Raw genomic sequence first — 55,124 nt, 5'->3', positions numbered from 1 at the left:
CGGCGGCGCCGACGCGCTCGCAGGCCAGCCGGTAGGCGAAGTCCGGGCCGCCGCTGATCGTGCCGCCATGCGCGCCGATCGCCTCGAGCCACGAGGCGGGCCGGGCGAGGAAGGCCTGCGGGCTCATCAGCACGAGCGGCGCGCCGGCGAAGATCGGCTCGATCAGCCCCGCGATCAGGCCCATGTCGTGGTAGAGGGGCAGCCAGGAGACGAAGACGTCGTCCGGGCCGGGCGCGATCGCCTCGGCGAGCCAGCGGGCGTTGGCGACGATGTTGCCGTGCGTGACCTCGACGCCCTTGGGATTCGCGGTCGAGCCCGACGTGTACTGCAGGAAGGCGAGGGTGTCGGGCGGGCACGGGACCGGCCGCCACGTCTCCGCCCCGGCGCTGCCGACCGCGTCGACGCAGACGATCGCCCCCACGGAGCTGCCCGCGCAGGTCGCCGCCACGGTCTCGCGGTTCGCCCGATCGGTCAGGACGTGGCGCGGTGCCATGTCGGCGATCATCAGGGCGAGGCGGGCCGCGTGGTGCGGATCCCGCGTCTCCGGCGGGAAGGAGGGCACGGCGACGAGGCCCGCGTAGAGGCAGGCGAAGAACGCCACGACGTAGTCCGGTCCGCTCGGCAGGGCGATGAGCGCCCGCGCGCCGGGCTCGGCGTCGCGCTGGAGGCGCGCCGCGAGGGCGCGGACCCGCCGGTCGAGTTCCGCGTAGTCGAGGGACGCCCCGACCGCGCGCCCGTCCGTGAGGAAGCGCAGGGTCAGCCGGTCGGGCGTGGCGGCCGCCCGCGCCCGCAGGATCGCCACGAGGCTGTCGTCCGGCGCGGGCCGGTGGGGCGACGGCGCGCGGTGCGCGCGGCCCACGTGCAGGCTCTCGTGCAGGCTCACGCGCCGGCTCCCGCCTGGCGGCCGCGCGGCGGGGCGGCGCGGTGCTCCACCACGAGGCCGCGCTCGAGCTTCACGACCTGGTCGGCCCGGTCGAACCAGCGGTCGTCGTGGGTGACGACGAGGATCGTCCGGCCCTCGGCGGCCAGCTCCGGGAGGAGCGTCTCGTAGAAGGCCGCCCGGGAGTCGGGATCCTGGTCGGCGGCCCACTCGTCGAAGATCATGACGGGCCGGTCTTCCAGGCAGGCGACGAGGAGGGCGAGCCGCTTGCGCTGGCCCGTCGAGAGATCGCGGGTCGAGAAGACCCCGTCCCGGAGGCTGACGCGGCCGTCGAGGCCGAGGCGCGCCAGCCACGCGCGCGCCTGCGCCTCGCGCGCGGCGTCCGGCCGGCCGAGCAGCGTCTCGAACAGGTGGAAATCGGAGAAGACGGCCGCGACGTGCGCGCGGTAGCCGGCGAGGGCCGCGCCCGCCACCGGGCGGCCGTCCAGGCACAGCGTCCCGCCGGTCGGCGGGTGCAGGCCGGCGATCACCCGGGCGAGGCTGGTCTTGCCGGAGCCGTTGCCGCCGACCAGGAAGGTGATCTCCCCGGGGCGCAGCGTCAGGTCGACCGGGCCAAGGTCGAAGCGGTCGCCGGTCTGCGGATCGGCCCGGTGATGGGTCACGCCCCGCAGGGTCACGGTGGCGTCGCGCCGGGGCGCGGCCGGGCCTGTCCCCGGATCGCCGACCGGCTCGGGCGGCAGCTCGGCGAAGGCCGCCTCGATCCGCCGCGCGCCGACGCGGGCGAGGTTGACGAGCGGCATCGTGTTCAGCACCGCCTCGAGCGGCCCCATCAGGTAGAGCAGGGCGATGACGTACCCGGTCGTCACCGCCTGGCTCTGCGCGCCGGTCCCGGGGACGAACAGCGCGAGCCCGATCAGGGCCAGGAACAGGATGCGGCCCCAGCCCGCCGCCAGCGCGAGGAGGGCGAGGCCGCGCCGGCGGTGGTCGGCGACGCGGGCGATCGCGGTCGCCAGGACCGCGTCGAGGAAGTGGCGCCCCTTCTCCCGGTTGAGGCGCAGCTCCTTGGCGCCGCCGTGCAGCGCCTGGAAATGTCCGACGAGGCGGTCCTGCTCCGCCCCGGCCCGGGCGAGGTGGCGCGTGACGCGGCCGTAGCAGGCGGAGTAGCCCGCGGCCCCCAGGGCGATCGTGAGGGCCGAGGCCAGGAACAGGGGGAACGACAGATAGCCGAGATAGGCGAGGGTCGCCGCGACCACCGCGCAGTTGGTGACGAGCACGGGCAGCGCCGTGAGGAAGTTGGCGACCTGGTTGGCGTCCTCGGTCACCAGCGCCTGCACCCGGGCGCTCCCCACAGCCTCGAGATCCGCGAACGCGGCGGCCTGGACGCGCGCGGCGATCGCGGACCGGAGATCGGCGAGCCCGCGCTGCCCGAGATCGGCGAAGAGGGCGCGCGAGACGACGAGCGCCGCGCAGGCGAGGAGGGCGGTCGCCGCGAAGGCGGCGACCCGGTCGGCCCGGGCGGGCTCGGACGCGTGGAGCGCCCCGTTGATGAGCACGATCAGGCCCGTCGTGGCGATCCCGCCGACGAGGCTCGCCGCGCCGGCCAGCACGAGCCGGGCGCGGGCGCCCCGCGCGAGGGCGCGCCACAGCGCGGTCCCTGGCGCGGACCCGGGCTCCGCGAAGGCGAACGCCGCCGCCATCACTGCGCGCGGCCGGCTTGCGCCATCGCCACCACGACCTTGCGCGGGCCCTTGAAGGGTGTCCGCGCGTGGGCGGTCAGCATGTTGTCCAGCATCACCACGTCGCCGGACTGCCAGGGGAAGACGACGGTGTGCGCGGCGAGCACGGCGCGGATCGCGTCGAGATCCGCGTCGGGGATCGGGCTGCCGTCGCCGTAGTAGACGTTGCGCGGCAGGTCCGGCTCGTCGACGAGGTCGAGGAGGGTCGCGCGCACCTCCGGCTCGAGGTTCGAGACGTGGAACAGGTGGGCCTGGTTGAACCACACCGGCTCGCCGGTCTCGGGGTGGCGGGCGGTGCCCTGGCAGACCTGCCGGGTGCGGAGGTCGCCGTCCGGCTTCCACTCGCAGGTGATCCCGTGGCCGGCGCAGTACGCCTCGACCGCCCCTCGGTCCTGCGTGCCGAACACCTGCTCCCAGGCCACGTCGAGCCCGTTGCCGTAGTTGCGCACGTACATCAGGCCCCGCTCGGCGAAGCGCGCGCGGATCGGCTCGGGCACGGCGCGGTAGATGGCGCGGCTGTCAGCCAGCGGCGTCTCGCCCCCCTCGGGCGCCGCCTGCTGGCAGTAGAACCAGATCTTCATCGGCCAGTCGCGGGCGTAGGCCTGCTCGTTGTGCAGCGGGATGTGCTGGTGGGGCGGGTACTCGGTCGAGGTGTAGACCCCCTGGGTCACGGCGCTGCGCGGCGTCGAGCCGAACTCGTAGCTCAGGAGGTCGTGGCCGAAGCCCGCCGCGAAGCTGCGGAACGCGTCGGGCCCGTCGAGGCTGAAGCCGCGGAGCAGCAGGCCGCCCGCGGCGTGGAGGTGCGCCTCGGCCGCGGCCCGGATCGCCGGCAGCGCGTCCGCGAGCGCCGCGCCCGCGGCGCCCTCCGGCGGCGTGACCAGGAGCGGCAGAGGACCCTCGTCCCGCAGGGGCTTGGTCACGAGTTCCATCACGGCGTCCTCCATGGTGACATCCCGTTCGTTCGCGCCGCCGGCCCGCGCGCCGCCGATGGGCGGGCGCGGCCGCCTCAGGCCGCGACCTCGGCCCGCGCGCCGATCCGCCGGCCGACGAGGTCGAGCACCGGCCCCCGCCGCGCGTGGATGAAGAAGTGGTCGCCCTCGAACAGCGCGAGGTCGAAGGGGCCGCGCGTCTCGCGGCCCCAGGCCTCGAGGTCGGCGCGGGCGACGTCGTCCCGCGTCCCGCCGAGCGCCTGGATCGGGCAGTCCAGCGCCGGGCGCGCCGCGTAGGTGTAGGCGCCGCGCAGCCGGAAATCGGCCCGGAGCACCGGCAGCACCAGGGCCATCAGGGCGGGATCGGCCAGCGCCTCCGGCGGCGTCGCGCCGTAGGCGGACAGCGCGTCGCGCAGGTCCGCGTCGCTGCGCGGGCGGCGGAAATACGCCCCGTCGCACACCGCCGGTCCGGCGCATCCGGAGGCGAACAGCGCGCGCGGCGCCGCGATCCCGCGGTCGCGGAGTTCGTGCGCCAGCTCGAAGGCGAGCAGCGCGCCCAGGCTATGGCCGAACAGCGCGTAGGAGCCCGTGACGGAACCGGCGACCTCGTCCGCGAGGCGCCGCGTCAGCGCCCGCGGGTCGGTGCAGGGCGCCTCGCCGATCCGGGAGCCGCGCCCCGGCAGCTCGACGGGCCTGACGTCGACCGCGTCGGGCAGGCCGCGGCGCCACTGCGCGAACACCGCGGCGCTCGCCCCCGCGTAGGGCAGGCAGAACAGCCGGACTCGTCCCGGCACGGTCACGCCCGCGCGCCGCCCGCGTCCCGCTCCTGAGCCTCCATGTGTCGGCGCAGGCTCAGGGGCCGCATGTCGGTCCAGACCTCGTCGATGTAGGCCAGGCAATCGGCCTTCGCGCGCGGATCGCCCACGGCGCGCCACCCGTCAGGGATGTCGCGGTAGCTCGGCCAGATCGAGTATTGCTCCTCGTGATTCACCACCACGTAGAACAGCGTATCTTCGCGATCGAACGCCATCGATGCATCCCGTTCAGGTGAAAGCTGCGAGCTGCCTCGCCAATGAATCAATGAACTTCGCTTGTCGGCGCATAACATGGCCGAAAGATCGCCGGACTCAAGGGCCCTTTTACATATTTGAAATGTTCTAATTTAATTCATTACTGCTCGATCGTCAGAAGTGTTTTCCGGAGACCTTGAATCACTGTGGCGGTTCGCGCTACGCAGTGCGGCCGGCGGGTTCGGCCGGCGGGTGTTCTGTGGTCCGGGGCTTGGCGGGGGACGCGGTCAGTGGCGTGTGCGCGAACCAGCTTCCGGTCGCCTGCGAGCGGTCCCGCCGGGGGAACGCGCGGCTCCCCCGAGGGAGGCGCCGCCCCCGTGCGCCGCGGCGGCGAGGATCGCCGCGCACCTCGCCGCGCGCCCCGGCTCCCACCCCGTCGTGCGGACGAGGAGACGATCGGATGACCGCGCGCGCCGCACCGCTCTGCGACGTCATCGGGGTCGGCTTCGGGCCGTCGAACCTCGCCCTGGCGATCGCCCTGGCCGAGACCCCGGCGGCGCGCGGCCTCCGGTACCGCTTCCTGGAGCGGCAGCCGCACTTCCGATGGCACGGCGGCATGCTGCTGCCGGGCAGCGACATGCAGATCTCGTTCCTCAAGGACCTCGTCACGCTCCGCAACCCGACGAGCCCGCTGACCTTCGTGAACTACCTGCACAGCCAGGGTCGACTGCACGATTTCATCGATCTCGGGACGTTTCATCCCAGCCGGATCGAGTTCAACGACTATCTCCGCTGGGTGGCGGACCATTTCGCCGACCGGTGCGACTACGGCGAGACCGCGGTCGCGGTGGAGCCCGGGCTGGGACCGGACGGGACGGTCGAGACCCTGTGGGTCGTCACCCGCGACGCCGCGGGCCGCGAGATCCGCCGCCAGACGCGCGACCTCGCCCTCGCGGTGGGCGGCGCCCCGCACGTGCCCGCCGCCTTCGCCGCCCTGGCGCGCGATCCCCGGCTCTGCCATTCGAGCCGCTACCTCGACCACGTCGACCGGCGCGGCCCGGGCAGCCCGCTCGACCTGTCGCGCCCGGGCGCCCGCGTGGCGGTGATCGGCGGCGGCCAGAGCGCCGCCGAGATCGGCCACGATCTCCACGCCCGCTTCCCGCAGCTGCAGGTCGATCTCGTCTTCCGCGGCCACGCCCTCCGACCGTCGGACGCGACGCCGTTCGTCAACGAGATCTTCCACCCCGACCGCACCGACTTCGTGTACGCGCAGCCGAGCGAGCGGCGGGCGGCGATTGTGCGCAGCTACCGCAACACGAACTACGCGGTGATCGACGCCGACCTGCTCAAGGCGCTCCACGTCATCGTCTACCGGGAGAAGGTCTCCGGGCCGCAGCGCCTGCACCTCCGGCCGCGCAGCGAGATCCTCTCGGCCGTCGGCGACGCGGGCGGGATCAGGCTGCGGACCGTCGACCGCTACGCCGAGGTCGAGGCGGAGCGCAGCTACGACGGCGTCGTCCTGGCGACCGGGTACGCGCGCGACCCGAACCCGGCGATCCTCGAACCGCTCGCGCCCTACCGCGACGGGCCGGACCTGGCGCGCGACTACCGCGTCCCGACCCGCCCCGGCTTCGTCCCGCGCATCTACGTCCAGGGCTACTCGGAGACCTCGCACGGTCTGAGCGACACCCTGCTCTCGGTCCTGCCGGTCCGCGCACAGGAGATCGTCGACAGCCTGCTCGATCAGGACGGGCGCGGGGGCGCGGTCGCCCCGGCGCGCGCGCCCGCCGCCGGCGGGATCCGCGCCTGGGAGCGGCAGGGAGCGCATCCATGAGGCTCGCCGTCCCGCGGACCGGCCGGGCGCGGCGCGCGGAGGCGTGCCGCGGGCGGATCCGCCGCCCGCTCGCCCGAGTCGGCGCACGGGCCGGCGCATGGGGATGAGCCGCCCGCGCGGCGATCGTCGCGCCCTCCTCGCCGGCCTCGCCGCGGGCGTCCTGGGTCTCGTCCCGGGCGGCTTCGCCGCGTCCCCCGCGGGTGCGTCCGAAGACCCGCGGCGCGCGGAGACGGGCGGCGCGCCCGCCGCCCGCGTGGTCGCCCTCGACGGGTTGTTCGCCGAGACGCTCCTCGCCATCGGCCTCGTGCCGGTGGCGATCGCCAACCGGCCGCTCTACGAGAAGCTCATCGCGCAGCCGCCCCTGCCGGACTCGGTCCTCGACCTCGGCCCGCTGCAGGAGCCGAACCTCGAGTTCCTCAGCCTGATCGCCCCTGATCTCATCCTCGCCGCGCCGTGGCAGGCGCAGATCCAGGTCGCGCTGACCCGGATCGCCCCGGTCGTGGCGCTGCCCATCGTCGCGGGCGCGCGGGAGCCGATCGACCACCTCGACGCGCTGACCCGCGACCTGGGGGACCGCGTCGACCGCGCCGCGGCGGCGCGGGCGCTGGTCGCCGGGACCGACGGGGCGCTCGCCGAGGCCCGGGCCGCGCTCGCGGGCCGGACCGGGCGCCCGGTCTACATCTGCCGCTTCCGCGACGACGGGCGGCAGCTGGCCGTCTTCGGCACGCGCAGCACCGTCGGCGCGGTCGCCCAGCGCCTCGGCCTGACCAATGCCTGGACTGGCCGGCAGAGCGGCGCGGGCACGGTGCTCGCCGCGGTCGAGGACCTCGCGGAGGTGCCCGACGCGACGCTGATCCACTTCGACCGCGGCGCCGAGACCGCGCGCGCCCTCGGGCGCCTCGACGACAGCCCGCTCTGGCGGGCGCTGCCCGCCGTGCGCGCCGGCCGCGTGATCCGCATGCCGGTCGTCCATCCGAACGGCGGCCTGCCGTCGGCCGCGCGCTTCGCCCGTCAGGTCGCCGCGGCGCTCGGGAAGGCCCCGGCGTGAGCGCGGCCGGGGCCGGAGCGCGGCGGGCGCGAGCCGACGGGTCCGGGGCCTCGCCGCTCTGGCGCGGGGCGGGGCTCCTCGCCCTCGCGCTGGCGGTGAGCGCCGCGCTGCTGCACGCCAACCTGGCGGCCGTCCTGCCGCCCGGGCAGTGGTGGGCCGCCCTGCTCCACCCGACCGACGGTGACATGCCGCAGCTCGTCCTGCGCGACAGCCTGCTGCCGCGCCTCGCCATGGCGGTCCTGGCGGGCGGGGGGCTCGGCCTGGCCGGCGTGCTGTTCCAGCAGGTGCTCGACAACCCGCTGGCCGAGCCCGGAACCCTCGGGGTGTTCGCGGGCGCGAAGCTCGCCCTGGCCCTCGCGACGCTGTGGTGGCCGGCCCTCCTGATCTACGGCTACGAGCCCGTCGCGGGCGCCGGGGCGGCCCTGTGCACGGGCCTCGTGCTGCTGCTGAGCGGGCGCAGCGGCTACGCGCCGTCCACCGTCATCCTCGCCGGACTGGTGGTCGGGCTGTCCGCCGAGGCCGCCAACCGGATGCTGGTGCTCGCGCATTTCGACGCGCTCTCCGACCTCTACGCGTGGCAGGCCGGCGCGCTGAACCAGAACAACTGGGACGGCGTCCGCGGCCTCTTCCCGCGCCTCGCCCTCGCGGCCCTCGCGGCCGGCCTGCTGGCGCGCCCGCTGACCCTGATCGAGCTCGGCGATGCCGGGGCGCGGGGCCTCGGCGTCTCCACCGCCGGCACGCGGCTCGCCGCCCTCGCCCTCGGCGTCGCGGTCGGCGCCAGCGTGACCGGGTATCTCGGGGTGATCGGCTTCGTCGGCCTGGCGGGGCCGGCCCTCGCCCGCTACGGCGGCGCCCGCCGGCTCCGCGACCGCCTGCTCTGGGGGCCGGTGGCCGGGGCGGTGCTGCTCGTCCTGACCGATCAGCTCGTGCAGCGGCTCATCGGCCGCAGCGGTGTCCCGACCGGCGCCGTCACCGCCCTCGTCGGCGCACCCCTGCTGGTCGGCCTCATCCTGGGCCTGCGCACGGCGCGCGAGGCGCCGCCGGCGCCGGGGCCTATCCCGGTCCGTCTCGCCCGGCCGTGGCCCGCCATCGGGACGCTCGCGATCCTGGCCCTCGCGGCCGTCGGCCTGTCGCTCACCCTGGGGCGGGATGCCCAGGGCTGGCTGTGGAGCCCCGATCCGGGCGCCCTCCTGGCCTGGCGGGCGCCGCGCGCGCTGGCCGCCCTGGGGGCCGGGGCCATGCTCGCCTACGCGGGCGGGCTGCTGCAGCGGCTGACCGGGAACCCCCTCGCGAGCCCCGAGCTGTTCGGCGTCTCCGCGGGCGCGGCCCTGGTGGTGGTGCTCGTCCTGTTCCTCGCCCCCGGCCTCGGCCCGGCCGCGATGCTGGCCGCCTCCGCGGCGGGCGCGCTCGCGACGCTGCTGGCGATCCTGGCCCTGGGCCGCCGGGCGCGCTACGCCTCCGCCCGGATCCTGCTCGTCGGCGCGGCCCTCACCAGCCTGATCGGCTCGGTGATCGCGCTCCTGCTCGCCACGGCCGACCCGCGGACCGCCGCCCTGCTGACGTGGCTCTCGGGCTCGACCTACAACGCCACCGGGACCGAGGCCGGGCTCGCCTGCCTCGGCGCGGCCCTGGTGCTCGCGGGCACGCCGCTGCTCGCGCGCTGGCTCACGATCCTGCCGCTCGGGGCGGAGACGAGCCGGGCCGTCGGGCTCCAGGTCGCGCGGGCGCGCCTGACGGTCCTGTCGGTCGCCGCGATCCTGACCGGCGCCGCGACCCTGCTCGTCGGCCCGCTGAGCTTCGTCGGGCTGATGGGGCCGCACCTCGCCCGCAGCCTGGGCTTCAGCCGGGCCGCCGAGCAGCTGGTGGCGGCGACGCTCGCCGGCGGCCTGATCATGGTGCTGGCCGACTGGCTCGGGCGCGTCGCGGCCTTCCCGTGGCAGTTGCCCGCCGGCCTCGTCGCGACGGTTCTCGGGGGCGCCTATTTCGTCTGGCTGATGCTGCGCCGATGATTCTCTCCCCGCTGAACGCCCTGTTCGTCGGCCCCCTCGAGGGCTACCGGGATCGGATCGTGTCCGCGGAGGATCCGCGCCCCTCCGTGAGGGGCGCCGACCTGCTCGATCCGCGCGTCCTGACCGACCAGCTCGACCGGTTCGCCCGCACCTTCGCGGCGCCGGAGCCCCGCGCCGTCGCGTCGATCTGGGCGAAGCAGCACTTCTCGATGCTGGTGGTGCCCGCGCTCGCCGCCAACATCGTGCTCGACCTCGTCCTGCCCGTGGCCCTCGACGCCGTCGAGATCGTCCCGGACGACGGCGGGCTGACGCGGGCGCTCAAGCTGCGCGACCCCGCCGCGGGGAGCGACGGGCCCGGCGGGCATACCGGGGCGCGGGCGCCGGCGGATCGCTTCGGCGCGCTGATCGACGCGCACCTGGCGCCCCTGGTCGGTGCCCTGGCGGCGGTCTCGGGCGTGGCGCCGCGCGTGCTGTGGAGCAATGCCGGCAACATCTTCGAGTTCGTGGTGCGCCGCACCGAGGGGCTCCCGCAGGCGGGCCGGACCGGGCACGCGGCCGCCGCGAGCGTCCTGACGAGCCGCCGCCGGTCCGGCGCGCCCAACCCGCTGTTCGCGCCGATCCGCTACGTCCCGGAGGCGGGGGACGCGCCGGCGGGCGCGCCGCCGCGTCGGGTGCGGAAGGTCTGCTGCCTGCGCTACCTCATCCCCGACCAGAGCCTCTGCGGCGCCTGCCCCCTGCCGGCACGCCCCGAAGCGGGTCCGGCGGGAACGGACGGCCCGAGGAGGCCCGCATGAACGGTCCCGATGCGCCGGTCGTCGCGCGGCCGCGGGGCGCGCCGACGGCGGAAGCCGCGGGCGCCCCCCCGCTCTTCACCCTGCAGGGCGCGAGCTTCGGTCTCCCCGAACGCACCCTGCTGCATCCCCTCGACCTCGTGATCCAGCCGCGGCAGGTGGTGGGCCTGATCGGCCATAACGGGTCCGGCAAGTCGACCCTGATCAAGCTGCTGGGCCGCCAGCAGGCGCCGACCGCCGGCCGGATCGCGTTCGCGGATCGCGCCCTCAGTGCCTGGGAGGACCGCGCCTTCGCGCGCGAGGTCGCCTACCTGCCGCAGGCGCTCCCGCCGGTCCCGGGCATGACCGTGCGCGAGCTCGTGGCGCTGGGGCGCTATCCCTGGCACGGCGCCCTCGGCCGCGTCGCCGACCGGGATCGCGAGGCGGTCCGGCGGGCGCTCACCGCCACCGGCGTCGCCGCCTTCGCGGACCGCTTCGTCGACACGCTCTCGGGCGGTGAGCGGCAGCGCGTCTGGCTCGCGATGATGATCGCGCAGGAGCCCGCCTGCCTGCTGCTCGACGAGCCGATCTCGGCCCTCGACGTCGCCCACGCCGTCGAGATCCTCGCCCTCGTGCGCGATCTGGCCCATCGTGACGGGCTCGGCGTCGTGGTGGTCCTGCACGACGTGAACATGGCGGCGCGCGTCTGCGACCGCATCCTGGCGCTGCACTCGGGACGCCTCATCGCGGACGGGCCGCCCGGCACGCTGATGAACCCCGACACGCTGCGCGCCGTGTACGACATCCCGATGGGCGTCATGCCGCATCCGGATACCGGTCGGCCACTGAGCTACCTGCGCGGATCGTAGGCCGGCGCGCGACGACCAGCTGCTCGCGATCCGGCACGCTCGGACCCAGGGTTCGAGCGCGAATCGGCCGGACGCTCGGGTGGCGGCGCGCCGCGGACCTCGTCGCCCGGCGGTGACCTCGTGTCGTCTGGACGATCGAGGCGTCGGGAAGAGCGCGGCCGTTGCGGCGGCTCCGACAACGCTGGCGGGGACGGAGGGATTCCGAGACGGTGACCGGCCCCCGCGGGGTGGTCCCGTGTCAGGCTTGGGTGCGATCGGAGTGGCGGCTCGGGGCGGTTTCCTGCCGGTGCGCTTACCGACGGCATGGGTTGAGACGCGGACAGAACCGCCGCGAAGCACCCGGCACCGCGGTCTTGAGATGATAGATTATATACAATAACCCTGCGGATCCGCAGTCTGCGCTTCGGGACGGCGCGCAGCGTGCCGAGGCTACGCATGCAACCGTTCTTCTCGACAGAGGGAATTCACCCCAAGGACGCGTTCCGGCGCTGGCGCGAGACGATCTGCGAGCGATTGATCCCGATCGACCAGCAACCCCTTCACGGGGTTCCGTTTCAGGGCAGGCTGGATGTCACCAGCATCGGGCCTGTGCCGATCTCCAAGATGGCACACACCGCCATGCGGACTGAAGCGACCCCCGACGCGATCCGGCGCTATGGGCAGCCCGACCGCCTCTACGCGTCCATGAAGCTCTCCGGCCAGGACGCCATCCAGCAAGGCGATCGGGAGGCTGTATTCCGGACGGGCGACTTCGTCGTTATCGACGCACGCCCGGCCGTCTGCGAGGCCGACACGGGCATCTCCCTCGTCATCGATCTGCCGCGCGAGCGCTTCGAGGCCATGCTGGGTCCGTCCCGGCTGTACTGTGCACTCACGGTCGGCGCGGACCTCGCCTCCACGACCCTGGCAAACACCTTCCTCCAGGAGCTGGTGCGCATGGGCGATCAGCTCACGCCCGACGCGGCCGTGCGCATGGCGGCGATCGGAACGGACCTGATCATAGCGAGCCTCGCCGAACGGATGGCGCAGGAGGTACCCCGTTCCGTTCACGGCAACGTCACGGTCCAGCGCGCCAAGGCCTATGTCGAGGCGAACCTGAGCGACCCGAACCTGGATCCGCCGCAACTCGCCGCCGCGATGGGCGTGTCGCTGCGCCGGCTCCAGGAACTGTTCCACGAGCGCGGCCGGCACATCTCCGACTACATCTGGGGACGCCGCCTGGAGGCGGCAGCCAAGCGCCTGAATGATCCGGCCTGCGCCCACCTGTCGATCGGCATGCTGGCTTACGGCTGCGGTTTCAGCAGCCAGGCGCATTTCGCGCGCCGCTTCAAGGATCGCTACGGCATGAGCCCGCGTGACTACCGGCAGGCGCACAGCCGAGACAAGCAACCGGGCGCGTCCGCGTCCCGGCCGTCATTCTCGTGACCTGAGTGACCGGTTCGGGTCGCTCCCGGAACGGCAGTTCGGGGTGATCTCCCGCCTATCCGCTTCTGGGCATCAAGTGCGGGAAAGCCGACCTCGGCTTCCATTCGCGCCCAATCTCGAGAAGCGGCGGACTCCGCCACGATCCGGCGCAGGAGATTTCGCATCGCGCTTCGACTGTGCGCGGCGAACGCGCACCGCGTGCGCTGGCTTGCGGTACCAGTCATCCAACCCCCATTCGCCGAGGGCTGTCGGGCGCGGTAAGGTTGATACCCTGCGGCGGGTCGCATCCCGGTCAGGGCAGGCGACGGTAGACACGGGCGAATTCCGTGCCGCGCCGGATTTCGCAGATGCCGGCTCGGCTGACCTTATCGAAGACGCGAAGGGATGACTTCACCGTGCGGCGCGGACCTTCCGGATCGGATTCGCGGCCTTCTGCTCCTCTTGGTAAGCGGCGATGGCCATCGAGCAATTCGGTGTCAGGAGGCCGGCTCTCTCGCGGAAGCAGGCCTGGACTTCCCCGCCGTCGGGCGAGAACTGGCCGCAATGTTCCAGGTAATCTCCTATGCAGTGGCGCTTCAGGTTCTCCTGGCTCGCCTGTGGCTGGGCAAAGGCCATGTTGGAGACGAGGCCGAGGACAGCGGTGAGGCAAGCGGTCTTCGAGATACTCATGATCGGCTCCGTAGGGTGAGAGATCTACCGAGGAGACGCCTTCAGGCTCCGGTCATCGCCAGATACGGGATGAGGAAGGCGCAGGCGAAGTTGCCGGCGATGACCAGCAGGATGACGGACTGCATGCCCATGACGGCTCACCTCGTCTGCGCGAGGAGACCGGCTGCGGATGCGGGCGTCAGCATCGGCGCGCAGGCGATGGCGCCGATCACGCTGATGACGATCAGCAGTCGTGCGATGATGGTGGTCATGTCGGTTCCCCCTCGTGGCCGTTCGGGCCTTTGGTTAATGAAGGATTTAAGAGCTCGGCCTTACGCGCGTGTTGCTTCGATTGTTGCGTCGAGCAGGGGCCGGCAGACACCGCTGGCGCGACCGCTGTGGGACAGGCCGCAAACTGACACGTGTCGTGAACGGTCAAGCATTCGCTCCGCCGTGCACTCTGCCGAAGGAGGCGGCGACCTGGCCGACCAAGGTCGCCCAGGGCATGTCCAAGGCCGCGTAGACCGGGCCCGCCTCCGGGCGGGCGTTGTCCTTCAGGATCTCGACCATCAGCGTCGCGTAGTCGGACAGGACCACGCCCGCCTGCGCCATACGGAGAAGGCCGGCCTGGCGCTTGGTCTCGCTGAACGTCCCGGAGGCGTCGACAGCCACGTAGGCGTCGAGGCCGCGGGCGACGGCTGTCATGGCCGGGAAAGCCGCGCAGACCTCCAGCGAGATGCCGGCGAAGATCAGCTTCTCGCGGCCCGTGGCCTCGATGGCCCGGGCGACGCGCGCGTCGTCGTAGGCGTTCACCGACGAGCGGTCGATGATCTCGTTTCCGGGCAACGCCGCGACCAACTCGGGGAAGGTCGGACCCCATAGGCTGTCGCGCGCCGTCGTGGTGACCACGATGGGCAGGCCGAGCGCCGTGGCGGCCTTCGCCAGGGCGATCACGTTGTGCTTGAGCTCGCCCGTCGAATAGTCCCGCACGCCCGTCATCAGGCCGACCTGATGGTCGACGAGGACGAGGGCTGCGTTCTCGGCGGTGAGCGGTTCGTAGGCGCGAGCGGTCATCGTATCCTCCTGCTCAAGCCCCGTCGGGGCCGGCGACGAGCAAGTGCTATCGGCTGGACCGGCGGCCCAGAAGCCGCAACAATCCGAACCCAGCGTCCATAGGTTTGGACGATAAGGGGGCGGCGTGCTCGACCTGAACGACTTCTTCTACTTCGTGCAGGTCGTCGATCGCGGCGGCTTCACGGCCGCCGGGCGGACGCTGCGCGTGCCGAAATCCACTTTGAGCCACCGCCTCCAGCAGCTGGAGGCCGCCCTCGGCGTCCGGCTGTTGAACCGGACCTCGCGCCGGTTCGGCATGACGGATGCGGGGGAGGACTTCTACCGCCACGCGGTCGCGATGCTCAGAGAGGCGGAGCTGGCGGAGACGACGATCCGCCAGCGCCTGACGGAGCCGACCGGCACGGTGCGGTGCACGGCCGGCATCGCGACCATGCAGTTCGCCCTGGCGGACATCATCGCGGACTTCCTCGTCCGCCACCCGAAGGTGAATGTCGTGGCCCACGGCGCGGACCGCACCGTCGACATCGTCGGCGAGAACTTCGACATCGCCGTGCGGGCCCATACGGACCCGCTGCCGGACTCGAACCTCGTCCAGCGTACCCTGGCGCCGGCGCCCTGGTTCCTGTTCGCGGGATCGGCATACCTCGACGAGAACGGCGCTCCGGACAATCCGGACGCCCTTCGGGACCATCCGTCCCTGTTCATGATGCGGACCGGGGTCGCGCCGGTCTGGCGGCTGCGGCACGCGAGCCGCGCCGGGGACGAGGCGGTACTGCCGTTGAGCCCGCGGCTGATGGGCGATGACATGGTCGGGCTGCAGCAGGCCGCCATCCGCGGCATCGGCGTGGTCGCTCTGCCGAGCTACATCTGTCGTCAGGCCGTCCGCTCGGGTGCCCTGCGGCGCGTTCTGCCCGACTGGGTCGCGGGCGACTCCACCCTGACGGCCCTCATTCCCTACCGCCAAGGCCTGCTTCCGTCCGTGCGGGCCTTCCTCGACCACCTCGCGGCGGAGTTTCCGAAGGCCGTGCTGCTCTAGGCGCGGGCGATCTCGGCGGGGTCGGTCGAGGGGGTGCGGAGCCGGGGCCGGTCCCCATCCGCCGCGAGCGCCACCGGATGCCGGATCCCGGCGTCCAAACGATCGGACGATAGGTCCGAAAATGGCTGCCTTCTCGGCCAGCGTTTGTCGCAACACCATCGGCACATCCACGCAGCGAGGCAGGACATGACAGCTCTCGAGACCATCCACGGGGCCGACGCGCTCCACCCGAGGCTCGGCGAGACCGTTCTCGGAGCGCCCCACCGCATCGGCTCGAACTTCTCCGCGGCGCACTTCTCCGAGGAAGCCTTCGACGGGCGCATGGACCCGCTCCTGATGGTCGACCACTTCGTCATGACCGGGCCGACCTTCGAGCCGCACCTCCATGCCGGCATCTCGGCCGTGACCGTCATGTTCGAGGACGCGACCGGCCACTTCCTCAACCGGGACACGCTGGGCCGAGACGTCGCCCTCGAGCCGGGCGACCTCTACTGGCTCGCGGCGGCGTCGGGCGCCGCGCACGAGGAGAGGCCGGCCGAAGGGGCACGGGTCCACGCCCTGCAGGTCTTCGTCAATCTGCCCGCGCGCCTCAAGGCGCAGCCGGCGCGCGCGCTGCACGTTCGCGCGGCCGACATCCCGGTCCTCGAAGGCCGCGGCCATCGCGTCCGCGTCGTCCTGGGGCAGAGCGGCGACGTTGTTGGCGCGGGTGGCACCCCGGAGGAGATGACACTGCTCGACGGCTTCCTACAGCCGGGCGGCGCCTTCGCCCACGCCCTGCCCGAGGGGCGGCAAGCCTGGATCTACGCCGTGTCGGGGCGCGTGTCCGTCCGCTGCCGTGAGGAGGAGCGCCTCCTGCCGGAGGGCGGCGCCCTAGCGGTGGGCGCCGGTTCCGCCGCGGAGATCATCCTCGAAGCCGCCGAGGCTGCGCATGTCGTGCTGATGGCCGGGCGGCCGATCCGCGAGCCCTTCGTCAAGCGCGGTCCGCTGGTGATGTCCACGGTCGCCGACGTCGAGCGCGCGCTCGCCGGCTACGCCCGGGGCGCGTTCGGCCGCATCCCGGCCTGAGATCCGATCGTCCGACACACGAACCCCGCGCGGCGCCGAGCGACGCGCGGACGGCGGAGCCTTGCCCGGCGGCGGTCGGGCCGATGCACCAGCGGGAACTGCGATGCGCGACGACACCTTCGGCCCCGATCCGGCGCCAGGGACGATCACCATTCCGCTCGCCGACGATGAACGGCGGCGCGAGGACGCCCTGCGGGACCTGTTCGCGCGCTTCTGGGGCAACGCGACGGGAGAGCCGCGGGCCGTCTACGACACCTTCATAGCCGGCAGCCCGCGCGCGGACGGCGTCGCGTTCGACCCCGTGGACGAGGCCGGCATCCGCGGCTGGTGGGTGCGCCCCGCGGATGCCGCGCCCGGCCAGGCGATCCTCTTCCTGCACGGCGGCGGCTACGTCCAGGGCACGGCCGCGGCCTATCGCGGCTTCGTCAGCCAGATCGCGAGCCGGGCCGGCGTCGCCGCGCTCGCCATCGACTATCCTCTGGCGCCGGAGGCGACGCTGCCCGCTGCCCCGGAGGCGGCGCTGGCTGCCTGGGATTGGTTGATCGGCCAAGGCTACGACCGGATCGCCGTCGTCGGGGACTCGGCCGGGGGCGGGCTGAGCCTCGTCACCCTGGCGAGCCTCGCCCTGCGCGCGCGCGGCCCTGCGCCGGTGGCCGGCGTCGTCTTCTCGCCCTGGACCGACCTGACGCTGTCCGGCCCCTCCATGAACGATCCTTCGGTGCAGGACCCGCTCATCGGCCGTGCGTACCTGCAGGACTGCGCGCGCAAGTATGCCGGCGCGCGCGATGTCCGCCACCCGCTGGCTTCACCGCTCCTCGGCGACCTGCGCGGATTGCCCCCGCTCCTGATCCAAGTCGGCACCGACGAGCGCCTCATCGACGACGCGACGCGCTACGCCCGGCGCGCCGAACAGGCTGGCGTCGCGGTGTGGCTGGAGGTCTGGGAGGGCCTGCATCACGTCTTCCAGCTCGACATCGCCCACCTCGACAGCAGCCGCCGGGCCCTCGACCGAGCCGCCGCCTTCCTGCGCCGCGCCTCCGCATCCTGACCATCGCCGCTCTCGAAGAGGACATGTCCGCCATGCCCACCCGCGCCCCCATCCCGGATCAGGCCTTCGACGTCGTCATCGCCGGCGGAGGCTCCGCGGGCGCCGTGCTCGCGCGCCGGCTCAGCGAGAATCCGAACCGGACGGTTCTTCTGCTGGAGGCCGGACCGGCCTACGCGCCGGGGGCGTATCCGGACGTCATCGCGAACGCGAACTGGGTCGGCGGCGACGCGGCGCACGACTGGGGCTACCACACCCAGGACCGCTCCGGCCTCGGCCACGACGTGCGCGCGATCCGCGGCAAGGTGCTCGGCGGCAGCTCCGGCGTGAACGCCGCGGTCGCCATGCGGGCGCGGCCGTCCGATTTCGCCCGCTGGACCGCGCGCGGTCTCGACGGCTGGTCGTGGGACGAGGTGCTCCCGGTCTTCAGGGCACTGGAGAACACGCCGGCCGGCGACGACGCTCGGCGCGGGCGCTCCGGGCCCTTCCCGATCCGCCAGCGCACGATGGAGGAGATCACCCCCTCCATGCGCGCCTTCGTGCTGGCCGCGGAGGCGGCCGGCCTGTCCCGCATCGCCGACTTCAACGGCGCGGAGCAGCACGGCGTCTCGCCCTACCCGCTGAACGTGGTCGAGGGCCGACGCGTCAACACGGGCATGGCCTACCTGACTGAGGACGTTCGGCGCCGACCGAACCTCGCCATCGTCGGGGGCGCCGAGGTCGACGCCGTGCTGTTCGACGGCCGGCGGGCGCGCGGCCTCCGGCTTCTGGGCGGCGCGACGGTGGAGGCCGGACGGGTGATCCTCTCGGCCGGGGCATTCGGCAGCCCCGCCATCCTGATGCGGTCGGGCATCGGGCCGGCGGCGCACCTGCGCGACCTCGACATTCCCGTGCTGCAGGACGCGCCGGTCGGCGAGCGGCTCAAGGAGCATCCGTTCTACTACAACGTCTACGCGCTCAAGCGGGAGGTGCGGGCGATGGACCCGGTCGCGGGCGCGATCATCTGGACGCGGTCGCGTGAGGCCGCCCCGGACGAGTTGGACCTTCACATCTCGGGGACGCACATCTTCGATCCGGCGCAGAGCCCGACCGGCGGGGCCATCGTACTGGCCTGCTCGGTCACGCTGCCGAGGTCCGTCGGCTCGGTTCGGCTGACGAGCCGCGACCCCCGCGCCATGCCGCTCATCCGCTACAACTTCTTCGAGGACCCGGCCGACCTGAGGCGCATGTTGGAAGCGGTGCGCCTGTCGCGGCGCATCGGCCGGACGGCCCCGTTCAGCGACGTGGTCGCGGCGGAGCTGTATCCCGGTCCCGATGTCCGTGACGACGACGCGCTGCGGCGAGCCGTGCTCTCGGCAGTCGACGGCTACGCCCACCCGACCTCCTCCGTCCCGATGGGCGGCCGCGACGACCCGTGGGCAGTGGTCGATGGGAGCGGGGCGGTGCGCGGGGTGGACGGCCTGAACGTCGTCGATGCCTCGATCATGCCCGACATCGTCTCGGCGCCGACGAATGTGACCACGATCATGCTCGCCGAGGCGATCGGCCGGAGGCTCGGCTAGAGCCGTGCCCGATCGCGTTGCAATCGGGCACGGCTCTAAACCTTTGTCTTGACGCGCTCTCTTACGCCGAACCGGTATCCACTTCGGCGGAGAGCGCTCGAGCGCTCGGCCGGGGGACGGCCGAAGTCGGGACGCCGTTTTCGAGAAGCCGGGCCGCGCGCCTCGGCGCGTCCGGCCCACCGCCTCCCCCGGCTTCACACGAGAACGGTCACAGACATGGCGCGTTCGACCTCGAAGCGTCTTGCCCCAACCCGCTCCCGCACGGGAGCGGGGGGCATGGCGCGGCTGCCTCGAACGAGGCGCCTTCCTGATCGTCGCGATACGGTCGGAAGCGGCGCCAGCCGCATGACCGTCCGCGCAGACCCTCGCAGAGGGTGCTTGCGCGGACGGCGTCCGCTACAATCGGCGCTTCCGGCAATGGAAAAGGGCGATCCAGGCATGGGCGACATCACGACGGTAGCAAAGGCCTTCTTCGATGCCTGCGAGACCGGCGGAGGCTGGGAGGCGTGCGCGCGCTACTGTGCCCCGCATGCGACCTTCTCCGCCCAGGCCGATGCCCTGGCCGGCGTGACCTCCCTGCGGGACTACACGGAGTGGATGAAGGGGCTCCTGACCTTCATCCCCGACGGTCGGTACGAGGTGCGATCCTTCGCGACCGACGAGGAGCGCCGGAACGTGATGGCCTACGGGGTCTTCCACGGGACTCACACTGGCGAGGGCGGACCCTGCCCGCCCACGGGCAAATCCACGTCGACCGACTACGTGTATGTCATGCAGTTCGAGGGGGACCGCATCATCGGATTGACGAAGATCTGGAACGACGCCCGGGCCGTGAGAGAGCTCGGCTGGGCTTAGCCATCGCAGCGGCGAGCCTCGTCTTCCGCCGAACAGCGTGACGAGGCCGCCCGACAGATGCGCATCGCGCGGACGAGCTTCCTGGCCTGTCGCTTCTCGCAGGTCTCCGTGACGGCACGACCGGCGACCTTGACCATGAAGTGCCCATCAGCGGCCATCTCCTCGGTGACGTGAGACATGCCGGCGGTCTCCTGTCGTTCGGGGCTCGGATGTCGGGCGGCCCATCTCCGGGGCTGGGTCGGGTGCGGCAAGGGCCCGTGCGCGGGTGCCCAGGATTGCCTGGGATCGCGGTCAGACAGGCGGGTTCGCCCCGCAACCCGCCTCCCGCCTTCGTGATCCTGCGTCAGGAGCCTTCGCCTCACCGACCGGAGGCGCCGCCCTGGGCCGCGACTTCAGAAGCCGCCCGGGCGAGATCGCGTTCGAAGCGCGGGTCGTGGAACAGCGCCTCGGCGATGACGGCCGCGGCGATTTTGCCGGCTTCGAGGTCGGACGGGAAATGGGTGCCGGCGATCACCCGGTTCTCCCCGTAGGTCCCGGCGAAAGCGAACAGCGCCTGGCGCTTCTCGGGCACGAGGCGCGACAGCACCGTGGCCGCGAGATACCCGAACGTGGCGTGGCCGCTCGGGTAGGACGTGCTGTCGGAGCGATGTCCGAACGTGGCGAGGTCCGGCTTCACCGTGTAGGGCCGCGGCCGCGCGATGGCGGCCTTCGCCGCCAGCACGGCGAGTTCCCCGTCCTGGAACACACTCTCGATCAGCGCCGCGGTGTCCGGCATCGTCTCCGCCGTGAAGGCCGGGCCGAGCACACCGGTGAAGCGGTCGAGGGTGCACGGCAGGTTCGCGGTGATGCGCCGCTCGTCGTCGGGCGTGCGGGCGCGGACCGCGGCCTCCACGGCCTGCATGTCCGCCTTGGCCGATTCCGAGCCGGCTTCGGGCGGGGGCGGCAGGACGCGCTGCAGCGCCATCGCCGCCGGGTCGACGTAGGTGCTGTGGAGCGTCGCGGCGGTGACGGGCAGGGCAAGGGAGAGGAGCACGGCCAGCGTCGCGGTGAGCCGCCGGCCACCCCGGCCGGAAATCCGATCTTTCACCACCCCTCCTCAAGCCGTGCCAGGTCTCACCGCTCGCAGCCACGCCGCCGGGCCGCCCCGAGGCTTCTCCGGGGCTACTCCGGGATTGTCTCGGGCAGCAGCGTCACGAGCACCCCGAGCGCGACCGCCGCGACGGCGGCGCACGCGAGATAGGCGGCATCGAACCCCGCCTGCTGGACCAAGGTTCCGGCGATCACGAACGACAGCGAAGCGCCGGCGCCCTGCACGGTCCCGATCAGGCCGTGGGCGGCGTTGTAGCGGCCGGTTCCTCGGGTGATGTCGGCTATGACCAGCGGCTTCACCGCGCTGAGCAGGCCGGCACCGACGCCGTCGAGGCACTGGACCGCGATCAGCCAGTACGGGTCGCGCCAGACGAGATAGAGCAAGGCGCGCACGGGCAGCGCGGCGAAGCCGATCACGAGCAAGGGCTTGCGGCCCCAGCGCTCGGCCCGGCGGCCGACGATGAGCCCCATCGGCACCATCACCCCCTGCGCGCCGACGATGCAGACGGAGACGATGACGGACGACCAGTCCGGGCGCGCCTGCCCGATCTCCTGGGCGACGAGGGTCAGCAGCGGCGCGTTGGCGAAATGGAAAAGCCCTACGCAGGCCGCGAAGACCATGAGCGGCCGGCAGGTCAGCAGGGTCCGCCACCGGGCCGGGGCTTGCTCCCCCTCGCCGCCGCCGCGAGCCCGGCGCGCGTCGATGGCATCGCGCGGGATGGAGTAGAGTGCCGCGGCCGAGACGATGGCGCAGGCCGGGACCAAGAGGAACACCGCGCGGTCCGGGAACAGCCAGCCGACGAGCCCGATCAGCACGGCGATGGCGACGTTCCCGGTCCGCTCCAGGGCGGCGTTGCGGCCGAAGCGCCCGGCGATCCGGTCGGATGGGAACAGGCCGAGCGTGAGCGTCGCGATGGCCGGGCTCAGCATGCCCCCGACGGCGGCCAGCACGCAGGAGGCCGCGAGCACGGGCCAGAAGTACGGGAAGAGCGCGACGAGGAGCGTGGCCAGCGAGAGCGCGACCAGGGCGCCGAGCAGGATCACGCGCTTGTCGCGCACCGCGTCGATGGCGGTCCCGATGGGCGTCTGCACCACGATGCCGACGATGCCCGACACCGTGCTGACCAGCCCGACCGAGGCATCATTCCAACCGCGGTGCACGTAGAGGTAGACGTTGAGGTAGGGCTTGATCGCCCCGTTCACATCGATGAGCAGGAGGTTGAGGAGGTCCAGGGACCTGGAGACGGATGGCCGTCGCGAAGCGGGCGGCCGCTCCCCCTCGCCGATGTCCTGCTCCATGCGGTCCGCTCCCCTTTCAGCCAACCTAGAGCGGCGCGGCACCGAACCGAGGTGACCCCACCCCGAATGAGCGTGACCGCCGGTAGAGGCGCTCCGGCCCGGCGACCGCGGCGCCGACCCGCCCGAAGCCCGCGACGCGCGCGACCGTTCCGGCCTGCCGGGTCTCGAATGCCGCCCGCGACCTGTCGGGCCCGGCGCCGTGACCCGCGCACCGCCGTCGTTCACCCCGCCTTCGGGCCAGCGGCACCACCGCCTTCGACGCGTGGCGCGACGGCGAGATCCGCCGCATCGAGGCACCGCGTCGCGATCGTGAAACCCGTCTCCGTGAGTCCGAGGGCTTCCTCGGCAAGCTGAGGCGCGCTGAGGACCGCGCGACCTCCGCGCGTTTCGTGGCGGAACATCCCACCGGGCCAGGCGCCGCGCCCGACATCGCCCCAACCACCGGTAACCCTGACCACCGACCCGTCAAGCACCGGCTCGCGGGCTCAAGCCGGGAAGGCGCGCAGGAGGTCCTCCGCCCCGTAGGGCTTCTTCACCACCGGCACGGCGGCGAGGTCTTCCGGAATGCGGAAGCCGTCGCCGTAGCCGGTGGCGAACGCGTAGGGGATGCCCAGTTCGAACAGCCTGCGCGCGACGGCGATGCTGGTCTCGGAGCCCAGGTTGACGTCGAGCAGGGCCCGGGCCGGCGGCGCCGCGTCGATCAGGCGGAGCGCCTCGCGCGTCGACGACGCCATGTCCACGTTCGTGGCGCCGAGCGACGTGAGCAACTCCTCGGCCTCCAGGGCGATGATCATGTTGTCCTCGACGACCAGCACGGACCCCGCGAGACCGCGCAGCGCCTCGGCGTGAACCGCCCTGACAGCCTTCGGCGCGGCGCGTGAGGCGTTCTGGACGAAGGCCGGGGGGATGGTGAAGCGCGCCTCGACGCCCGCCAGTTCGTAGCGCACCTCCGCCTCGCCCTTGAGCTCGTACGGGATCGACCGCTCGATGATGGTCGTGCCGAAGCCGCGCCGGGTGGGCGCCCGCACGGCCGGGCCGCCGGTCTCGCGCCATCGGATCACCAAGTGGTCGAGGGCGTCCCGCTCCCAGCGCAGGTCGACCCGCCCGAGGCTGTCGCAGAGCGCGCCGTACTTGGCCGAGTTCGTCATCATCTCGTGGACGACCAGGGCGACGGTCGAGAACGCCTGCGGTTCCAGCAGGACGTCGGCGCCGTCGAGCACGACCCGGCCGGCCTTGGGTCCGAGGTAGGCGCCGGCCTCCAGCATGACGAGGTCGCGCAGGGATCCCGGTCCCCAGTTGCTCGAGGTGATCTGGTCGTGCGCCCGGGCGAGCGCTTGGATGCGGTCGCCGACCGTGTTCGCGAAGGCGCTGTCCGCCCCGTCCGCCGGCCGGCTCTGGGTCACCACCCCGCGGATCAGGTTCAGGATGTTGCGGACCCGGTGGTTGAGCTCGGCGATGAGGAGTTCCTGACGCTCCTGCGCGACCTTGCGCTCCTTCTCGGCGGAGTCGGTGAGGCGCAGGATCACCTCGAGCAGGGTGATGCGCAGGGCCTCGGCGGTCCGCATCTCGACCTCGGCCCAGGGGAGCGAGCGCCCGTGCACGGTCTCGCGCCACGCCTCGAAGCTCTTGCGCGGGGTCAGGCGGACGCCGTTCGGCCCCGGGGTCGCGGGCTTCACCGGGTTGCCCGCCCAGGTTACGGTCCGCGAGACCTCGCGCCGGAAGTAGACCAGAAAATCCCGGGGCGTGCGCGACACCGGGATGGCGAGCATGCCGGCCGCCCGCTCGGTGAAGTCGCGGCCCGGTTCGTGGACGCGCCCGATCTCGTCGGTCGCGTAGGCCTTGCTCGCGGCCGTGCGGTTGAGGAAGCGCACCAGGCCGGCGAACTCCTCCGCGGTCGGGGTCGAGCCCTGGAGCGTGATCTCGCCGTTCACCCACAGGCCGATGCCGTCGCAGGGCAGGATCGCCGCCAGGTCGTCGAGGAAGTCGGAGAGGCTTTCCAGGTTGGTGCCGCCGGTGGCCAGCGCGCCCAGCAGGCGGTTGTGCAACTCGCGCGAACGGACCTCGCGCTCGGCGTCGGCCTGCCGCTCGCGGGCCTCCAGCAGCCAGGAGAACATCTGGCCGAACAACTCGGCGCCGGTCCGGCGCTCGAGGGAGATGTGGCGCGGCTCGGTGTGGTGGCAGGCGAACAGGCCCCACAGGCGACCGTCGCGCAGGATGGACACGGACAGCGAGGCCGCCACGCCCATGTTGCGCAGGTATTCGAGGTGGATCGGCGAGACCGTCCGCAGGGTCGACAGCGACAGGTCGAGGGGCTGGCCGGCCGGATCGCGCGGGGGCAGCACGGCGGCGCCGGTGTCGTCGACGTCGGCGATGATGCGCAGCCAGTTGCGCGCGTAGAGGGCGCGGGCCTGTTTGGGGATGTCGGAGGCCGGGTAGTGCAGCCCCAGGTAGGGAGCGAGGCCGGACCGGGCCGCCTCGGCGATGACCTCGCCCGAATGGTCCGCGGCGAAGCGGTAGACCATAACCCGGTCGAACCCGGTCAGCGCCCGCATCTGGCGGGCGGCCTCGCGGCAGAGGGGGTCGAACCCCACGGTCTGCTGGAGACGGGTGACCATGCTGCGCACGAGGTTGCCGGCGCTGAGGTGTTCGGTGGCGCTCGGCTCGGCCTCGATGACGATGGTGTCCCCGGACCGGTGGAGGGCCACGTCGAACGGCTCGCCGCCCGGCACGAGCCGGAGGCCGAAGACCCGGTCGACGGCGTCCGGCCCGCGCAGGGTCTGCAGGTGCCCGCGCAGGGTGTGGATAGCCTCGCGGTCGAGGACGGCATCGAGGGGCAGGCCGAGAAGTGCCGCCGCACCCTGGCCGAGCCAGGTCGCGATGTTGTCCGAGGCGCGGGTGACGATCCAGTCCGGGGAGACCCCGATGAGGAAGCCGAACCCCTGCACCGCGCCGAGGATGTGGATGGGCTCGCGGTCGCAGGACGAGAGGTCGATCTCCGGCGTCGGTTGCGACGCGTTCAACTGGTCCATGGGCCCACGATGCTGCGCGCAGGCAAGGGTCCGGCTGCGGTTCGGATATTGTCTTCGCAGATCAACGCGGCACGGCGCGCGGGCGTTGCAGGACCGGCCTATGCCAGGATCCACGATCCTTTCCTTCGACGCGTTGCCGTGACCTCGGGATGCCCGGAGCGTGGAACCGCCCCGGGCGGCCGGATCAAACTTTGCCGGTGACCTTGTCGGCGACGTGCTTGGCGCCGTCCTTGACGTTCCCGGTCGTCTTCTGGGCTTCGCCCTTCAGTTCCTGCGCCATGCCCTCGGCCTTCAGCTTGTCGTTGTCAGTCGCGCTGCCGATGCCCTGCTTCACGTTGCCGACGGCCTCATTGGCCAGGCCCTTGATCGTGTCGGTGGTGCTGCTCCTGGCGGTTCTCCTTCGCGACCAGGCCTTCGCGACCAGGCCTTCGCGACCAGGCCTTCGCGACCAGGGCGGCCACGGGGATCGGGAACGGCTCTCGCCCGGGCGCCGTTCCGCGCGGCCGGTCACGGTCACGGGAGGGTCCTGACGCGTGCCCAGCGGGTGCACGGATCGACGCGACGGCCAAGTCTCGACTGCCCGGTGGGGAAGGGCGCTCCGCGCGAGCGGGATCCGCTAGGGATGTGCCTTCGCCCTCGTGCGCGCGCTCCTGTTCAGTGCGGCTCCTTCGGACGCGACCACGCCCATGTCAGCCGGTGCCGAAGCCGGCGTACCCGCCTGGACGCCACCCGGACGGAGCAATCCGACGCGCATGCCGGGTGACATCATCCCGCCTCCGGATCGCAGGCAGCACGACGGCACCGGCGCGGCGTGGTTCTCGGAGTCGGTACCTACGCTGACGATCTGGCGACCCGGGCAGTCAGGTCTCGCAGAGAATGCTGCCGAAGCAGGATGCGACGGTTCGGTCGATCACATTTCTTCGGACGGAGCTCTTCGCAAGCGAGCCAGGAAGCAGTCGTTCCTCCGCTCAAGCTCGAATCACACGCCGTCGTGACGATCGGGCGCGCCGAGTGGGCATTCCTTCGGCCGTTGGCCGAGCCAGTTTCCGCGGGGAGAAATCAAAACTCGACGTGCGGAAAATCGCTGTCACTCCAGAGACTTAGATCGAGTTGAGCGGTGCTGGCGGAGACGGAGGGAGTTGGAGCCCGTTCGCCGCTAAGCCGCTGATCCTGAACGCTAAGACCCTGGGCGCGTCGCCCGCGCTGTGCCGTGCCCCTGTGACACCGCCCCACCTGAACAGTCTGCGGCTGCGGGGTCAATCCCTGGGCGCTGCGGCTCCCGTGGCAGGGTGTCGCCAACCTCCGGCCAGTTCGGTTCGCGGGGTCAATGAAGGCCGCGACCGCCGGATCGACCGGCCCGACAGCAAACAGTGATGCCGCATGCTATTGAGGCGCCCCCGGGGCGGTCCGGTTCGGCCCGGCATGGGCCATCAGCAGCAGGTCGTCGCAGCCTCGGCGTCGCGGACATGGTCGAGTGCAAGCGGCGCAGCCTCATAAACTTCCGCTCTTGGCGTCGCTGGTTCACCACCAAGATGAAGTGGGCCGCGGTCGACGGCGACCTGATCGCGCCCATCGTCGGCCCCGAGCGGTCAGGGCTGATCCTGGGCCGGTACAGCGAGGGCCCCGAGATGGAGGCCGCCAAGGCCGCCATTGCCAAGGTGCGCCTGCCGCCGCTCGACGGCAGCCCCATCCAGGAGGCGCAACCGCTCACCCCGAGGAACAGAAGGAAGCCGGCTGCCGCGACGGCCGCGTAGCCGCGGCGGCCACCGTTACGGTGCGGTAGGCGGTAGCGAAGGGCTCGACCCCTTACCGGGCGGGTCCCGTCGCAGGTCGGCGGCGACCCGCCGTTTCGGGGAGCGCCTGATCAACTCGTAGCGCCCGTCGTCGGTGGGACGGATGTATTTGTTGTGCGTGTTCCGGGTCGTCAGCTTCTCCGTGACGACGCCGGGGGTGATCCGCTCGAAATTCCGCCTCGCGAAGTCATGCGTATCCGGGGTGATGGTGGCATGGAGATCCGCGGCGGTGAGCGGGCCGCGCTTGCGGATCTCGTCGGCGAAGGCCCGCATGAGGCGGTCCCAGAAATGCAGCGAGGTAGAGGCCACAATCCCCGCCTTGCGCCCCGTCGGTCGTTTATCGGTCGGGGCGGGTGCGGACATGGCTGCCATCGCGGTGATAAGCCGGTCGACCTGCGAGCGCAGGGCCTCGTTCTCGGCGGCGAGGCTCGCAAGCACGTCCTCGATCCGGCCGGTCATGCGGTCGACCTGCGCGCGCGTGGCCGGCTCGTCCTCGGAGGGGGCGAAGCCCGACGGGTCTCCCGAGCGCGCCAGCGTCAGGAAGCGCCCGAGCGCCCGCTCCGTGCGCTCGTCGAGGTCGAGCGCCGCGAGATGGGGTCGGTAGCGTCGACGTTGCCGCCAGGCGGCGAAGGGGTGCTGGATGTCCCGGTCTGAATGGCTCGCACCGTCGCCGGCCAAGGCGCTGCGCTCGGCGAACGCTGCACGCAGGTGGTCGTATGTGACGCGCACCCCGTTCTCGACGAGCAGGTCGGCGACCTCGTCGAGGGTTCTCTGGTCGATCATGTCTTCGGCCCGCGCTGAGCCTTGCCATCTTCACCAGGAACGGTGAACAAGATGTCAGCGGATGCCTGACGGTCGGCCGACGCCCCTGCCTCGGTAAGAACTGCCACCCGCGGCCGGCCGAGTCGGAATGCAGGGAACGGCAGGCAACGGATGGTTGCCGGACGTTGATCCTCAAACTCCGGCCCAAACCCTAAGCAAAAGCGAAGGGATTACAATTAGTTGGCTATTCCGGTACGGAATCCCCGCTATATAAAAACGGCTGGATACAGTCTCAGCGACGGGCGGCGATCAGAAGCGCTAAATATCTGTCGCAGTTGAGTTTATTGGACTGCCGAAGGGAATAGGTTCTTGAGCGTGGCCGTTGGCTCGGGCTCATAAAACGGCAGCCAATTGCAGCTATCGGGGCGCTCTCACCCAAACTTTTCTCAAACATGCTGCCCCTGTCCCGGTGGCCTGGGTGCGAACTCAAGCAGGGGGCACGAGCTTGAGCAGGCCCCCGAAATCCGCCGATTGGAAAAGGCCTCGTGTGGGTCCGTCCCCGGGCTTGATGCCCATCCTTCATTCGCGCGGTTGTCGCGTTGGAGCCGTCGGACCGCCGGACGGCCATCGTAGCCTGCCTGCAGTGCGAGGCCTTCTCGGCATCCTCCGAGCGTCAGTGGCTGATCAGGCAGCAGACGGGGCAGCCGGCGAGCAGGTCGCGGGTGACGCCTCCGAAGGCCCATTCCCGAAGCCGGCCATGCCCGTAACCACCGGCGACGATCAGGTCCGCCGCTTGCTCGGATGCCGCCTCGACCAACGCCTCCGCGGTCGAGGCACCGTAGGTATGCCTATGGACCGCCGTGGCGTGGACGTCGTGTGACTGCAACAGGCCGATGACGTCCCGCGCGTCATCCGTTTCCTTCCCGTCGTCGACCGAGATGAGCACGACACCGGAAGCTCGCTTCATGAACGGCAACGCGTCACGCACGGCGCGACGCGCCTCGCGGGTGTTCTTCCACGCCACCGCGACCCGCCGGGCTTCGAGGTGGTCGAGCCCCGGCGGAACGATCAGCATCGGCATGCCGAGCCGCATCAAGGCGTCCCCAGGGTCCACGGACATGAGCGGGCTGCCGTCGTCGCCACGTCCTGTGACCAGCAAGTCGCCGGCTGCCGACTGCCTCCCGAGGAACGCCGACGGGAAGTCCAGGGCGGAGCGCCACTCGATCCGGCTCCGCCCCCCGACGGCCTCCTTGAACGTCTCGTGCGCCAGCCGGAGGTCGTTCAGGACGTCCTCCTGGACGGAAGCGATGCAGTATCCGCCGCCCGGGATCGGGCCGGAAGGCGCCCCGTCGTAGGCCGGCATCTCCGCCGCGACGCCGATCAGGCGTGCCTGGAAATCGTCGGCGACGTGCGCGGCCAGCCGGACGCGCGCTCGCGCATGCTCGCCGAGGTCGACCGCCACCATGACGCTCTTGTAGGACATGGATGTCTCCGGGCTGGTTGGTAACGAGGTCAGGCCGGGCCTACCGGTCGAACGGAGCTCACGGCCCGGCCGGGACGCGCTCAGGCCAGCGTGAGGTGGTCCTCGACGGCGCGCACGCCCGGGGCCGACCATGCGGCGTTCTCGGCGATCCGGCGCTCGTGGCAGGCGTTCACTTTGCCCTCCAGGACGACCTTGCCGTCCTTGACCGTCACCTTGATCGCGTCCGCCTCAAGCTCGGCGCTGCGCTTGAGCGCCGCCATGATCTTAGCGCGCACGTCGGGAACGCTCGCCTTCGGCGCCACCTCGATGGCGTTCACGATGCCCGCCACACCCGCGAGCCGCCGGATCGCCCGGTAGGCCTCTTCCTTTTGGTATTGCCAGCCCAGCTTGCCTGACAGCGTCACCCAGCCATCCTGGACCTTCACCTGCACGGCGTTCCGCGGCACGGTCACCGACCAGTCGAGCATCTGCACGGCGCGGCGCGCCAAGTCCTCGTCGCGCGGCGGCGTCTCGCCGCCGAAGCGCACCTTGATCTCCTCGACCACCCCGCGCACGCCACGCACCTTCTGGGCGGCCTTCTCGGCGGCGACGCGTTCCGTGTAGCTCCCGACATGGCCGGTCAGGGTGGCGATGCCGTTCTCCACGGAGACGCCGACATGGGCGGCGTCGATGCTAGGGTCGAACTCAAGCTCGTCGATGATGTTCTGGCGGATCTGCTTGTCGCCCATCGCTCGTCTCCTCGATAAGGGCTGGGCCGTCGCTGGCCTCGACGGAGGCTAGGTCCGGCAGGCTGGGGGACATTGATCCAGCGCAACGTCCTCGCCCGCCGCGATCCGTGCGGCCATCGGGCAGGCTCGTCGGTCTACCCGGGCCGGGCAGCGGCCGGTCACGGCGGCGACAACGTCCCGCGCATCGAACAGGCGGTCGAACGTCGGCACGTCCGAGAAGGCGCGCGGCACGCTCGCGTTGCCCGCGATCAGCGCGAAAGGGATGCCCTGGCGGCGCAGGGCACAGGCGAGCGGGAAGCCGGGCCCCCGGTTCAGGTCGGTGCTGATCACCGCGAAGTCCGGCGGAGCCTCGTCCAGGGTCTCGGACGCCTCCATGCACGTACCGTAGGGGCCGCTGACCGCGCAGCCGGCGTCGGTGAGGACGTCCTCCAGCCACATGCCCGGCAGCGCCTGGGGCTCCGCGACCAGCACGACCGGCCTTGTGTCCCGTTCCTTTTGCATCGCCCGACTCCCGCTTCCGGTTGCTGGGGCGAGGATGAAGACGGTCCGCCGGACCGCGTTGCGCTAGATCAAGGGAAGCGCAGCGGTCGCCAGCATGGCGAGGACCGCGAGCGACATGCAGGCCGTGGCGACCCAGCCGAGCATCTTGAGCCACCCGCGCACCGCGAAGGCGCCCATGACGTCGGCCCGCGCCGCCGCCAGCATCATCACGGCCATGACCGGGACCGCGATGACCCCGTTGACGACCGCGCTCCAGTAGAGCGCCCGGATCGGATCGACCGCGCCGAGGCTGACGGCCATGCCGACCAAGGTCGCGAGCGCGACCGTGCCGTAGAAGGCGCGCGCCTCCAGCAGGCGCCGGCCGAAGCCCACCGGCCAGCGCCGGGCCTCCCCGGCCGCGTAGGCCGCCGAGCCCGCGAGCACCGGGACCGCCAGCAGCCCGGTGCCGATGATGCCGAGCGCGAAGACGGTCGCCGAGAACGGTCCGGCGAGGGGGCGGAGCGCCTCCGCGGCCTGGGCGGATGTCTGGATGTCGGTGACGCCGTTCGCGTGCAGGACGGCCGCTGTGGTGACCATGATGGCGAGCGCCACCACGTTCGAGAACGTCATGCCAACGAGCGTGTCGACCTCGATCCTGTGCAGGGCGTGCCCGCCTTGCTCGGGCGCGTGCAGGAGATCGCGCCGGCGCGGGAAGGCGTGTAGGTCCTCGGCCTCCTCGGCCGCCTGCCAGAAGAACAGGTATGGGCTGATCGTCGTCCCGAAGAGCGCCACCAGCGCCGTGAGGCCGCCCCCGCCGAGGTCGATGCGCGGCAGGGCGATGGCCACGCCGAGGTCCCACCAGGAGACGCGGGCCAGGATCACCACGCCGAGATAGGCGAACAGGCTCAGCGTCAGCCACTTCAGGACGGCGACGTAGCGCGTGTACTGCAGGGCGAGCTGCATGAAGGCGCAGGTGCCGGCGAAGAGGGCCACGTACAGCCAGCGTGGGCCCGGCACGAGCAGGGCGAGGGCGTCCGCCATGGCGCCGAGATCGGCCCCGAGGTTCAGGACGTTGGCGGCGAGCAGCAGGATGACCACGCCCTGAAGGAGGCCGTTCGGGTAATGCTCGCGCAGCACGCCGGCAATGCCGTGGCCGGTGGTGCGTCCGATCCTCGCCGAGACCATCTGCACCGCCGCCATGAGCGGCAGGGTGTAGAGCATGGTCCAGCACAGCCCGTAGCCGAACTGGGCGCCGGCCTGCCCGTAGGTGGCGATGCCGCTCGGGTCGTCGTCGGAGGCGCCGGTGATCAGCCCGGGCCCGAGTACCCGGAGCAGGCGCGGCTTTGAGGGACCGACGGTGGGGCTCGGAGCCTCGGGGTCGTCCGCCTCCCCGGTCGCGACGGACGGGACGCTCATGACACCGGCTTCGAGGCCGTGGCGTTCGCCTCGGTCCGGACCATGCGCGCGACCCTCAGGGCCGCCGACAGGTCGTCGCCGTCCGTGCCGTACCGCCGGAACAGGGCGTCGAGCCAATCCGGGCGCGCCGCCCCGGTATCCGGAATGTCTGCGAACGGGACGTGGTACATCCCGTCGAGCGCCTCGATGCCGTAGCCGGTGACGGCCCATTGCCGCCCCTGCCAATGCACGGGTTCGGTCAGCCCATGGCTCATCCTCGCCTCCTCACGCCGCATGCTCGCCGAGTTCGCAGACCTCGCAGGTGTCGGCCCGCAGCCGCCAGTCGACGACCCCGTCGGCCTCGCACAGCATCGCCTTGGCCGCGTAGGCGGCTGCCACGTCCGAGCAGGCGGTCACCACCGCCTGCCGTTGCAGCACGCGGTGGTCGTGGCCGGTGTCGTCCGGGACGGTCTTGTGGAAGGTGACCAAGTATGTGCGCATCGCCCGCCTCCGCCTGCCGGTCGAGGCGGACCTTGGACCGGTCGGGCCGGCCGGCGTTGATCCAGCGCAAGGGCGCCCGCGTTCATGTCCCCGCCGTCGGCGGGAAAAGTGGTTTGCGACCGGGCTCCCCGTCCGCCGGGTGGCGGGCCGACGCGGCGCGATGGGCGTGCGCCTTCCCGTGCAGCGGCCAGTAACGCTCCATGGCGAGATAGGTGAACGAGGCGGACCAGCCGATCAGCAGGAGTCCGTTGAGCGCCTCGACGCCGGTGAGCAGGCGGGCATGGCCGACCGGGGCGTGGTCGCCGTAGCCCAACGAGGAGTAGGCGACCACGGAGACGAAAAGGCAGTCCTCGAAGGTCTCGATGGGCACGCCTGAGAAGGCGCCGAGCCCGAGCCTGAGGACCAGCAACCAGTAGGCGACGGCGTAGGTCCAGACAGCGGCCGTGTGTCCTGCGAAGGCCGCCAGCACCACGGCGACGATGCGCCAGCGCGGAGGCACCGGCAGTTCCGAAAGGTGCTCCGACGTGAGGCGAAGGGTCTCGTACAGCAGCAAGATGGTGGCCATGACGAGGACGATGCTGGCGGCCAGGACGACGAACATGGTTTCGGTCCCTTAGAGGCACTAGGTCGTGCCCGACCTCACCAATGGCCGCGTTGACCTGCCTCAAGCGTGACGCTCCTGCGACCTTGATCGTGCCGGTAACGCCGTGGTCCGGGTCGCAGAAGGGTCGGAGATGACGCCGGCGCTCCTCCTCTACCCGAACCCGGACCTGATACTTGAGGCAGGTCAACGCCGTCCTGTCCGGAGACCTCCACCGTGGTGGCCGCCCAATCCGGGTCGAGGGAGGCTCCGATGTCTATTGCCAGCATCATGGTCGCGGTCGATGACGGGCTTCACGCCCCGGCGCGGGTCCGGCTCGCCGCTGGGCTCGCGGAGCGCCTCGGGGCCCGCCTCGTCGGCGTCGCCGCCTGCATGCCCGATTACCCGCGGGGGTACGGCGAGACCGCCGTGCCCATGGGGATGGTCATCGAGGAGATCCGTCAGACCGCCCTGGGCAAGCTCGCGAACGCGGAGCAGGCCTTCCGCGAGGCCTCTTGCCTGATCGACCGGGTCGAGTGGCGCTCCGACGTCGCCGCCCCGGTCCCGTTCCTGGAAGGACAATCCCGTGCGGCGGACCTCGTCGTCGTGGGGCGCCCCGCCGACGACGAGGGCGTGACGCCCGGGATGGCGGTCGACGTCGGCGATGCGCTGATGAGGTCGGGACGGCCTGTCCTGGCTGTCCCAGCCGGCATCGAGCACCTGGAAGCCAAGCGCGTCGTCATCGGCTGGAAGAACACCATCCAGACCCGTCGGGCCGTGTCGGACGCCATGCCCATCCTGCGTCGCGCCGAGGCGGTCCAGGTGTTCCGAGTCGGCGATGGGGAGGACCGCCACGAGATCGAGGACGTTGTCCGCTACCTCGCGCTGCACGACGTGAGGGGCAGCGCGCACCTGGCGGGGCCCTCCGGCTGGACCGTCGCCGATGACCTGAGGGGCGCGACGCGTATGTTCGGCGCCGACCTGATCGTGACCGGCGCCTACGGCTACAGCCGCCTGCGGGAGTGGTTCTTCGGAGGGGTCACGCGAGACCTGCTGGAGAAGGCGTCCGTCTGCTGCCTGATGTCCCACTGATGCGGGCGGCAGGATGTGCCCGAAATGACGGGATGCCGTGAAGGGGCGGCTCGTGCGCGGCGAACAAATGCGGTACACCTGTTCGGAGCGGTTCGCGTGACGCACGGTAGGCTGGTTCTTGAAGAAGCTCACCGGGAACCAATTGCTCGGCGAAGCCGGGGTCCATCGCTTCGCGACCCGCATCCTCGATGCCGGGCTTTCCTTCCATCCGACGACCGGCACCCTCGATGCGGGCGTCGACGGCTTCATCGAGTTGCGCGACCCGGAGACGGGAGAGGTGAGGGCCCAGTACGTCGCCGCCCAGCTCAAGACGGTAAGCAGGCTCGCCGAGGACAACGGCGAGACCTTCTCGTTCAAGGCCAACGAGCGCGACCTCGACTACTGGTTCAACGCCAACACGCCGGTCATCCTCGTGGTGGTCAATCCGGCGACCGAACTCATCTGCTGGAAGTCCGTCCAGGCCTATTTCCAGGACCCCGACCGTAAGCGCTCCAGGAAGGTCGTCTTCGTCCGCCAGGAGGACGAGCTCACCCCCGACGCCGTGGGCAAGCTCGCCGCACTCGTCGCGGGCTTCGCACGCCCGGGCGTCGTCACGCCGTCGATGCGTTCCGAGGAGGAACTCGAAACCAACCTGCTGCGGGCCAGCTTCCCGTATCGCCTCAACGTCGCGTCCATCGAGGACGGCCCCGGTGAGGTCCGGGACGCGCTCAAGCGTAAGCTGGAGCGGCCGCCCATCGACTGGATCGTGGACGGCGACCGGCTGGTGACCTTCCGCGACCTGGAGGACCCGCTGTTCGAGCACGCCTGCGACCAAGGCAGCGTCGACCAGATCGAGACGCTGGACTGGGCCGAGGCCGACGGAGAGGCGAGCAAGCGTCTGTTCGTGCGCCTGCTCGGCCTTTGCCTCGGTGAACGGATACGCGAGCGCCTCGTGTTCGACCGGGACCGCAGGTACTACTTCTTCAAGGGCAACCCCCAGCGGAGGGGCGAGCGCGTCTACACGTTCAAGGACGCGCGCGGCGACGGCAAGCGGACCGTCGTCTCCCGGCACGGGCTCAACCGGGAGAAGACCGGCGCCTCGTACCTGCGGCACGCGGCGTTCGTCCCGCGTTTCCTCGACCTGGACGGCGAGTGGTACCTCGCGGTCGATCCCACCTATCACTTCACGCGGGACGGTTTCTCCGAGAGCGCCTTCGCCTCCGACTACCTGAAGAAGATCAAGGAGATCGAGCGGAACTCCAACGTGCGCGGGCACATGCGCATGTGGCGCGCCCTGCTCACCGAGCGGGGCGACATGCTCCACGCAGAATACCCCTACCTCAGCTTCGAGGCGCTCGACCCGCTGCGCCATCCCTACGGCGTGCCGGACGACCTCTGGTCGGAGCGCGAGGACCCGGACATGAGCAAGGCTCGAAAGGCAGGCCAGCGTGAGCTCGACCTTTAGGCTGCAGCACGTCCACGAGCCGCTGCTGGAGTTCGGAGGGGACGGTCGGCACCCGGACGTGCGCTTCGGCCTCGTGGACCATGGTCCGGTCGACTTCTCGACGAACGAAACCCGGACGGTCCGCGTCGGCCTGATCGGCTCGTCCGAGACCGTCGACGGCTTCCGGGAATGGTTCGCCCGCTGCGAGAGCGAGATCCCGGCCAAGCCGAGCCGGCAGCCCAACCTGTTCCCGTCCTTCCCTGGCAGCGGCGTCACCGGACCGTTCCGGTGCTGGTTCGAGATCGACCGGCATCACCAACGTATCCTCCGGGCCGCCAGCCTGGCCAAGGTCACCGGCGAGGAGCGGGACGACGTCGCCATCCGCCTCGCGGTCGAACTGTTCGTGGAGGAGATCCGCGACCTCTCCGAGTCGGACCGGCCGCCCCAGGTCGTCGTCTGCGCGTTGCCGGTGGAGCTGATCGAGCGGGTGAAGAACCTTCGCGGCCCCGAGGACGGCGAGGTCGGCCCCAGGGGCGAGGAAGGCGAGGGCGAGGCCGGGAACGACACCGAGGACACCCGTCTCTACGAGGATTTCCGGGGCGCCCTGAAGGCCGCGACGCTCGCCTACAGGATTCCGATCCAGATCGTCTGGCCATCCACGTACGACGAGCGGGCCGTGATCAAGCGGAAGCTGGCGAAGCTTTCCGCGCGGAGGGTGCAGGATGAGGCCACCAGGGCCTGGAACCTGTTCTGCGCGCTCTACTACAAGGCCGGGGGCACGCCTTGGCGGATGGTGCGCGAGCGCGACGAGTTCTCGGCGACCTTCCTCGGGATCAGCTTCTTCGAGGACCTCGGACGAACCTCGTTGCGGACGAGTTCGGCCCAACTGTTCGACGAGCGTGGCGAGGGCCTGATCCTCAAGGGAGGCCGGGCCCTACGGGACAAGAACGACAGGCATCCCTACCTCTCCGAGGAGGATGCTTACGCGCTGACGAAGAACTCCCTCGGCACCTACAAGCGCGAATGGGGCACGTTCCCGGCCCGCCTCGTCGTGCACAAGAGCTCTCCCTTCCACCCGGAGGAGGCCGCCGGCTTCGAGGCTGCCATCGATGACCTCGGGATCGACCAGGCGGACCTGATCTGGCTCCCGCGCCGGTCGCCCGTCCGGCTCATGCGCGACGGTGACTATCCACCCCTGCGTGGTACGGCGATGCGGCTCGATAGGGACACCTCGTTGCTCTACACCCGCGGCAGCGTCGACTTCTTCGCGACATACCCCGGGCTCTACGTCCCGAACCCGTTGATGCTGAAGGCCCACCGGCGCGACAGGACAGAGTGGGACATGCTCCTGAAGGAGACCTTGGCGCTGACCAAGATGAACTGGAACAACACCCAGTTCGACGGGGGGCTGCCCATCACGATGCGTGCCGCCCGGCAAGTCGGGGAGATCCTCAAGCACGTCGGCGAGGGCCAGGTCCCCGATCCCCGGTATCGGTTCTACATGTGATCGGACACGGGGGCCGAACATCGGTCCCGCCGCGCGCAAATGCCTGGGCCTTGTCCCCGGGATCCCCAGGGTCGACGCGTTTTTGCACCGTCGCCCAGGCTCGAAGGTTGACCTGCGTTAACCGAGCTGGAAGGGTTTGCCTGCGCCACGGCGCCGATGCCTTCCGCCCCGGGCTTTCCAGGGCCGAAACAGGGAAATCCCCGACGATGATCCGCCCCGCCCGCCCGAAACGAAAGGCCGATGACCGGCTCGGGCCGGCGCGCGGAATGCGTGCCGCTCCAGGCCGACCCGTCGCCGATAACCGTCCGAGAACCACCGGGGCCTGACCGGCGCGCGAACGCGCCCGGCCGCCTCGACCGAGGCAGCCGATATGTCACCCGACTTCCATGACCCCGACAGGATCGTCGGCCAGATCTTCGAGCAGTTGGCGACCTGCCGCGCCGAGATGGGACGTGCGTCGCTCTGCCGGGTCGCGTCCGCGCTTCGCGTCGCCCTTGGCGCCGCGGTCCTGAGCGAGGCCGAGCGCCACGCGGAACACCTCGCCGAGCGCACCGGCGGCCCAAGGCCGGGCGACGCCCGCGTGATGTCCTGGACCCAGCGGACCGGGGCCGAGCCCTTCGACGAGAGCATCGAGCCGTGACAAGCCTGAGGAGCGAGACGATGCCCCTGCGCCTCATAGCCAGGCCGCCCGGCCGCGCCGCCGCCGGGCCCGACGCAACCACCCCTTCCCGATCATGCCGCGAGGCCCGACCGGCGCGCCCCTGAGCGCGCGGCCGCCTCGCGCCGGAGGCAGCCCATGTCCAAGAAGCCCTTTCGCAAGCCCCAGCCGCCCAAGCGCCTCGCCCCTGCCGCTGCGGCACCGTCCGAACCCGACATGTTGGACGAGTTCCTTCCGGCGCAGGACACCGAGCAGATGCTCGGTGTCGCCCGGACCGCCCGCGTCAGCACCCTGCTGGCGATGGCGATGCTCCAGGATGCTGTGCGGCCCGCGGACCTCAAGCGCATGGCCAAGCCCGATGGCCTTGCCGTCGTCGTCTCCGTGCCCGGCCCCGACTGGGTCGAGCCGGTCACCCACGCCGTGCGGAAGCTTGGCGCTTGGTGCGAGGTGATCAAGAGAAATGGGTCCAGCCGGCAGGAGAAGCCAGAGAACGGTTGTGGCGACGTCGCCGAAGCCCTCGGAGCCGGCAACGGCGTCGTCGGGGTAAGCCATGCCCCGGAGCGTTACCTTCCCGCCAATCTCGTCGCCCTGGCGGACATCAGGATCGACCTGAAGACGCCGAGCCCCCGGGCGCTCCGCTCGACCATCCGGCTCGCGACCGGCTCCCGGCCCGGGCCGATCCCGGCCGGCATCGCGTCCGGGCTGTCGTTCGCCACCCTGGCGGGCTGCATCCGCCGCGGAACGTCCGGCCGGGCCTGCGTCCGCCGCATCGAGGCGGCGTCGCGCGCCTTGATCGTCGTCGACCCCGGCGTCGCCGACGTGCCGCCCATCGAGCAATGCCACGGCTATGACGAGGGCGGCGCGAAGGCCTGGGCACTCGGGCTGGTCGCGGCGATGCAGGAGTATAGATCCGGACTTCGTCCTTGGAGTAGCATCGAGGACAGGAACATTGTGCTTTCCGGCGACCCCGGCGTGGGCAAGTCCACTTTCGCGAGAAGCGTAGCGAAGTCGCTGAGATTGCCTCTTTTCTCGACGAGCGTCTCGTCCTGGTTCGCCTCCACGGGTGGATACCTCAACGAGATCATTCGCCAAGTAGACACGGTCATCGGCCAGGCATCCGCCGCTGGACATGCCGTCTTACTACTTGAGGAAATTGACTCAATTCCTAACAGATCGACAGTAGATCAAAGAAATCGCGAATATTGGGTCGCTTTGACCTCGCATATCCTCACGGCCCTGGACTCTGCGATGTCGGGGGCGACCTCGTCGCTGATCATCATCGGCGCGACCAATTTTCCGGAACGGCTCGACGAGGCGTTGGTGCGTCCGGGCCGCCTCAACCGGATCGTCCGGATCGAGCGACCCGACACGGTCGCCACCGCGGGCATCTTGCGCCAGCACTTGATGGGTGACCTGCGGGACGTCGACCTCGGGCCGGTCGCCGCAATCGGCGCCGGCGCCACGGGGGCGGAAATCGCCGGGTGGGCGAAGCGGGCCCGCGGCGCGGCCCGGGCCGCGGGCCGGCCGATGACCCGCGCCGACCTCGTGGCGCAGGTCGCCCCTCCGGACACGCGCGACGCCGACGAGATCCTCGGGGTGGCACGACATGAGGCAAGCCACTGCGTGATCGGGCTGGTGACCGGCAGTTCCGAGGTCGAGACCGTCTCGACGGTGCCCAACGGTCCCTACGCCGGTCTTACGCGCAGCCGGGTTCGCCGCAGGTCCAACGTCAGCAGGCGGGATCTCGACGACTTCGTGGTGACGCTTCTGGCAGGCCGGGCGGCCGATGCCCTCTGGGGCAGCGTCCACAGTGGATCGGCGGGCCAGCCCGGCTCGGACCTCGCGGCCGCGACGCGGCTCGTCGCCGCCGCGCATGCATCCTACGGTCTCGGCGGAAGCCTCGCGTGGCTCGGGGACGAGGACGAGGCGATGCGGCTCGCCCGGACGGACGAGGTCTTCAGGCGTCGCATCGAAGCCGACCTGTCCGCGCTGCAGGCGCGGGCCGACCGGCTCGTCCGGGAAAACGCCGCGACCATCGACGCGGTCGCCGCCCGCCTCGTGCGCTCGCGCGTGCTGTCCGGCGACGAAGTCCGTCACATCGTCGCCGACTGCATTCCCGCCTCGGGCGGCGCCCTGCCCAAGGAGGCGCGCGATGCGTGACGTGGATGCGCGCCTGGGGGCAACCGTCGTTGCCCTCGTTCAAGCCGCCCGGTCGCTCGGGCCGGAGCGCCTCGACGACCTCCTTGAGAACGTCGCCGGCGAGATCGCGGTGGCGCTCCTTGAGGAGGAAGCTCGGAGAACGGCCTGGGCCGGGCGCCCCGGCAACGTGGTTCCGTTCGCCCGAGGCCGCGTGCCGGGGGCGTGCCCGTCCCCGACCGACGCCCGGGATGGATCCTGAAATGGGACGGAACGACCCCCGGAAGCGCTTTCTGTGGATAAGTCCACATCGTTTCCGGGGGTGAATCCCGGGCCATTGACAGCCGCGGATGCCCAAAAAGGCGGCAAGGCCGTCAAGCGGCCCCGGAGCCTGGACCGAGCCGGCGCAAGGATAGCCCAGGGTCGCGAAGGACCCTGGATGTCGACGGGCCTTCCGCCGGAAAATCCCTTACCGCCAGCTGGCTTCCGGCGACTCCCGTTCCGGGCGCTCATTGAATTGCCTATTCAATCCTTGAGGTCGAAATCATAAGGACTGAGGCAAGTATCCTTGATGTAGTTTGCCCCTCAAAAACCCGTCCAACCCTTGAAAAATTCTAGGTTAAGCGACTCTCGGGACTCGCGTTTCGCCGCCGGACCGGCCGAATACGAGGCGTTGTACTTCGGGTCGACTTGCGGCATCAGAATGCAACGCCGAGCGGCAGACGCCACCTCGACGGAAACAAGCAGGCCCCGGTCGGGCTCGCCGCCCGGGCACACGGCCCGGGCAAAAGGAAGCCCCTCGGCGGATGTCGCCGCCGAGAGGCTTCCGGGCCGGGGCCCCAAGGGGCGGGCGGGACTTCAAAAGAAGCCCCGCCCGCAGAGTTCAGACCCGGGTGCGTTAAGCCCGGGCGACGTCAGCAAACACTTCAACCCCGGGTCTATTACGCCCGGGCCACCACCCGCAGAGAAGTCGATCCGGCATGACGTCCGGGTCGAAACCAGCAGAGAGAAGGACTCGGTAAGATGAGCAGGCACGTAAGGCAACGCGCTTCCAGCGCCGGGGGCATCGGATCCCCGGGATCCACAGGAGGGGGCGACCGAAATGCGTCGAGCCCGGCGCGGCTGGCCCTCATCCGACGGCTGATGCAGGGCGTCGTAGATGCCGGCGCGTCGGCGGCGGTGACGGTCGACGGTCTCAACCCGACGGACGAGTTCGCCTTGGTTCTGGTGGAGATCACGCGGCCCGACGCCGGAACGACGCTGTTCCCCACGGACGAGGCCGACATGATTGACCGTGCCGTCCATGCCGCGCGTATCCGGTCCGCGGGGACCAAACCGAACGACTGAGCCGAGGCTGGCCGACGCCGCCTCGTAGGCCGGGTCACCACTCCCGACCGGCCTGAGACCCAACCTCCAACCAGGAACGTCGAAGAGGCGCGGCTACCCCCGGTAGCCCGGCCGGACACCCATGCCTCGTGTCGGCCGATCCGCCCCCTCCGAGACCTTTCCGCAGCTTCGAAAGAGGACGTGATGTTGCGTATCCACGACCATGAGGACCAACCGGCCGAGGCCGGGGAGACCGCGCTGCTGTTGCAGGGCGCACTGACCTTGCAGGAGGTCGCCGAGCGGCTCGGCATCTGCCCGCGCCTCGTCCAGGGACACGTCGACGACGGCAGCCTCGTCGTCATCAACGTCGGACGGGGAGACGTACGTCGCAGCCTGCGCGTCCTGCCCGACGACCTGGAAGGCTTCGTGAAGCGCCAACGGATCGCGGTGAAGAAGGTGGCGCCTTTCCCCAACGCGCTGGCCGGGCGGACGAAGACCCCCTCGGCCAACCCCGGCTACGCCGAGCGGCGCGCAGCCCGGCTGGCCCGCCGGAAGCCCTGAGCCATGCCCCGGGAATTCCGCCCGCTCCCCCGGGGGCCACCAGCCCCCGACCTCACCCCTTCAATTTCCAAAATCATTCGCGTCAGCAAACCCGAAACCCATCAATCCAGCGAAAGAGGGACGAAGACATGTCAGAGAGCCATGGCGTCTGGAAGCCGCAAAACTCCAAGTTCTACTACTGCTCCTTCACCGTCGCGGGTAACCGCTTCAACGGCTCGACGAAGCTGGCCTCCAAGAAGGAAGCCATCTCGTTCGCCCGCCGGTGGAAGGAGAGCGAGGTCGAGAAGATCAAGAAGGCGGCCTCCAACCCCGCGGGGGAGATGACCCTCATCGATGCCGTCACCCGCTACATGCGCGAGGTCGGCGACGGCTACGTGAACTCAGGGGACTACGAGAGCAACTTCGATTGGTTGGTGGACAACATCGGGCCGAATACCCTGCTGTACGAGATCGACGACGACATGCTCGCACAACTCGTCGCCCTGCGCGGCGGGGAGCGCAAGTACGGTCGCGAGGAAGAAGAGTTCGTCTCGAAGACGACCGTCAACTGCTGCGTCGTCAAGCGCCTCCGTGCGCTGCTCTCGCGAGCCAAGACATGGAAGGTGCGGTTGCCCGACGAGCCGAAGTGGACGTCGCACCTGGCGCCGGAGCGGCGGCGGGTCAGGACGATGACGGTGGCCGAGGAGTTGGCCTTCGAGAAGTGGGCCGCCGACTTCTGGCCCTTCATCCTGTTCATCCTGCTGACCGGCTTGCGCCGCAGGGATGCGCTGATCCGCTGGAGCCAGGTCGACTACGAGGCCAACGTCATCCGGGTCAGGATGAAGGGCGGAAAGGACCACGAGGTGGTGATCACCGACGACATCCGGGCCCTCCTCGACGCCGCGGCCGAGGACGGACACCCTGAATTCGTCTGGCAATGCGCCGTTCTGCGCGGGGAGTTCACAGGACGCCGGGTTCCGATCAGCTACGGATCGTCGTTGCATCAGTTCAAGCGCATCCTCCGCTTGGCCCGGATCGAGAACCTGACCTTGCACGACCTGCGCCGCACGGCGGGCGAGCGGATGTACCGGGCGACCGGCGACATCGCGGCGGTCTCGAAGTTCCTCGGCCACTCCAGCATCGAGCTGACGCGACGGTACTACGTCCACGTGATCCCGGATGACGTCGAGCTCCGGATGATCGCAACCGCGTATGCCCGGCAGGTCATGCGGGAACGGGCCCTGGCCCGACAGACCGTCCACTGATACGCCCATCCGCCGACACGACCGCGAGCCGCCCCCGACCCGGGGGCGGCTTCTTCCGTTCCCCACTCCGGATGCGGGCACCGCTGCCGAAGCCGGGCTCAGTGCGCCATGAGCACCGGGATGCGGGCATGCTCCATGGCGTGGCGGGTGACGCCGCCGAGCAGGAACTCGCGCACGCGGCTATGGGTGTAGGCCCCCAGCGCCAACATCGAGGCGTCCCGCCGCCCCGCCTCGGCCAGGATGGCGGCGCCGACCGAGGGCCCGTCCCCGACGTCGAGGGTGACGGCTTCCGCCACGATGCCGTGCCAGCGCAGGTATCCGCACAGGTCCGCCGCCCGCGCCTCCTCGAAGCGCTCGGTCCGCGCGTGGACCACGGTGACCCGGGCGGCCTCGTGCAGCAGCGTGATGGACTGCCCGATCAGGCGCGTCGCTTCCAGGCTACCGTTCCAGGCGATCATGACGTGGTCCAGCAGGTCGTACGGGACGGTCTCGCCGACCATCAGCGTCGGGCGCCCCACCGAGAACAGCGCCGTGTCGAGCGCCCGCCCGGTGAACGGATGCGCCGGGTCGGGCCGGTCGACGATGACGAGGTCGCTGACGCGGCCCGCCAGGGTCAGGAGCGGCTCGACCTCGCCCGAAAGTTCGGTCCATGTTGCGAAGGTGGCGTCCAGCCGCCCGCCCGACATCTCGAATGCCACCCCCTCGCGGGCGCACCACGCGCGCAAGGCCGCCTGAGCCTCGGCCGCGGACTCCCGCACGCCCCGCTCGATGGCCTCGATGGTCGCGCAATCCATCGGCACGAGGCCCGCCATCCCGGCGAGCACGTGCTCCGGGCCCGGCGCCATGAAGCTGACGCCGATATGCGCGTGCAGCGGCCGACCGAGCCTCAGGGCCGCATCGAGCCGTTTGGTCGGGTCGATGCCCGGAGCGGTGGGGACAAGGAGGCAGCGCAGGAACATCGGGGTCTCCTCGCTCAGCGTTCGAGGCTTTTGAGGTAGGCGATCAGGGCCTCGGCCTCGTCCGGGTCGAACCGGAACTCCGGCATGCTGGGGTGGCCCGTGCGGATGCCCTCCGCGAGCGCCTCGCCGAGGTCCTCGACGGGGTAGCGCGTGTGCAACTCGCGGAAGGGCGGCGCTACCCGCAGGGGGCTCGCGCCGGCCCGCCCGACGGCGTGGCAGCGGGCGCAGTTGGTCCTGGCGAGCGTCTCGCCCTGCTTGACCTGCCGGTCCCAGGCCAAGGCGGCATGAGTCGGATGAAGGATGGCGAGCAGCGCCAGGGTGCCCGCCGGAAGGGTGGTTGCCAAGCGCATCAGTGGCTCATCAGGCAGCAGACGGGCGTCGTCGTCAGGACGTCGCGGGTGGCCCCCCCGAAGACCCACTCGCGTAGGCGGCTATGCCCGTAGGCGCCCATCACGATCAGGTCGGCGTCCTCGCGCCGGGCGAACCGAAGGATCTCGTCCGCGGCGCCGATCTCCGGCTTGTGCAGCAGGTGCGTCGTGACGGTGACGCCATGGCCGGAGAGGTAGGCGGTGACGTCCTCGGCGCCCTCGTCGTCGGCCCCGGGGCCCACGACCGCCACGTGGACCTCGTCCGCCCGGGTCAGGAACGGTAACGCGTCGTGGACGGCCCGGCGCGCCTCGCGCGTGTCCTTCCAGGCAACGACGACCCGCTTCGCCGCGAGGCTTTCCACGCCCGGCGGCGCGATCAGGACCGGACGCCCGACCTCCATCAGGAGTGCCCCGGCCGGCACGCCCATCGGACCCGGGTCGCCGTCCGCGGGACCGTGCCGTCCGACGATGACGATGTCCGCGGCGCGTGCCTGCGCGGCGAGGTAGGCCAGGGGGCTGGTCGGGGCCGAGCGCCAGTCAGTCCTGTGCGCCGCCCCGGCCTCGCGCTCGAACAGGGCCTTGGCCGCCGCGATCTGCTCGTCCGCCAGGCGCTCCTCGATGGCCCAGACGCGCTCGACCTCGATCATGTCGCCGACCGGCATGGGAGCCAGGACCGGGCGCGCCGCGACGCCGATCAGCGTGGCCTCGCAACGCTCGGCGAGGCTCGCCGCCAGTTGGACGCGGTCCGCCGCCGCGGCCCCGAGGTCGACCGAGACCATGATGTTGGAGATCTTCATGACCGTCTCCCGCCGCCGGAAATCCGGCTCCATTCGGGTAGCGTGGCCCTGGTCCGAGGCGCCGGCCTTGATCCATCTCAAGCAGCGCGACCGGCAGCAGGCCAACCTCAGCAGGCGAGCGTCAGGCGGTCGTCGACGGCCCGGACCCCCGGGGCCGACCACGCGGCCCGCTCGGCGAGTTCGCGCTCGCGCCAGACATCGACGCACCCGTCGAGGGTGACCTTGTCGCCGTCGACGTGCACGCGGATCGTGTCCGGGTCCCGGGCGCTGCGCCGCAGGGCCGCGAGGATCCTGTCCTTCACCTCGGCGGCGCGTGCCGGCGGCTTCACCGCGATGAGGTTGACGATGTCGGTGACGCCGGCCAGCCGCCGCAGCGCCTTATCGACGGCCGCCTTCTGATGGTAGTACGGCACGCATCCCTGCAGCGTGACGCAGCCCTTCTCGACCTTGAGCGTGACCGAGTCCCGGGGGACGCGCGCGTCCCACTCGATGACCCGGGCGCAGCGTTCGGCCAAGGCCTCGTCGCCGACGGCCGGGTCGTCAGGGTAACGGACCGTGATCCGCTCTACCACGCCGCGTACGCCTCGGATCCGGAGCGTGACGCGTTCGGCGATGCCCTTCTCGGCGTAGTTCCGGACATGCCCGGTCAGCGTCACGATGCCGTTCTCGACCGTGACGCCGATCTGCGCCGCGTCGATCATCGGGGCGTACTCCAACTCGTCGAGCACGTGCCGGTGCACGGTGATGTCGTCCATCGCCGGTCTCCTCGCTCCGTCGGGGTTCAGAGGGCGAGCCAAAGCAGCGCCGGCGTCACCGCCGACGCCGCAATGGCCAGGGCCAGGGCCTGCAGGCTTCCGATGCTCCGGTAGCGGTAGCCATCGGTGACGACCCGTCGGCCCGCGTCGTTCAGCGGCGCCAGTCCGACCGGTACCCGCACGCGGCGTACCGTCCGGATTTGGGTGGTTCGAAGCACCAGGGTCATCGTTCGCTCCCGTCTTGCCTGACGGGGGACATCCTGCCGGCCCTCGCCGGGCGCGCTTTGATCCACCTCAACGCCGCCGGTCCGGTCCGCCGGCACGGTCTACGCCGGGATGAACACCCCCGGGAGGCCGGCATGGACGCGACGCACGGAACGAGGGAGCGCCAAGAAGGCGGACATCGAGGCGACCGGCGTGCGCCGACGTTCGTGCCGGGACCGCTCGGACCTGACAGCCTCCGGAGGATCGACGCCTACTGGCGGGCCGCGAACTACCTGTCGGTCGGCCAGATCTACCTCATGGCCAACCCGCTCCTGCGCGAGCCGCTGCAACCCGAGCACGTCAAGCCGCGGCTCCTCGGCCACTGGGGCACGACGCCAGGCCTCAACTTCATCTACGCGCACCTGAACCGGGTCATCAGCCAGCGCGATCTCGACATGATCGCGGTCTGGGGACCGGGTCACGGCGCGCCGGGGCTCGTGGCGAACGCGTACCTGGAGGGCACCTACAGCGAGATCTACCCCGACGTCGCCCGGGACCTCGACGGCTTGGCGCGCCTGTTCCGGCAGTTCTCGTTTCCCGGGGGCATCCCGAGCCACGCCTCGCCGGAGCTGCCGGGCTCCATCCACGAGGGCGGCGAGCTCGGCTATTCCTTGGCTCACGCGTTCGGGGCAGCCCTCGACAATCCCGGCCTCACCGTCGCCTGCGTGGTCGGCGACGGCGAGGCCGAGACCGGGCCGCTCGCCGCCTCCTGGCACTCGAACAAGTTCCTGGACCCGATGACGGACGGTACCGTGCTGCCGATCCTGCACCTCAACGGCTACAAGATCGCCAACCCGACGCTCCTCGCGCGCATGCCCGGGGCCGAGTTGCGCAGCCTCCTCGTCGGCTACGGCTACGAGCCGACCTTCGTCGAGGGCGACGAGCCGGCCCCGATGCACCAAGCCATGGCCACCGCCCTCGATGCGTCCTTCGACGCCATCGCGGAGATCCGCAGGCGCGCCGTCCGCGGCGAGCCAGGGCGTCCGCGGTGGCCCATGATCGTGCTGCGCAGCCCCAAGGGCTGGACGGGGCCGGACCGGGTGGACGGCAAGCCCGTCGAGGGCACCTGGCGCTCGCACCAAGTGCCCGTGGCGGCCGTGCGGGATGACGCGGAGCACCGCGCGATCCTAGAGGCTTGGCTGCGCTCCTACAGGCCGGAGGAGTTGTTCGCCGAGGACGGCTCGCTCGTACCCGACCTCGCGACACTTCCGCCCAAAGGAGCGCGGCGCATATCGGCCAACCCGCACGCCAACGCGCACGGGAGCGCCCCGCTACGCCTACCGGACCTAGGCCGCGTCGCCGTTGCCGTGCCGGAACCCGGCCGCACCAGGGGCGAGGCCACCCGCGCGCTCGGGACCTACCTTCGGGAGGTGATGACGCTGAACGCGCGGAGCCGGAACTTCCGCCTGATGGGGCCGGACGAGACCGCCTCGAACCGCCTCGACGCGGTCTTCGAGGTGACCGGCCGGGCCTGGCAGGAGGAGATCGTTCCCGGCGACGACCACCTCCGGCGCGACGGCCGAGTCATGGAGGTGCTGAGCGAACACCTCTGCGAGGGCTGGCTGGAGGGTTACGTGCTGACCGGGCGGCACGGCCTGTTCGCCACCTACGAGGCCTTCGCCCACGTCGTCGATTCCATGGTGAACCAGCACGCCAAGTGGCTGAAGTCCTCGCGCGACCTGCCCTGGCGCCGGCCGGTCCCGTCCCTGAACATCCTACTCTCGTCCCACGTCTGGCGGCAGGACCACAACGGCTTCAGCCACCAGGACCCGGGCTTCATCGACTTCGTGGCGAACAAGCGCGGGGACACGGCGCGGATCTACCTGCCGCCGGACGCGAACACGCTTCTCTGCGCCATGGACCACTGCCTGCGGACCCACGACCGCATCAACGTCGTCGTGGCCGGTAAGCAGCCCGCCCTGCAGTGGCTGAGCCTGGACGAGGCCGTCCGGCACTGCGCCGCCGGCGTCGGGACCTGGGAATGGGCCTCGAACGAGGGCGAGGCGGAGCCCGACGTGGTGATGGCCTGCGCTGGCGACGTCCCGACCCAGGAGACGCTCGCCGCGGTGGACTGGCTGCGCCGGCACGTCCCGGAGATGCGGGTCCGGGTCGTCAACGTGGTCGACCTGATGACGCTGCCGGCGCCCGGGACGCACCCGCACGGGCTAGACGACCCGACCTTCGACAGCCTGTTCACGCGCGACCGGCCGGTGGTGTTCGCCTACCACGGCTATCCGTGGCTGATCCACAGGCTGACCTACAAGCGTACGAACCACGGAAACTTCCACGTCCACGGCTTCATCGAGGAGGGCACGACGACGACGCCCTTCGACATGTGCGTGCTGAACCGGCTCGACCGGTTCCACCTCGCCCAGGCCGCGATCCGGTCCGTGGCACGACTGGGCGCCCGCGCCGCGCATGCCGAGGAGGCGCTCCGGGACGCGTTGGCCGCCCATCGCAAGCACGTCCGCCGGACAGGCGATGACCTGCCGGAGGTGCGGGACTGGACCTGGTCGGGACGGCACGCGCCCGAGGACCACGACCGCCGGATCGAGGGTGACATCATGCAGTGCGGCCCGACCGACGCGGACGAGCCCGGCCGGTCGGGCACCGTGGACGGTTGGACGGTCGTCACCTGAGAGCGCACGATGATCCTCGTTCTCAACGCCGGATCGTCCAGCCTGCGCTGTGCCCTGTTCCGGCCCGGCGTCGTCGCACCGGTCTGGCGCGCCCACGTCGCCGGCACCGGGACGGACCCGAAGCTGTCGGTCGATGGCGAGCCGGTGGTCGGCGAACGGCCACCGCCGGGTGATCACGCGACCGTCGCCCGCTGGCTGTTCGACCGACTGCCCTATGCGCCGACGGCGGCCGGTCACCGCGTCGTCCATGGCGGGCTGCGCCACGCATCGCCGGTCCGCCTCGATGCGGACGTCATGGTCACGTTGAAGGGACTGGTGCCGCTGGCACCGGCGCACCAGCCGCAGGCCCTGGCCTGCATCCGGGCGGTCGGGGAGACGTGGCCGCGCCTGCCGCAGGTCGCCTGTTTCGATACGGCCTTCCACAGGACGCAGGATCGGCTCGCCCAACTCTACCCGCTGCCGCGCGCCCTCATCGGTGAGGGGCTCGTGCGCTTCGGCTTCCACGGGCTGTCCTACGCCCATCTCGCCCGAAGCTATCCGACAGGGCGGGTACTGGCCGCCCATCTCGGGCACGGGGCGAGCCTGTGCGCGATCCAGGACGGGCGCAGCGTCGCCACGACGATGGGCTTCACGACGCTCGACGGGGTGATGATGGGCACCCGCAGCGGGGCGGTCGACCCCGGCCTCGTGCTGCACCTGATCCGGGAGCGTGGCCTGTCGCCCGACGCGGTGGCCGAGCTCCTGAACGAGCGGTCGGGCCTTCTCGGCGTCTCCGGTATCAGCGACGACGTGCGGGTCCTAGAGGCGAGCGACGCGCCGGGAGCGCGTGAGGCCCTGGACCTGTTCGCTTACCGGATCGTGCGGGAAGCGGGCTCCCTCATCGCCGCACTCGGCGGGGTCGACGCCGTCGTCTTCACCGGCGGCATCGGCGAGCATTCCGCGCAGGTCCGCGTCGCGGTCTGTCGCGGGCTTGCATTCACGGGCGTCGCGCTCGACGACGTGGCCAATGCCGGCGGCGAGGCGAGGATCGAGGCGCCCGGCTCGGCGGTCACGATCCGCATCGTGCCCGCGAACGAGGAGCGCGAGATCGCCCTGTCGGTGACCGAAGCGCTCGCCCTGACCTGAGCGCGCCTGTCGCCGGGCAAGCCACTGCGAGACTTGCCGGTCAGGACGTCGGGTGTTCGCCCTTCAGGTAAGCGGGATCGAACTCGGCGACCTCGGCCAGCCCGTCCCAATCCTCGATGGTCATCCACCGGCATCGCCACGAGACCAGCCCGGCCTGGCGAAGCCTCTTCAGGGTGCGGTTCGCGTGGACCGACGTCAGGCCCATGGCGCTGCCGAATTCCGCCTGCGTCAACGGCATGGGAAACCGGGACGCCTCGGCGATGCCGGCGGCCGCCGCCCGCGTGAAGAGTTCGCAAATCAGGTGCGCGAACCCTTCGTACGCTGGGCGGTGGGCTGCGTTCAGGAGCCAGCGGCGGGCGGTGGCCAGCTCGACCGCCGTTTCGAGATGCACCATGCGGCCGATGCCGGAATGCCGCTCTATGAGGTCCCGCAAGGCATCGTGCGGGATGACCGCGACGCGACAGGGCGTGAGCGAGGCGACCACGTGATCCACCCGCCGACGGACGAGGCCCTGCAGGTCCAGGAAATCCCCGGGAAGCTGCAGGGCGAGGATCTGGGGCCGGGCGGTCTCCAGGGGGATGTACCGGCAGGTCCAGCCATCCAGGAGGAGCCGGCATTCGGCCGGTTCGTCGTCCTCGCGCACGATCTCCCGGTCGGCCTCGACCGTGACGACCCGTGACACGGACGCGGCGAGGGCATCGGCCTCGTGGGCCGGAACACCGGACCGATCCAGCTTGCGCCTGAGGGTTAAGGTCCAGTCCACGCCTGACGCATGGATCGGACCGCGAACGGTCTTCCCATTGCCCGGTTGCGGCCCTCGCGGCGGCGTCGATGAATACGTCGGGCCGGGAGGTGGCTCGCGCCGGTCGTAGGCATTCGGTTGGTTCGTCCTCGAACGTATCTCCCCGTCGGCCATGGACATGATGCGCCCCCTAGTTCCACGGAACGGAAGACAGGTTGCTGGCTCGATGCGGCCCCGCTTTGCGGTGAATCAAAAAATTGGTTCGGACCACCGTCCGCCCCGCCTGGCACGAACCCGGTCCGGCGGCATTCCCCGCGGGTCGGCCTGACGGTCGGTGGCGGAAGGGCGACGACACCGGTCCTGGCTCCCACCCGGCGGTCGTTCGCGCTCGCCGTCCTCGACCCCGCATTCGCCGTCCCCGTGACCGACGTCGAGGCCGAAGAGGCAGTCGCCCATATCGACCGGTTGCACCCATCGATACAGGAAGCGGTCGACTTCGCCCGCCCAGGCGAGCGGGAGGTCGAGCCAGAAGGTGCGCCACAGCGTCAGCAGGGCATTCTCCGCGAGCTCGAAATCCGAGCGCGGAGGGTGGGACGGAAGGGTCGTCGATGCCTGCCTCATGGCCTAAGCCCCCGCCTCGACGCGGCTGACGCGGGACACCCGGAAGGTGCGGTAGGTCTCGTCGCCGGCATCGCGGATCGAGACGTACTCGCCCTCGACGAACGCGTGTGTGCCAAGGTGGTAACCGGGCTCGTCGTCCTCGTTCGTCCAGTCGGCATAGTCGATCAGCCAGGTCGCCCCGCCCTCTCCGCCGGCGCGGTGGACGAGCCGGCCATGGCGGTCGCGCTCGCCGACCCAGAAGCGCCGCACCCGGCAGTGGTCCCGGGTCTCGCGCCAGAGCGACGCGTCGAGGCGCCCGTCCGGTCCGAGCGGAGCAACGATCTGGTAGCCCCGCCCTACGCTGCCGTCCGGATGCTCCGGGCAGCGCGCCAGTGTCAGGGTCACGCGAAACATCGCGGCCGGGGCAGCCCCGGTCTCGGGCCGCGGCCCGAGCGGCGGTGCGACGGCATCGGTCCCGTGCATCTCTACGGACATGGTGGTCCTCCTCAACTCAGGGCGACGATGCGGTCCTCGACGGCGCGGACGCCCGGCACCGACCAGGCCGCGCGCTCGGCGGCGTCGCGCTCCGTCCAGGCCGACACCGCCCCCTCCAGCGTGACCTTGTCGCCCGTGACGGTGACCTTGATCCCGTCCGCCTCGAACATGACGCTGCGCCGGAACGCCTCCAGGATCTTGTCCTTGACCGCATCCGGGCGGGCCTCGGGCCTGACCTCGATGTGGTTCGTCACCCCGTGCACACCGGTGAGCTTGCGGACCGCCGCCTCGGCGCCCGCCGACTGGTACTGCCAGTGAACCGCGCCGGTGAGGGTGACCCAGCCACCGGCGACCGTCACCTGGATGGCCCGCTTCGGCAGGTGGACGGACCAGTCGATGATGGCCAGCGCCCGCGCGGCGATCTGGTCGTCGGCGACCTTCTTCGCGTCCGCGTATCGGACCTGGATCTCCTGGGCGATGGCTCGCACGCCCCGGACGCGCCGGACGGCGCGCTCGGCCTCGACCTTCTCGGCGTAGCTGCCGACGTGGCCGGTGAGCGTCACGACGCCGTCCGAGACGGCGACGCCGATGTCGCCCGCGTCGAGGCTTGGGTCGAAATCGAGCTCGTCGAGAACGTCGCGGCGCAGGTCCTTGTCGGTCATGGCGCTTCTCCTCATGGCCTCTCTCCCGTTCATGCCGGATGGCGTGGTGGGCTGCGGCCGGGTGATCCTACCCGGCCTAGACGGAGGAGCCTTGATCCAGCGCAACACCCACGCGGCGCTCGGCCCTAGCCAGTGCGGCGCAGCGCTCCGTCTCCTTCCGCAGGTGCGGAAGCGTCGCCCCGATGCCCGCGGCCGCCAGGTCCGATTGGAGCCGGGTGATCATCGTCTCGTCGTCGGCCACGACGGCACAATCCGTGAAGGCGGTGACGTACGCTTCGGCCGCCGGCCCGCTCAGGGCCATCCGTTCGCAGGCCCAGCTAGCCAGGAGCCGGTTGCGCCTGTTGCGGGTGTGGAAGCGCGCCTCCTCCTCCAGGACGAAACGTTGCTCGTAGGCCCGCTCGCGCTCGTCGAATGTCGTGGCCATGGTCTCCTCCCCGATACCGGCTTGGGCTGTCTTTAATCCTCGACAACGCGTCGGAGCCGGGCGCGTCGGAGGCTGACCTGACGCCCGCCCGCGCGAAGCAGCGCCCCGTCCTCCTCCAGTTGCGAGAAGGTCCGCGACACGGTCTCGATGGTCAGGCCGAGATGATCCGCGATGTCGCGTCGGGTCATCGGCAGCGCGAAGGTGCCCGTGCCGCCGAGACGCTCGTCGACCTCCATCAGGAAGGTCGCGACGCGCTCCACCGCCGAACGCCGACCGAGCAGCAGCATGTGGTCCTGGGCGTAGCGAAGGCCGCTCGCCGCCATGGTCCAGAGCTGGCAGGCCACCTCGGCGCTGCGGGCCGCGGCGCGTTCGATCCCGCGCCGGCGGAAGATCAGCACCTGGGTGTGCGACAGGGCCTCGGCTGTGTGCCGATGCGTCTCGCCCTGCTCCAGGCCGAACAGGTCGCCGGGCAGGTGGAAGCCGGTGATCTGGCGCCGCCCGTCGTTCAGGACCTTGTGGGTGCGCACCGCGCCGCGGACGACCTTGTAGACGAACTCGGCTTCCTCGCCCTCGCCGTAGATCTCTTCCTCGCGGTCATAGGCGAACGGGGTGCCGATGAGCTCGGGGCAGCCGGCGAAAAGGGCGGTACCGGGTTTGCCGCCGACGATGACGTTCGCGGTCGAGGGCGAGGTCGGGGACAGGGTGATCTCGGCGGCCATCGCATCTCTCCTCGTCCGAAATCGGATGGCGGGAGATTGCCGGGGCCGGGCGTCATGAAAAATTCCGGTCGGTCGCTTAAGCAGGTCCGCTTAAGGGCAATTACGTAGGTCCCGCCCACGCACCTTCAGCGGCCCACGGCCGACACGAGGCCCCATGCGTGGACCGGGTCGTGCATCACGAAGAGACCGTCGCGGCCGGCGGCCAGCGAGCACAGGGCCGTGGCAAGCCCATAGGCCACGACGCCCAGAACCAGCGTCACGGAGTCGGCGCGACGCCTGAGGGCGTGAATGGCGACGCAGCCGGCGGTGAACGACGACGCCACGAGGATCGCCAGGGGGTCGAGAGGCATCGCGCCGCTCCGGAACGCGGTTGGTCCGATGGTCCTGGGAGGGGCCGCGGCCAAGCGATGGGCTTCCGCGGCCCCTCCGGCGATGAAAGATGCCTCAGACCGAACGCGCCAGGGGCGAAACGAAAAGCCGCCAGAGCTCGAACGCGGCGAGGACGGCCACTGCGAGCCCGATGCCCACGTGCAGCCACACCGGGTACCGCAGGTCCGCGAAGCCGAGCGCCCACGGGGCGATGGACACCCAGAGGCCGGCGGCGAGGTTGATGTATTCCTCCCAGTCGTAGGACTTGGCGAGGGCGAGCGCCGCGACGACGGTGATGGCGCCGCCGCAGACGAAGGCATTGCGCGCCGCTGCGGTCTCGCTGCCGAGTCCCAGGTACCAGGGCGCCATGAGGAGCGCGACGCCCAGCAGCGCGTTCAGCGCGTTCGGGATCATGTCCTCCATCCGGTTCTCGATGGTCCGCATCGTCGCCTCCTTGGAACGGGGGCACCGGAGCCGGGGACGCCGAATGCCGGGCCCTTGGCGGCAGACGGCCTGCCACCTCCTGACGCCGAGCATCCGGCAAAGTCGCATCGAAGCCTTGATGTGGCTCAAGGAGGGCGAGGGGTGTCCGTCATCCCATCCCGCAGCTTCTCGACCTGCGTGAAGCCGGCGTTCCGGCGCGCCCGTGATCATGCCCACGATTTTCGGCACCTACCCGTGCAGCCCGCCGCGGGACTTCGCGGGCGCGGCGGCTTACGCGGAACGGCCCAGGGCCCACGTAGAGGGGACCGCGTGCGCCTTCCCCGTTCCGGCTGGCTAACAGGTTGACGCAAATGCCGCCGAGCGACCTTGATCTGACGCAAGCCGACCAGCACCGAGGACGCGTGGATCAGGCCGGGAGCATGCCGGTGGCGGAAACCTGACGGCTCGAACCTATGCCCGGGTCCGCTCCAAACCAAAGTCGGTGACAGGCATATCGTCGGGGCGCCCGGGAAGCGGTCATGGCCTTGCTCCCGCTCCCGCCGCGATAGCCCGTGCATCCTGTCAGCGTTTCAAGACGAAGCTTGTGAGGGCCACCGCTCGTGACGGTGTTGCCGTCGGCGAACGCATGGCTGGCGGGAGCGGCCGGGCTTGGCGGAAATCGAAGGGCCTGCCTCCCGCATCGCTAGCCATCTGCCCCCGCTGGGGGCGGCCGGCGCCGTCCGAGTTTGCTGGCTGCACGCAGGATCAAGCCATGACGCGGACCCACTTCCGGTTCCAGTGAAGACTTTGAATCGCCCCGGGTTTTCCGGAGGCCGTTTGGTTTGGCTCAGGCGGCCAAGGCTTGGACCTCGGCCTGGGCATAATAGCGTGCCTCCGCCTCG

General features: G+C 71.1%; 56 protein-coding genes and 1 pseudogene (1 of these 57 running past the window's edge). 24 read left to right on the top strand and 33 right to left on the bottom strand.

From position 1 onward, the window contains the following. From ABIC30_RS28700 to ABIC30_RS28680, 5 genes are all read right to left on the bottom strand, one after another. Positions 1–883: the 5' portion of a condensation domain-containing protein gene (locus ABIC30_RS28700; protein ID WP_234081386.1), read on the bottom strand. It extends 3,602 nt beyond the left edge of the window; 883 of the gene's 4,485 nt are visible here — the first part of the coding sequence; the start codon lies at positions 881–883; its stop codon lies off the left edge, out of view. Next, entirely contained in the window at positions 880–2,577 is a 1,698-nt protein-coding gene (locus ABIC30_RS28695; protein WP_020094341.1) for a cyclic peptide export ABC transporter, read from the bottom strand. Before ABIC30_RS28695 ends, ABIC30_RS28700 begins: the two co-directional genes overlap by 4 nt. Beyond that, positions 2,577–3,560: a TauD/TfdA family dioxygenase gene (locus tag ABIC30_RS28690; protein WP_020094342.1), complete on the bottom strand. Its 984-nt coding sequence runs from the start codon at positions 3,558–3,560 to the stop codon at positions 2,577–2,579. Before ABIC30_RS28690 ends, ABIC30_RS28695 begins: the two co-directional genes overlap by 1 nt. 62 nt (positions 3,561–3,622) lie before the next feature. Then, complete coding sequence (locus tag ABIC30_RS28685; RefSeq protein WP_199778774.1) at positions 3,623–4,339, bottom strand: thioesterase II family protein; 717 nt, start codon at positions 4,337–4,339, stop codon at positions 3,623–3,625. A 2-nt stretch (positions 4,340–4,341) separates the two neighbouring features. Next, positions 4,342–4,575: an MbtH family protein gene (locus ABIC30_RS28680; protein WP_020094344.1), complete on the bottom strand. Its 234-nt coding sequence runs from the start codon at positions 4,573–4,575 to the stop codon at positions 4,342–4,344. A gap of 440 nt (positions 4,576–5,015) precedes the next feature. Here ABIC30_RS28680 and ABIC30_RS28675 point away from each other — a divergent pair, with 440 nt between their 5' ends. The 6 genes from ABIC30_RS28675 to ABIC30_RS28650 all read left to right on the top strand — a co-directional run bounded on the left by ABIC30_RS28675 (position 5,016) and on the right by ABIC30_RS28650 (position 12,510). Continuing rightward, complete coding sequence (locus ABIC30_RS28675) at positions 5,016–6,389, top strand: lysine N(6)-hydroxylase/L-ornithine N(5)-oxygenase family protein (RefSeq protein ID WP_020094345.1); 1,374 nt, start codon at positions 5,016–5,018, stop codon at positions 6,387–6,389. Positions 6,390–6,492: 103 nt separating this feature from the next. After that, complete coding sequence (locus tag ABIC30_RS28670) at positions 6,493–7,437, top strand: ABC transporter substrate-binding protein (protein WP_106735926.1); 945 nt, start codon at positions 6,493–6,495, stop codon at positions 7,435–7,437. Beyond that, complete coding sequence (gene fhuB, locus ABIC30_RS28665; RefSeq protein WP_020094347.1) at positions 7,434–9,446, top strand: Fe(3+)-hydroxamate ABC transporter permease FhuB; 2,013 nt, start codon at positions 7,434–7,436, stop codon at positions 9,444–9,446. The genes ABIC30_RS28670 and fhuB overlap by 4 nt, the downstream gene beginning before the upstream one ends. Then, the gene (gene fhuF / locus ABIC30_RS28660) at positions 9,443–10,240 is read left to right on the top strand and encodes a siderophore-iron reductase FhuF (protein WP_020094348.1); all 798 of its coding nucleotides are present in this window, start codon (positions 9,443–9,445) and stop codon (positions 10,238–10,240) included. Before fhuB ends, fhuF begins: the two co-directional genes overlap by 4 nt. After that, entirely contained in the window at positions 10,237–11,085 is an 849-nt protein-coding gene (locus ABIC30_RS28655) for an ATP-binding cassette domain-containing protein (RefSeq protein ID WP_234081384.1), read from the top strand. The genes fhuF and ABIC30_RS28655 overlap by 4 nt, the downstream gene beginning before the upstream one ends. Before the next feature lie 435 nt (positions 11,086–11,520). Further along, a complete protein-coding gene (locus ABIC30_RS28650; protein ID WP_026605115.1) occupies positions 11,521–12,510 on the top strand; it encodes a helix-turn-helix domain-containing protein in 990 nt (329 codons plus the stop codon). Between the two features lie 390 nt (positions 12,511–12,900). Here ABIC30_RS28650 and ABIC30_RS28645 read toward each other — a convergent pair whose 3' ends face one another. Beyond that, positions 12,901–13,179: a hypothetical protein gene (locus tag ABIC30_RS28645; RefSeq protein ID WP_020094351.1), complete on the bottom strand. Its 279-nt coding sequence runs from the start codon at positions 13,177–13,179 to the stop codon at positions 12,901–12,903. Between the two features lie 414 nt (positions 13,180–13,593). Continuing rightward, entirely contained in the window at positions 13,594–14,232 is a 639-nt protein-coding gene (locus ABIC30_RS28640; RefSeq protein ID WP_020094354.1) for an isochorismatase family protein, read from the bottom strand. A 124-nt stretch (positions 14,233–14,356) separates the two neighbouring features. On the opposite strand from ABIC30_RS28640, the gene ABIC30_RS28635 reads away from it, so the two are divergent. The 5 genes from ABIC30_RS28635 to ABIC30_RS28615 all read left to right on the top strand — a co-directional run bounded on the left by ABIC30_RS28635 (position 14,357) and on the right by ABIC30_RS28615 (position 19,795). After that, positions 14,357–15,268: a LysR substrate-binding domain-containing protein gene (locus ABIC30_RS28635; RefSeq protein ID WP_020094355.1), complete on the top strand. Its 912-nt coding sequence runs from the start codon at positions 14,357–14,359 to the stop codon at positions 15,266–15,268. 186 nt (positions 15,269–15,454) lie between these two features. Then, a complete protein-coding gene (locus tag ABIC30_RS28630; RefSeq protein WP_020094357.1) occupies positions 15,455–16,333 on the top strand; it encodes a pirin family protein in 879 nt (292 codons plus the stop codon). Positions 16,334–16,436: 103 nt separating this feature from the next. Next, on the top strand, positions 16,437–17,381 hold the full coding sequence (locus tag ABIC30_RS28625; RefSeq protein WP_020094358.1) for an alpha/beta hydrolase: 945 nt from the start codon (positions 16,437–16,439) through the stop codon (positions 17,379–17,381). A gap of 32 nt (positions 17,382–17,413) precedes the next feature. Further along, positions 17,414–18,940 (top strand): GMC family oxidoreductase, encoded by a 1,527-nt coding sequence (locus ABIC30_RS28620; RefSeq protein ID WP_020094359.1) that lies wholly within the window; start codon positions 17,414–17,416, stop codon positions 18,938–18,940. Positions 18,941–19,378: 438 nt separating this feature from the next. Further along, entirely contained in the window at positions 19,379–19,795 is a 417-nt protein-coding gene (locus ABIC30_RS28615) for an ester cyclase (RefSeq protein WP_020094360.1), read from the top strand. Here ABIC30_RS28615 and ABIC30_RS28610 read toward each other — a convergent pair. The 3 genes from ABIC30_RS28610 to ABIC30_RS28600 form a co-directional block, all read right to left on the bottom strand. Next, positions 19,792–19,974 (bottom strand): hypothetical protein, encoded by a 183-nt coding sequence (locus tag ABIC30_RS28610; RefSeq protein ID WP_020094361.1) that lies wholly within the window; start codon positions 19,972–19,974, stop codon positions 19,792–19,794. The two genes, ABIC30_RS28615 and ABIC30_RS28610, sit on opposite strands and share 4 nt — an antisense overlap. 179 nt (positions 19,975–20,153) lie before the next feature. Beyond that, positions 20,154–20,882 (bottom strand): phosphatase PAP2 family protein, encoded by a 729-nt coding sequence (locus tag ABIC30_RS28605; RefSeq protein ID WP_020094362.1) that lies wholly within the window; start codon positions 20,880–20,882, stop codon positions 20,154–20,156. 74 nt (positions 20,883–20,956) lie between these two features. After that, a complete protein-coding gene (locus tag ABIC30_RS28600; protein WP_042671725.1) occupies positions 20,957–22,183 on the bottom strand; it encodes an MFS transporter in 1,227 nt (408 codons plus the stop codon). Between the two features lie 278 nt (positions 22,184–22,461). Between ABIC30_RS28600 and ABIC30_RS28595 the strand changes: the two are divergent. Next, positions 22,462–22,524: pseudogene (locus ABIC30_RS28595) on the top strand (hypothetical protein); the annotation flags it as partial. Between the two features lie 144 nt (positions 22,525–22,668). Here the strand turns inward: ABIC30_RS28595 and ABIC30_RS28590 are convergent. Together ABIC30_RS28590 and ABIC30_RS28585 are read right to left on the bottom strand one after the other, a co-directional pair. Continuing rightward, positions 22,669–25,212, bottom strand: coding sequence for an HWE histidine kinase domain-containing protein (locus ABIC30_RS28590; RefSeq protein ID WP_020094364.1), 2,544 nt, complete (start codon positions 25,210–25,212; stop codon positions 22,669–22,671). A gap of 184 nt (positions 25,213–25,396) precedes the next feature. Continuing rightward, a complete protein-coding gene (locus ABIC30_RS28585) occupies positions 25,397–25,636 on the bottom strand; it encodes a CsbD family protein (RefSeq protein WP_354456507.1) in 240 nt (79 codons plus the stop codon). Between the two features lie 1,042 nt (positions 25,637–26,678). On the opposite strand from ABIC30_RS28585, the gene ABIC30_RS28580 reads away from it, so the two are divergent. Further along, the gene (locus ABIC30_RS28580) at positions 26,679–26,966 is read left to right on the top strand and encodes a site-specific integrase (RefSeq protein ID WP_354456505.1); all 288 of its coding nucleotides are present in this window, start codon (positions 26,679–26,681) and stop codon (positions 26,964–26,966) included. Positions 26,967–26,981: 15 nt separating this feature from the next. Here the strand turns inward: ABIC30_RS28580 and ABIC30_RS28575 are convergent, their stop codons facing one another. The 8 genes from ABIC30_RS28575 to ABIC30_RS28540 form a co-directional block, all read right to left on the bottom strand. Beyond that, the gene (locus ABIC30_RS28575; protein WP_354456504.1) at positions 26,982–27,788 is read right to left on the bottom strand and encodes a hypothetical protein; all 807 of its coding nucleotides are present in this window, start codon (positions 27,786–27,788) and stop codon (positions 26,982–26,984) included. 652 nt (positions 27,789–28,440) lie between these two features. Continuing rightward, positions 28,441–29,250 carry a universal stress protein gene (locus tag ABIC30_RS28570; RefSeq protein WP_354456503.1) on the bottom strand — a complete coding sequence of 270 codons (810 nt, stop codon included), beginning with the start codon at positions 29,248–29,250 and terminating at the stop codon, positions 28,441–28,443. Positions 29,251–29,330: 80 nt separating this feature from the next. Beyond that, positions 29,331–29,978 carry a BON domain-containing protein gene (locus tag ABIC30_RS28565; RefSeq protein ID WP_354456502.1) on the bottom strand — a complete coding sequence of 216 codons (648 nt, stop codon included), beginning with the start codon at positions 29,976–29,978 and terminating at the stop codon, positions 29,331–29,333. Between the two features lie 48 nt (positions 29,979–30,026). Beyond that, the gene (locus tag ABIC30_RS28560) at positions 30,027–30,479 is read right to left on the bottom strand and encodes a response regulator (protein ID WP_354456501.1); all 453 of its coding nucleotides are present in this window, start codon (positions 30,477–30,479) and stop codon (positions 30,027–30,029) included. A gap of 63 nt (positions 30,480–30,542) precedes the next feature. Then, the gene (locus ABIC30_RS28555) at positions 30,543–31,874 is read right to left on the bottom strand and encodes an NRAMP family divalent metal transporter (protein ID WP_354456500.1); all 1,332 of its coding nucleotides are present in this window, start codon (positions 31,872–31,874) and stop codon (positions 30,543–30,545) included. Next, complete coding sequence (locus ABIC30_RS28550; RefSeq protein ID WP_238301985.1) at positions 31,871–32,128, bottom strand: hypothetical protein; 258 nt, start codon at positions 32,126–32,128, stop codon at positions 31,871–31,873. The genes ABIC30_RS28555 and ABIC30_RS28550 overlap by 4 nt, the downstream gene beginning before the upstream one ends. 10 nt (positions 32,129–32,138) lie before the next feature. Continuing rightward, the gene (locus ABIC30_RS28545; RefSeq protein WP_354456499.1) at positions 32,139–32,354 is read right to left on the bottom strand and encodes a hypothetical protein; all 216 of its coding nucleotides are present in this window, start codon (positions 32,352–32,354) and stop codon (positions 32,139–32,141) included. 82 nt (positions 32,355–32,436) lie between these two features. Continuing rightward, positions 32,437–32,955: an ion channel gene (locus ABIC30_RS28540; RefSeq protein ID WP_354456498.1), complete on the bottom strand. Its 519-nt coding sequence runs from the start codon at positions 32,953–32,955 to the stop codon at positions 32,437–32,439. 252 nt (positions 32,956–33,207) lie between these two features. Here ABIC30_RS28540 and ABIC30_RS28535 point away from each other — a divergent pair, with 252 nt between their 5' ends. From ABIC30_RS28535 to ABIC30_RS28495, 9 genes are all read left to right on the top strand, one after another. Then, positions 33,208–34,026, top strand: a complete 819-nt coding sequence (locus tag ABIC30_RS28535; protein ID WP_354456497.1) for a putative universal stress family protein — start codon at positions 33,208–33,210, stop codon at positions 34,024–34,026. Between the two features lie 118 nt (positions 34,027–34,144). Beyond that, entirely contained in the window at positions 34,145–35,470 is a 1,326-nt protein-coding gene (locus tag ABIC30_RS28530) for a DUF4365 domain-containing protein (protein ID WP_238301988.1), read from the top strand. Further along, complete coding sequence (locus ABIC30_RS28525; RefSeq protein ID WP_354456496.1) at positions 35,454–36,956, top strand: argonaute/piwi family protein; 1,503 nt, start codon at positions 35,454–35,456, stop codon at positions 36,954–36,956. The genes ABIC30_RS28530 and ABIC30_RS28525 overlap by 17 nt, the downstream gene beginning before the upstream one ends. Positions 36,957–37,326: 370 nt before the next feature. Continuing rightward, complete coding sequence (locus ABIC30_RS28520) at positions 37,327–37,596, top strand: hypothetical protein (RefSeq protein ID WP_354456495.1); 270 nt, start codon at positions 37,327–37,329, stop codon at positions 37,594–37,596. A gap of 156 nt (positions 37,597–37,752) precedes the next feature. After that, on the top strand, positions 37,753–39,774 hold the full coding sequence (locus tag ABIC30_RS28515) for an AAA family ATPase (RefSeq protein WP_354456494.1): 2,022 nt from the start codon (positions 37,753–37,755) through the stop codon (positions 39,772–39,774). Continuing rightward, complete coding sequence (locus ABIC30_RS28510; RefSeq protein ID WP_354456493.1) at positions 39,767–40,012, top strand: hypothetical protein; 246 nt, start codon at positions 39,767–39,769, stop codon at positions 40,010–40,012. The genes ABIC30_RS28515 and ABIC30_RS28510 overlap by 8 nt, the downstream gene beginning before the upstream one ends. Positions 40,013–40,893: 881 nt before the next feature. Next, the gene (locus ABIC30_RS28505) at positions 40,894–41,097 is read left to right on the top strand and encodes a hypothetical protein (RefSeq protein ID WP_238301156.1); all 204 of its coding nucleotides are present in this window, start codon (positions 40,894–40,896) and stop codon (positions 41,095–41,097) included. A 183-nt stretch (positions 41,098–41,280) separates the two neighbouring features. After that, entirely contained in the window at positions 41,281–41,637 is a 357-nt protein-coding gene (locus ABIC30_RS28500) for a helix-turn-helix domain-containing protein (RefSeq protein WP_354456492.1), read from the top strand. Between the two features lie 128 nt (positions 41,638–41,765). After that, positions 41,766–42,881: a tyrosine-type recombinase/integrase gene (locus ABIC30_RS28495; protein ID WP_354456491.1), complete on the top strand. Its 1,116-nt coding sequence runs from the start codon at positions 41,766–41,768 to the stop codon at positions 42,879–42,881. Positions 42,882–42,979: 98 nt separating this feature from the next. On the opposite strand, the gene ABIC30_RS28490 is transcribed toward ABIC30_RS28495, so the two are convergent. The 5 genes from ABIC30_RS28490 to ABIC30_RS28470 form a co-directional block, all read right to left on the bottom strand. Then, positions 42,980–43,840 carry a universal stress protein gene (locus ABIC30_RS28490; protein WP_354456490.1) on the bottom strand — a complete coding sequence of 287 codons (861 nt, stop codon included), beginning with the start codon at positions 43,838–43,840 and terminating at the stop codon, positions 42,980–42,982. Positions 43,841–43,854: 14 nt separating this feature from the next. Continuing rightward, a complete protein-coding gene (locus tag ABIC30_RS28485; protein ID WP_238301160.1) occupies positions 43,855–44,190 on the bottom strand; it encodes a c-type cytochrome in 336 nt (111 codons plus the stop codon). Beyond that, positions 44,190–45,005 (bottom strand): universal stress protein, encoded by an 816-nt coding sequence (locus ABIC30_RS28480; protein WP_238301161.1) that lies wholly within the window; start codon positions 45,003–45,005, stop codon positions 44,190–44,192. Before ABIC30_RS28480 ends, ABIC30_RS28485 begins: the two co-directional genes overlap by 1 nt. Positions 45,006–45,112: 107 nt before the next feature. After that, positions 45,113–45,760, bottom strand: coding sequence for a BON domain-containing protein (locus ABIC30_RS28475; RefSeq protein ID WP_354456489.1), 648 nt, complete (start codon positions 45,758–45,760; stop codon positions 45,113–45,115). A gap of 26 nt (positions 45,761–45,786) precedes the next feature. Further along, the gene (locus ABIC30_RS28470) at positions 45,787–45,987 is read right to left on the bottom strand and encodes a hypothetical protein (RefSeq protein WP_238301163.1); all 201 of its coding nucleotides are present in this window, start codon (positions 45,985–45,987) and stop codon (positions 45,787–45,789) included. 132 nt (positions 45,988–46,119) lie between these two features. Between ABIC30_RS28470 and ABIC30_RS28465 the strand changes: the two genes are divergently transcribed. Together ABIC30_RS28465 and ABIC30_RS28460 are read left to right on the top strand one after the other, a co-directional pair. Continuing rightward, positions 46,120–48,663, top strand: a complete 2,544-nt coding sequence (locus ABIC30_RS28465; protein WP_354456488.1) for a phosphoketolase family protein — start codon at positions 46,120–46,122, stop codon at positions 48,661–48,663. Positions 48,664–48,672: 9 nt separating this feature from the next. Further along, complete coding sequence (locus ABIC30_RS28460; RefSeq protein WP_354456487.1) at positions 48,673–49,788, top strand: acetate/propionate family kinase; 1,116 nt, start codon at positions 48,673–48,675, stop codon at positions 49,786–49,788. 40 nt (positions 49,789–49,828) lie between these two features. Here ABIC30_RS28460 and ABIC30_RS28455 read toward each other — a convergent pair whose 3' ends face one another. From ABIC30_RS28455 to ABIC30_RS28420, 8 genes are all read right to left on the bottom strand, one after another. Next, positions 49,829–50,710 carry a Crp/Fnr family transcriptional regulator gene (locus tag ABIC30_RS28455; protein WP_354456486.1) on the bottom strand — a complete coding sequence of 294 codons (882 nt, stop codon included), beginning with the start codon at positions 50,708–50,710 and terminating at the stop codon, positions 49,829–49,831. A 69-nt stretch (positions 50,711–50,779) separates the two neighbouring features. Beyond that, entirely contained in the window at positions 50,780–51,151 is a 372-nt protein-coding gene (locus ABIC30_RS28450; RefSeq protein WP_354456485.1) for a hypothetical protein, read from the bottom strand. Between the two features lie 3 nt (positions 51,152–51,154). Continuing rightward, positions 51,155–51,625 (bottom strand): hypothetical protein, encoded by a 471-nt coding sequence (locus ABIC30_RS28445; protein ID WP_354456484.1) that lies wholly within the window; start codon positions 51,623–51,625, stop codon positions 51,155–51,157. 11 nt (positions 51,626–51,636) lie between these two features. Next, on the bottom strand, positions 51,637–52,287 hold the full coding sequence (locus tag ABIC30_RS28440; protein WP_234082837.1) for a BON domain-containing protein: 651 nt from the start codon (positions 52,285–52,287) through the stop codon (positions 51,637–51,639). A gap of 76 nt (positions 52,288–52,363) precedes the next feature. After that, entirely contained in the window at positions 52,364–52,711 is a 348-nt protein-coding gene (locus ABIC30_RS28435) for a DUF1476 domain-containing protein (RefSeq protein ID WP_238301170.1), read from the bottom strand. Positions 52,712–52,743: 32 nt separating this feature from the next. Next, a complete protein-coding gene (locus ABIC30_RS28430) occupies positions 52,744–53,430 on the bottom strand; it encodes a helix-turn-helix domain-containing protein (RefSeq protein ID WP_354456483.1) in 687 nt (228 codons plus the stop codon). Positions 53,431–53,555: 125 nt separating this feature from the next. Continuing rightward, positions 53,556–53,780, bottom strand: coding sequence for a hypothetical protein (locus ABIC30_RS28425; RefSeq protein WP_354456482.1), 225 nt, complete (start codon positions 53,778–53,780; stop codon positions 53,556–53,558). A gap of 94 nt (positions 53,781–53,874) precedes the next feature. Continuing rightward, positions 53,875–54,243 (bottom strand): SPW repeat protein, encoded by a 369-nt coding sequence (locus ABIC30_RS28420; RefSeq protein ID WP_238301173.1) that lies wholly within the window; start codon positions 54,241–54,243, stop codon positions 53,875–53,877. Between the last annotated feature and the right edge of the window lie 881 nt (positions 54,244–55,124).

It is taken from the genome of Methylobacterium sp. 1030, assembly GCF_040544715.1.
GTDB lineage: Bacteria > Pseudomonadota > Alphaproteobacteria > Rhizobiales > Beijerinckiaceae > Methylobacterium.
The sequence above is the reverse complement of the archived record's forward strand: the minus strand, read 5'-3'. Positions and strand labels throughout refer to the sequence as shown.

Bases quoted from the DNA above. Each gene is read 5' to 3' on its own strand.
- ABIC30_RS28695 (WP_020094341.1), bottom strand. From the start codon at position 2,577: ATGGCGGCGGCGTTCGCCTTCGCGGAGCCCGGGTCCGCGCCAGGGACC.
- ABIC30_RS28690 (WP_020094342.1), bottom strand. From the start codon at position 3,560: ATGGAGGACGCCGTGATGGAACTCGTGACCAAGCCCCTGCGGGACGAG.
- ABIC30_RS28680 (WP_020094344.1), bottom strand. From the start codon at position 4,575: ATGGCGTTCGATCGCGAAGATACGCTGTTCTACGTGGTGGTGAATCAC.
- ABIC30_RS28675 (WP_020094345.1), top strand. From the start codon at position 5,016: ATGACCGCGCGCGCCGCACCGCTCTGCGACGTCATCGGGGTCGGCTTC.
- ABIC30_RS28670 (WP_106735926.1), top strand. From the start codon at position 6,493: ATGAGCCGCCCGCGCGGCGATCGTCGCGCCCTCCTCGCCGGCCTCGCC.
- fhuF (WP_020094348.1), top strand. From the start codon at position 9,443: ATGATTCTCTCCCCGCTGAACGCCCTGTTCGTCGGCCCCCTCGAGGGC.
- ABIC30_RS28655 (WP_234081384.1), top strand. From the start codon at position 10,237: ATGAACGGTCCCGATGCGCCGGTCGTCGCGCGGCCGCGGGGCGCGCCG.
- ABIC30_RS28650 (WP_026605115.1), top strand. From the start codon at position 11,521: ATGCAACCGTTCTTCTCGACAGAGGGAATTCACCCCAAGGACGCGTTC.
- ABIC30_RS28645 (WP_020094351.1), bottom strand. From the start codon at position 13,179: ATGAGTATCTCGAAGACCGCTTGCCTCACCGCTGTCCTCGGCCTCGTC.
- ABIC30_RS28640 (WP_020094354.1), bottom strand. From the start codon at position 14,232: ATGACCGCTCGCGCCTACGAACCGCTCACCGCCGAGAACGCAGCCCTC.
- ABIC30_RS28630 (WP_020094357.1), top strand. From the start codon at position 15,455: ATGACAGCTCTCGAGACCATCCACGGGGCCGACGCGCTCCACCCGAGG.
- ABIC30_RS28625 (WP_020094358.1), top strand. From the start codon at position 16,437: ATGCGCGACGACACCTTCGGCCCCGATCCGGCGCCAGGGACGATCACC.
- ABIC30_RS28620 (WP_020094359.1), top strand. From the start codon at position 17,414: ATGCCCACCCGCGCCCCCATCCCGGATCAGGCCTTCGACGTCGTCATC.
- ABIC30_RS28615 (WP_020094360.1), top strand. From the start codon at position 19,379: ATGGGCGACATCACGACGGTAGCAAAGGCCTTCTTCGATGCCTGCGAG.
- ABIC30_RS28610 (WP_020094361.1), bottom strand. From the start codon at position 19,974: ATGTCTCACGTCACCGAGGAGATGGCCGCTGATGGGCACTTCATGGTC.
- ABIC30_RS28600 (WP_042671725.1), bottom strand. From the start codon at position 22,183: ATGGAGCAGGACATCGGCGAGGGGGAGCGGCCGCCCGCTTCGCGACGG.
- ABIC30_RS28590 (WP_020094364.1), bottom strand. From the start codon at position 25,212: ATGGACCAGTTGAACGCGTCGCAACCGACGCCGGAGATCGACCTCTCG.
- ABIC30_RS28580 (WP_354456505.1), top strand. From the start codon at position 26,679: ATGGTCGAGTGCAAGCGGCGCAGCCTCATAAACTTCCGCTCTTGGCGT.
- ABIC30_RS28575 (WP_354456504.1), bottom strand. From the start codon at position 27,788: ATGATCGACCAGAGAACCCTCGACGAGGTCGCCGACCTGCTCGTCGAG.
- ABIC30_RS28570 (WP_354456503.1), bottom strand. From the start codon at position 29,250: ATGTCCTACAAGAGCGTCATGGTGGCGGTCGACCTCGGCGAGCATGCG.
- ABIC30_RS28565 (WP_354456502.1), bottom strand. From the start codon at position 29,978: ATGGGCGACAAGCAGATCCGCCAGAACATCATCGACGAGCTTGAGTTC.
- ABIC30_RS28560 (WP_354456501.1), bottom strand. From the start codon at position 30,479: ATGCAAAAGGAACGGGACACAAGGCCGGTCGTGCTGGTCGCGGAGCCC.
- ABIC30_RS28555 (WP_354456500.1), bottom strand. From the start codon at position 31,874: ATGAGCGTCCCGTCCGTCGCGACCGGGGAGGCGGACGACCCCGAGGCT.
- ABIC30_RS28550 (WP_238301985.1), bottom strand. From the start codon at position 32,128: ATGAGCCATGGGCTGACCGAACCCGTGCATTGGCAGGGGCGGCAATGG.
- ABIC30_RS28545 (WP_354456499.1), bottom strand. From the start codon at position 32,354: ATGCGCACATACTTGGTCACCTTCCACAAGACCGTCCCGGACGACACC.
- ABIC30_RS28540 (WP_354456498.1), bottom strand. From the start codon at position 32,955: ATGTTCGTCGTCCTGGCCGCCAGCATCGTCCTCGTCATGGCCACCATC.
- ABIC30_RS28535 (WP_354456497.1), top strand. From the start codon at position 33,208: ATGTCTATTGCCAGCATCATGGTCGCGGTCGATGACGGGCTTCACGCC.
- ABIC30_RS28520 (WP_354456495.1), top strand. From the start codon at position 37,327: ATGTCACCCGACTTCCATGACCCCGACAGGATCGTCGGCCAGATCTTC.
- ABIC30_RS28515 (WP_354456494.1), top strand. From the start codon at position 37,753: ATGTCCAAGAAGCCCTTTCGCAAGCCCCAGCCGCCCAAGCGCCTCGCC.
- ABIC30_RS28510 (WP_354456493.1), top strand. From the start codon at position 39,767: ATGCGTGACGTGGATGCGCGCCTGGGGGCAACCGTCGTTGCCCTCGTT.
- ABIC30_RS28505 (WP_238301156.1), top strand. From the start codon at position 40,894: ATGCAGGGCGTCGTAGATGCCGGCGCGTCGGCGGCGGTGACGGTCGAC.
- ABIC30_RS28500 (WP_354456492.1), top strand. From the start codon at position 41,281: ATGTTGCGTATCCACGACCATGAGGACCAACCGGCCGAGGCCGGGGAG.
- ABIC30_RS28495 (WP_354456491.1), top strand. From the start codon at position 41,766: ATGTCAGAGAGCCATGGCGTCTGGAAGCCGCAAAACTCCAAGTTCTAC.
- ABIC30_RS28490 (WP_354456490.1), bottom strand. From the start codon at position 43,840: ATGTTCCTGCGCTGCCTCCTTGTCCCCACCGCTCCGGGCATCGACCCG.
- ABIC30_RS28485 (WP_238301160.1), bottom strand. From the start codon at position 44,190: ATGCGCTTGGCAACCACCCTTCCGGCGGGCACCCTGGCGCTGCTCGCC.
- ABIC30_RS28480 (WP_238301161.1), bottom strand. From the start codon at position 45,005: ATGAAGATCTCCAACATCATGGTCTCGGTCGACCTCGGGGCCGCGGCG.
- ABIC30_RS28475 (WP_354456489.1), bottom strand. From the start codon at position 45,760: ATGGACGACATCACCGTGCACCGGCACGTGCTCGACGAGTTGGAGTAC.
- ABIC30_RS28470 (WP_238301163.1), bottom strand. From the start codon at position 45,987: ATGACCCTGGTGCTTCGAACCACCCAAATCCGGACGGTACGCCGCGTG.
- ABIC30_RS28465 (WP_354456488.1), top strand. From the start codon at position 46,120: ATGGACGCGACGCACGGAACGAGGGAGCGCCAAGAAGGCGGACATCGA.
- ABIC30_RS28460 (WP_354456487.1), top strand. From the start codon at position 48,673: ATGATCCTCGTTCTCAACGCCGGATCGTCCAGCCTGCGCTGTGCCCTG.
- ABIC30_RS28455 (WP_354456486.1), bottom strand. From the start codon at position 50,710: ATGTCCATGGCCGACGGGGAGATACGTTCGAGGACGAACCAACCGAAT.
- ABIC30_RS28450 (WP_354456485.1), bottom strand. From the start codon at position 51,151: ATGAGGCAGGCATCGACGACCCTTCCGTCCCACCCTCCGCGCTCGGAT.
- ABIC30_RS28445 (WP_354456484.1), bottom strand. From the start codon at position 51,625: ATGTCCGTAGAGATGCACGGGACCGATGCCGTCGCACCGCCGCTCGGG.
- ABIC30_RS28440 (WP_234082837.1), bottom strand. From the start codon at position 52,287: ATGACCGACAAGGACCTGCGCCGCGACGTTCTCGACGAGCTCGATTTC.
- ABIC30_RS28435 (WP_238301170.1), bottom strand. From the start codon at position 52,711: ATGGCCACGACATTCGACGAGCGCGAGCGGGCCTACGAGCAACGTTTC.
- ABIC30_RS28430 (WP_354456483.1), bottom strand. From the start codon at position 53,430: ATGGCCGCCGAGATCACCCTGTCCCCGACCTCGCCCTCGACCGCGAAC.
- ABIC30_RS28425 (WP_354456482.1), bottom strand. From the start codon at position 53,780: ATGCCTCTCGACCCCCTGGCGATCCTCGTGGCGTCGTCGTTCACCGCC.
- ABIC30_RS28420 (WP_238301173.1), bottom strand. From the start codon at position 54,243: ATGCGGACCATCGAGAACCGGATGGAGGACATGATCCCGAACGCGCTG.